The following is a 47971-nucleotide window of genomic DNA, read 5'->3' on the forward strand; positions in this document are numbered from 1 at the left end:
GAGTACGGCGGGGGCGGCCTGGGCTTCGCCGCCCGGGTGGTGGTGATCGAGGAACTGCTCGCCGCCGGGGCGCCGGTCTCCGCGCACTGGGTCGCCGACCGCCAGGCCGCGCCCTCGATCCTGGCCCACGGCAGCGAGGAGCAGAAGAAGCGCTTCCTGCCCGCCATCGCCGAGGGCCGTTGCTTCTTCTCCATCGGGATGAGCGAGGCGCAGGCCGGTTCCGACCTGGCGAACGTGGCGACCCGCGCCGAGCGCATCGACGGCGGCTGGAAGCTGACCGGCACCAAGATGTGGACCGGTGGCGCGCACGTCAACGACTACGCGATCGTCCTGGCCCGCACCAGCGACCACGCCGACCGCCACCAGGGGCTCAGCCAGTTCATCGTGGACCTGCGCGCCCCCGGGGTCCGCGTGGAGCCGATCCGGCTGCTGACCGGCGAGCACACCTTCAACTACTTCCACCTGGAGGGCGTCGAGGTCCCCGACGGCATGCTGCTCGGCAGCGAGGGCGACGGCTGGGCGCAGGTGACCGGTGAGCTCGCCTTCGAACGCAGCGGCCCCGAGCGGTACTTGAGCACCTTTCCGCTGCTCGTCGCGCTGGTGCGTGAGCTGTCGGGCCGCGCCACCACCGCCGACCAGCAGGCCCGCCTCGGCGCGCTCCTCGCGCGGGTGTACGCCGTGCGCCGGCTCTCCCTCGGGGTGGCCGCCGCGCTGGACGAAGGACGCCCCGCCGACGTCCGGGCAGCCCTGGTGAAGGACCTCGGCACCCGACTCGAGGGCGAGGTCGTGAACGAGGCCCGGCGGATCCTGCCGGTGGCCGCCGACGCCGGAGCCACGCCCGGCACCTACCCCGAACTCCTCGCCACCGCGCTCCTGCACACCCCCGCATACACCCTGCGCGGCGGCACCAACGAAATCCTTCGCGGCATCATCACCCGAGCCCTTGAGCAGCAGGAGCAGCAGTCATGAGCATCGCGCAGCAGCTTGCCGACATCCGTTCCGCAGGGCGCACCGCGGGGACCGGGTCCGGAACCGCGTCCGGGCCGGTTGCCGAAAGCATCCTCGTCGCCCGGCCGCTCGCCGAGCGCACCGGACTCGTCCTACCCGCAGGCCCCGTGACCCACTGCCTGGCCACCGACCTGGCGATCGCCTGGGCCCACCCCTCGGCCTTCCACGTCGGTCCGGCGGGGACCATGGGCGAGGACCTCGCCCTACGCGTCTCGGGCACCCTGCCCCGGGTGCCCTGGGGCGGCAGCGCCACCGTACTGGTCGCGGCGCAGGGCCCGGGCGGACCCATCCTGTTCCCCGTCGACCCCGCTCGTACGACGGTCGCAGCCGGCTCCAACCTCGCCGGCGAGCCGCGCGACACCCTGTACCTGGCCGACTACCGGGTCCCTGCCGAGCTCGTACGCCCCATCACCCCGGACCTTTTGGCCGAGTTCGAACTGCGCGCCGCCCTGGCCCGCGCAGCACTGATCGCCGGGGCGGCCGAGCGCTGCGTCGAACTGACGGTTGCTCACACCTCAAGTCGCATCCAGTTCGGCCGGCCGCTCAGCCACTTCCAGGCCGTCAAGCAGGAAGAGGCCCGGCTCATCGAGGAGTCCGCGCTGGTCGGCGCCGCGGTGGAGGCCGCCGGAGAGGAGGTCGAACTCCACGGCTTCGGGGACGCGTTCGCCATCGCCGCCGCCAAGACCCAGGCCTCCGCCTCGGTCGCGGAGATCGCCAGGATCGCCCACCAGCTGCACGGCGCCATCGGTTTCACCGAACTCAGCGAACTGCGCTTCGCCACCACCCGGTTGTGGTCCTGGCGCGACGAGGACGGGGACGAAGCCCACTGGTCGGCCCGCCTCGGCCGTACGGCGCTCGCGCAGCGGGCGGAGGACCTCTGGCCCCTTCTCACCGGCACGAAGTCACGGTGAATCTCTAGGATCTTGGCATGGACCTCACGCCACGCCTGTTGGAGCAGTTCACGGTACTCGCCGAGGAGAAGCACTACGGCCGGGCGGCCGAAAGGCTGATGATGAGTCAGCCTCCGCTCAGCCAGGCCATCCAGCGCCTGGAGCGGATCGTCGGCGCCCGGCTGCTCGACCGGAGCAGCAGCGGTGTCGAACTGACCGCGGCGGGCGCGGCGTTCGCCACGGACGCCCGTGATCTGCTGGACGCCCAGCAGGCCGCACTCGCCCGCGCCCGCCGGATAGCCTCGGGGGACGCGGGCGAGGTCCGTATCGGGTACGTCAGCGGTCTCGCGCACTGGCACGTGCCCCGGCTGCTGGCCAACGCGGCACGTGATCTGCCCGACCTGCGCATCCAGGTGACCCAGGCCTCCTCCATCGCCTTGGTCGAGGCGCTACGGCTGGGCTCCATCGACCTCGCCTTCATCCGCACCGCACCTCTGCAGGCCGATGACCTGGAACTGGTGGAGCTCGGCCGTGAGCGGGTGCATGTCGCCCTGCCCGAGACCCATGCGCTCGCGGGTGCGGCCGAACTCCCGCTGAGTGCCCTCCGGGAGGACTGGTTCGTCTTCGTCAGCGAGCGGGCCCTGCCCGAGCTGGCCCGCAAGGGGCAGCTCATGTGCCGCCGCGCGGGCTTCAAGCCCCGGATCAGGGCCCGCGCCGACGACCTCCCCGGACTCCTCGGCTATGTCGCCTCCGGGCTGTGTGTCACCCTGGTCTCCGAGCACACGGCCGATCTCGCCCTGCCCGGTGTACGCGTGCTCCCCCTCACCGATACCGGCCCCGAGTTCTCCCTCGCGATCCGGGCCGTGTACCGCCTGAACCCCGACCAGGCCGTCCCAGCACTGCTGCGGCACACCGCGTCCTGGTTCGACGCGGACTCGTGACCGCGTACCGTTTCACAGTGGCTTCACCGGGTGTGACCGGGGGAGGTCGTCCACCGGTCGTTCGAGCTGGACCCGCGCGCGCCGCGTACGGCCCGCCCGCTGATCCCGCTGCTGGCGGCGAAGTACGGCCTGAGCCTGGATCAGGCCGAGGCGGCGGAGGGACGGATCGCCGAGAACGCGCGCGGGGAGGGGCTGCCGTACCTGAGCGAGGGGCGCGACGCGGCGCACTCCTTCGACATGCACCGGCTGCTGCACTTCGCCAAGGGGCAGGGGCGGCAGGCGGAGCTGCTGGACGTGCTGTACCGGGCCAACTTCGCCGAGGAGCGCTCGGCGTTCGCGGCGGGGCGGCTGGTCGAGCCGGCCGTCGAGGCGGGGCTGGACGGCGAGGCGGCGGCCGCGGTGCTGGCCGATCCGGAGGCGTACGCGGACGCCGTGCGCGAGGACGAGGCGACGGCGAGCGCGATGGGGGCGACGGGCGTGCCGTTCTTCGTCCTTGACCGGCGCCTGGGAGTGTCGGGCGCGCAGCCTGTGGAAACGTTCGCGCGGGCGCTCGAGCAGGCATGGGAGAGCCAGCTGCCGGTGCCACTGATCCCGGTCGGCGGGGGCGACGCGAAGGCATGCGGGCCGGACGGCTGCGAGCTGCCCCAACAGTAGGTGCGGTGCTTGCCGCCGGGCATGCCCAGCTGGCCCCTGGGCTCCGGCTTACCGTGCCCGGGGCACCGTCGGGCCCTGGGTCACCACCCCGGTCGGATCGGCGTAGTGGGTGACTGCGGGTACGTGCAGCGCTGGAGCGGTAGCCACGGCTCGGTGTTCGGTGTGTTGTCGGTCCGGGGCCGGTGGCCCAGGAGCCGAACCGTGGCCAGAACTGAGACCACGGCACGACGAAGGCCCCGACCGCTCAGCGGTCGGGGCCTTCGTTATGGCTTGTCGGCCATGGCGGAGGATACGAGATTCGAACTCGTGAGGGGTTGCCCCCAACACGCTTTCCAAGCGTGCGCCCTAGGCCTCTAGGCGAATCCTCCGTGGGAGAGCTTAGTACATGTTTCGGGGTGCTCGCGACCAGCTATCCCGAGGTGGGGAGGTGGGGGTGGCCTGTGGATCGTCGGGGCTGGGATCCGGTAGTGTTGGGGGCAGCCCCTCGTGTGGCGTCATCTCTCTGAACCCCCCCAGGGCCGGAAGGCAGCAAGGGTAGGAGGGCTCTGGCGGGTGCACGAGGGGTCTTTGCGTTCCCGGGGCGGGACGAGGGGTGCCGCGTTTGTCGGTCCGTCCCGATATCGTCGGGGGTGTGTCCCTAGCCCTGTACCGCCGCTACCGCCCCGAGACCTTCGCGGAGGTCATCGGGCAGGAGCACGTGACCGCTCCGCTCCAGCAGGCCCTGCGCAACAACAGGGTCAACCACGCGTACCTGTTCAGCGGGCCGCGCGGCTGCGGGAAGACGACGAGCGCGCGCATCCTGGCCCGCTGCCTGAACTGTGAGCAGGGGCCGACGCCCACGCCCTGCGGCGAGTGCCAGTCCTGCCGGGACCTGGCCACGGGCGGGCCCGGGTCGATCGACGTGATCGAGATCGACGCGGCGTCGCACGGTGGTGTGGACGACGCGCGCGAGCTGCGCGAGCGGGCGTTCTTCGCGCCGGTGCACAGCCGGTACAAGATCTTCATCCTGGACGAGGCGCACATGGTGACCTCGGCCGGGTTCAACGCGCTGCTCAAGGTGGTGGAGGAGCCGCCTGAGCACCTCAAGTTCATCTTCGCGACCACCGAGCCCGAGAAGGTCATCGGGACGATCCGGTCCCGGACGCACCACTACCCGTTCCGGCTGGTCCCGCCCGGCACGCTGCGCGACTACCTGGCCGAGGTCTGCGGCCGGGAGGGCATCCAGGTCGAGGACTCGGTGTTCCCGCTCGTCGTCCGGGCCGGCGCCGGTTCCGTCCGCGACTCGATGTCGGTGATGGACCAGCTCCTGGCCGGCGCCACCGAGGGCGGCGTGACGTACCAGATGGCGACGGCGCTGCTCGGGTACACGGACTCGGCCCTGCTGGACGAGGTGGTGGACGCCTTCGCCGCGCAGGACGGCGCGACGGTGTTCCAGGTGATCGACCGGGTGGTCGAGGGCGGGCACGATCCGCGCCGGTTCGTCACGGACCTGCTGGAGCGCCTGCGCGACCTCGTGATCCTCGCCACCGTGCCGGAGGCCGGCGAGAAGGGGCTGATCGACGCCCCGGCCGACCGCGTCGCCGTGATGCAGGCCCAGGCGGACGCCTTCGGGGCGGCCGAGCTCAGCCGGGCCGCCGACATCGTCAACACCGGGCTGACCGAGATGCGCGGCAACGCGGCCCCCCGGCTCCAGCTGGAGCTGATCTGCGCCCGCGTGATGCTGCCGGGCGCCTACAGCGACGAGCTGTCGCTCCAGGCGCGGCTCGACAAGCTGGAGCGGCGGGCGGCGGCGGGCGGCTTCGCCACGCCGGTGGCCGTGCCCGGCATGGCCGCCCCCGCCACCCCCACCGCCCCCACAATGGCGCCGCCCTCAGCAGACGTCCCGGCCTCAGCTCCGGCTCCGGCCCCCGTCCAGGCGGCCCCCGCCCCCGTGGCTCCCGCTGCCCCCGCCCCGGCGGCGCCTCCGGCCCCCGCCGGCCCCGCGCCCGGCGCGTGGCCGATCCCGCGCAGCTTCCCGCCCGCCGGCGGTGCCCCCGCGGCCCCCGCGCCGGCCCCGGCCGCGCCCGTGGCGGCGCAACCCGAGCCCCAGGCGGCCCCGGTGCCCGCACCCGTCGCCCAGCCGCCGGCCGCCGCCGCGCAGCCGTCCGGTGCCGCCCAGCAGGGCGCCGCGCAGGTCCGGCAGCTGTGGCCGCAGATCCTGGAGGCGGTGAAGAACCGCCGTCGCTTCACCTGGATCCTGCTCAGCCAGAACGGCCAGGTGGCCGGGTTCGACGGCAGCGTGCTCCAGGTGTCGTTCGTCAACGCGGGTGCCCGCGACAGCTTCGTCGGCAGCAACAGCGACGACGTCCTGCGCCAGGCGCTCGGCGACGCCCTGGGCGTGGACTGGCGGATCGAGTGCATCGTCGACCCGTCCGGCGGAGCGGGCGGGGGAGCCGGTGGCGGCACCGGTGGCGGCTTCGGCGGCGGGGCCCCCGCGCCGGGCGCCACCACCAGTGGCTGGGGCGCGCCGGCGCGTCCGGCGGCGGCCGCGCCCCCGGTGCAGCCCGCCACCCCGACGCCGGCGCCAGTCCGGCAGCAGCCCCAGGCCCAGGTGCCCGCCCCGGCGCCGGTCCAGGCCGCGCCCGTCCAGGGCCCGCCGCCCGTCGCCGCGCCCCCGGCGCCGCACGTGGCACCGGAGGACGACATCCCGGAGGAGGACGACCCGGACCTCAACGAGGAGGCCTTCTCCGGGCAGGACCTGATCATCCGCGAACTGGGTGCCACGGTCCTGGAGGAGATCCACCACCGCGGCAACTGAGCAGCACGTAGGCTCGGCGGTGACGACGACGGGTGCCGAGCACGCGGACCACGCCGTGGACGACGGCGTGGGAGCCGCGCGCGGGCCCGTGCACAGGTGCGACAGCAAGGAGTGAGCCGTGTTCCCCGGTGGTGGCCAGCCCAACATGCAGCAGCTGCTGAAGCAGGCGCAGAAGATGCAGCAGGACCTCGCCAAGGCGCAGCAGGAGCTGGCCGAGGCGAAGGTGAACGGTTCGGCCGGCGGCGGTCTGGTCGAGGCCACGGTGACGGGTGCCGGTGAGCTGGTGGCGCTGACCATCGCCCCGGCGGCCGTGGACCCGGAGGACACCGAGACCCTGGCCGACCTGGTCCTGGCAGCGGTCCGGGACGCGAACCAGGCCGCGCAGAAGATGCAGGCCGAGCGCATGGGCCCGCTGACCCAGGGCATGGGCGGCGGCATGCCCGGTCTTCCGTTCTAGCCGGTACTGGAGAGAAGACCCGGGAGGACCCCCAGGACCCCAGGACCCCAGGAGCCCGGGAAGACCCGGCAGGGCCTCCCAGCGGCCCCCGAAGGGCCCTCGGCGGACCCTCGGGTCGGCCGGTCACAGTGGGAGACCGGCCGGTCGGTCCATGTGATTTATGTGGGAGTCGGGCGTCGGGCGGTGTGTCCGGCGCCCGATTCGTTGGATGATGGCACCGGAGCACCACCGGCCGGAGCACCGGCCGGCGCACCACCGACCACCCGAGGGAAGGCGCGACGTTGTACGAGGGCGTGGTTCAGGACCTGATCGACGAACTGGGCAGGCTGCCCGGCGTCGGGCCCAAGAGCGCGCAGCGGATCGCCTTCCACGTCCTGCAGGCCGACCCGGTGGACGTCCGCCGCCTCGCGCACGCGCTGCTGGAGGTCAAGGACAAGGTCCGCTTCTGCGTGGTCTGCGGCAACGTCGCGGAGGCCGAGCAGTGCCGGGTCTGCCTGGACCCGCGCCGCGACCTGGCCGTCATCTGCGTGGTGGAGGAGCCCAAGGACGTCGTCGCCATCGAGCGCACCCGCGAGTTCCGCGGCCGCTACCACGTGCTGGGCGGCGCGATCAGCCCCATCGAGGGCGTCGGCCCGGACGACCTGCGGATCCGCGAGCTGCTGTCGCGCCTCGCGGACGGCACGGTCACCGAGCTGATCCTGGCCACCGACCCCAACCTGGAGGGGGAGGCGACCGCCACCTACCTGGCCCGGCTGTGCAAGCCGATGGGCCTGAAGGTGACCCGTCTGGCGAGCGGTCTGCCCGTCGGCGGGGATCTGGAGTACGCGGACGAGGTCACCCTCGGCCGCGCCTTCGAAGGGAGACGACTGCTCGATGTCTGACCGGACGATCAACCAGCAGCCCCACGCCCCCCACCAGCCGTCCCACGGCGAGGCGCACGGGCAGCCGCACGGCGACCTGCACGGCGACCCCCTCGGGGACCGGCGCAACCACACACCGCACACCCACGGACACGGCTCGGAGCCGGACGACTTCGCGGTGCAGATCGCGGACTCGGTGGAGAGCTTCGTGCTCGCCGTCACCGAGGTCGCCAAGGGCGACGAGCCGGGCAGTGCCGTCTCCCTGCTCCTCCTGGAGGTCTCGCAGCTGCTGCTGGCCGGCGGCCGGCTGGGCGCGATCGAGGACGTCGTCCCGGAGGACCGCTTCGAGCCCGACGCGGGGCCGGAGCCGGACGGCGAGCAGCTGCGTGAGCGGCTGGCGGCGCTGCTCGCGCCGATCGACGTCTACCACGAGGTCTTCGACCCGTACGGTCCGCCGGAGAAGCCGAACGCGTTCCGGATCTCGGACGACCTGGCCGGCGTGGTCGGCGAGCTCCAGCACGGACTGACGCACTACCGCGAGGGCCGGGTCAGCGAGGCGCTGTGGTGGTGGCAGTTCTCGTACCTCTCCAACTGGGGCACGACCTGCTCGGCGGTGCTGCGGGCCCTGCAGTCGCTGATCGCCCACGTCCGGCTGGACAGCCCGATCGGTGCGGTGCCGGACGGCGCCGACACGGACGACGACGGGCTCACCGACGAGCAGCTGGAGCAGCAGGCCGGCGACCTCATGGCGGCCGAGCTCGGCCTCGGACGCTAGGGCCACGCCGAGCAGGAGCCAAGCCGAGCGGGAACCATGTCGAGCGAGAGCCACGCCGAGCAGGAGCCAAGCCGACCAGGAGCCGGGCCGCGCCGGCCGGGCCGGACGACAGGTGAGGCTCGGGCCGGCGCCGGCCCCGCGAGTGTGACGAAGGCCTCACCGCTCGCCCCCGGAAAGAAATCCGGCCGTGCCGCCGTCCGTCCGCCCGCCGATTCTTCGGAGCCGCGCCGGATGGCCCGCAGACCTGCCGGTGAGCCGCCCCGCACCGCCGCCCACGTGCTGAAACGTGCGTCTCATCATACGGATGGCACCGGACGGGGCACCCCTGCTCGGTAGACTGGCGCGGACCGCAGATCCCCCTTCCCCGGGGGTGCGGGGGCCCACCCGCCCCCGGAAACGACACAAGTCGAGGAGCGCACGTGGGCCTTGTCGTGCAGAAGTACGGCGGCTCATCCGTTGCGGATGCCGAGGGCATCAAGCGCGTGGCCCGTCGAATCGTTGACGCCAAGAAGGCCGGCCATGAGGTCGTCGTCGTGGTGTCCGCGATGGGCGACACGACGGACGAGCTCATCGAACTCGCGGAGCAGGTGTCACCTCTCCCCGCCGGCCGCGAGTTCGACATGCTGCTGACCGCTGGAGAGCGCATCTCCATGGCCCTGCTGGCCATGGCGATCAAATCCCTGGGGCACGAGGCCCAGTCCTTCACGGGCAGCCAGGCCGGCGTCATCACGGACTCCGTCCACAACAAGGCACGCATCATCGACGTGACGCCGGGTCGCATCCGCACCGCCCTCGACGAGGGCAACATCGCGATCGTGGCCGGTTTCCAGGGCGTCTCGCAGTCCAGCAAGGACATCACCACGCTGGGCCGGGGCGGTTCGGACACCACCGCGGTCGCGCTCGCCGCCGCGCTGAAGGCCGAGGTCTGCGAGATCTACACCGACGTGGACGGCGTGTTCACCGCCGACCCGCGCGTCGTGAAGAAGGCCCGCAAGATCGACTGGATCGCGTACGAGGACATGCTGGAGCTGGCCTCGTCCGGCTCCAAGGTGCTGCTCGACCGCTGCGTGGAGTACGCCCGGCGCTACAACATCCCGATTCACGTACGCTCGTCCTTCTCGGGTCTCCCCGGGACGATCGTCAGCAACGACAACCCGAACAAGCCCGAAGGGGGCGAGATGGAGCAGGCCATCATCTCCGGAGTCGCCCACGACACTTCCGAGGCCAAGGTCACGGTCGTCGGCGTGCCCGACAAGCCGGGCGAGGCCGCGCGCATCTTCCGCGCCATCGCGGACGCCGAGGTCAACATCGACATGGTGGTGCAGAACGTCTCCGCCGCGTCGACCGGGCTGACCGACATCTCCTTCACCCTGCCCAAGGCCGAGGGCCAGAAGGCCATCGACGCGCTCGGCCGGGTCAAGGAGGGCATCGGCTTCGAGTCGCTGCGCTACGACGACGCGATCGGCAAGATCTCCCTGGTCGGCGCGGGCATGCGCTCCAACCCGGGCGTCACCGCGACCTTCTTCGAGGCGCTGTCCGCCGCCGGCGTCAACATCGAGCTGATCTCCACCTCGGAGATCCGCATCTCGGTCGTGACCCGCGCCGAGGACGTGCCGGAGGCCGTCCGCGCCGTGCACAGCGCCTTCGGTCTGGACAGCGACACGGACGAGGCCGTCGTCTACGGGGGCACCGGGCGATGACCCGGGAGCCGAGCGGGAGCACCGGGCGATGACCCGGCGGCCGAACCTCGCCGTCGTCGGCGCCACCGGCGCGGTCGGCGAGGTGCTGCTCGGCCTGCTCTCGCTCCGTCAGGACATCTGGGGCGAGGTACGACTCGTCGCCTCCCCGCGCTCGGCCGGCCGCGAGCCGGTCGTGCGCGGGGAATCCGTCGAGGTGGTCGCGCTGACGGAGGAGGCCTTCGACGGGATCGACGTGGCGGTGTTCGCCGTGCCCGACGAGATCTCCGCCCGCTGGGCGCCGATCGCCGCCGCCAAGGGCGTCGTCGTGGTCGACGACTCGGCCGCGTTCCGCACCGCCGCCGACGTCCCGCTGGTCGTCCCCGAGGTGAACGCCGCCGCGCTGCGGATCCGTCCGCGTGGCATCGTCGCCAGCCCTGCCAGCACCACCCTCGCGATGATCGCGGCCATCGGGGCCCTGCACGCCGAGTACGGGCTCGTCGAACTCGTCGTCGCCTCCTACCAGGCCGCCTCCGGCGAGGGCCGCCACGGCGAGGCCGCCCTGCGCGAGCAGACCGCGCTCGTCGGCGCCGTCGACGCCGGCCGCCAGGAGATCGGCCGGCAGACCGGCGACCTGCGCGCGGTGATCGCCGACCACGGGCCGTTCGCCGCGCCGCTCGCGCTCAACGCGGTTCCCTGGACGGGCACGTTGACGGACGGCGGCTGGTCCTCCGAGGAGGTCGGCATCCGCGACGAGTCGCGCAAGATCCTCAACCTGCCCGCCCTGCGGGTCTCCGCGACCTGTGTGCGCATCCCGGTGGTCCGCACCCACGCGCTCGCCGTCCACGCGCTGTTCGAGCGGGAGGTGACGCAGGAGCACGCGCAGGAGATCCTCAGCGGGGCGCCCGGCGTCGTCCTCTACGACGACCCGGCGGCGGGGGAGTTCCCGACGCCGAACGACGTGGTCGGGACGGACCCGGTGTGGGTCGGCCGGGTGCGCCGCGCGCTCGACCAGCCCGCCGCGCTGGACCTCTTCCTGTGCGGCGACAACCTGCGCAAGGGGGCGGCGCTCAACCTGCTCCAGATCGCCGAGCTCGTCGCGGGCGAGCTCTGGCCCGAGTAGTCGGCCCGGCGGGTACGGCCGTCCGTTGCTGCCGTCCGTCGTGGGGCGTCCGTAGCGGCCCTCTGTTACGGCCGTCCGGGCCGGGCTTCCTGACGGCCGGTCCGGCCCGAAACGTGTGCCCGATGTGAGGCGGGACCGTCCGATATGGGCTCGCCCTCCCCACAATCTGTCCGGAAACCCTCTCGAATTCCCTGGAGGCCACTTCCGCGGATGCGGAAGAATGTCTCCCGGGATGGGCAACCATGACAGGGGATCGAGTGTCCAACGGGCGTGGCGAACGTGATGGTGGGGGCAGCGGCGGGCATCTCGGCGAGTGCCGCGGTGACCTTCCCGCCGCGCGCCCATCGGCCTGCGAGTAGGCCGGAAGAAAGCCAGATGACCGCGGTCGCACCCGGCGCGGCGGACTCCGGCGCCGGTGCCGACGCCGGTACCAGCGAGGACCTCCTCACCGATACCTACCAGGCCCACTACCGCTCCCTGCTGCGGCTCGCCGCGCTGCTCCTGGACGACCTCTCGACCTGTGAGGACGTCGTCCAGGAGGCGTTCATCCGGGTGCACGCCGCCCGGCGCCGGGTGCGCGAACCCGAGAAGACCCTGGCCTACCTGCGGCAGACGGTCGTCAACCTGTCCCGCTCCACGCTGCGCCGCCGGATCCTCGGCCTGCGACTGCTGCCGAAGCCGATGCCTGACATGGCCAGTGCAGAAGAAGGCGCCTACGATGCGCTGGAGCGTGACCAGTTGAAAGCAGCGCTCCGAGGCCTGCAACGCCGTCAGCGGGAGGTTCTGGTGCTGCGTTACTTCGTGGACATGACGGAGGCGCAGGTCGCCGAGACCCTGGGCATCTCGCTCGGATCGGTGAAGGCGTACGGCTCGCGCGGACTCGCCGCCCTGCGCACGCAGATGGAGGCCGGCCATGGGTGACGGCGCGGGCAAGGCCCACGGCGGGGAGCTCACCCCGGACCCCACTGCGGACCCCACGTCGGACGTCACGTCGGACGCCACCGTGGACGTCACCACGGGTCCCCTCCCGGAGGCGAGCTCGGACCTCACCTCCGACCTCACCCCCGACCTCACGGCGGACCTCACGACCGACGAGCTGGCCGTCCGTGACCTGCTGCACCGGGCGGTCGCCGGCATCCAGCCCGTCCCCGGCGGACTGCCCCGCATCCGCGCAGCCGTGCCCCGCCGCCGGGCCGCCCGCCGCGGCGCGCTGACCGGGGCGCTGGCGCTGGCCGCCGCCGTCGCCGTCGCCCTGCCCGCCCTGCACAACGCCGACCACCTCGGCCTCTCCGGCGGCCCCGGCTCCCCGCACGCCGACGCCCCCGTCACCGGCGTGCCCGCCGGGACGACGGCCGACGGCTCGGGCCCGTTCGGCGCGTCCCCGCGCCCCGGCCCGGTCCCCGGCACCGCCGGGCAGCCGTCCGGCACCGCGAGCAGTTCGCCCAGCCCCGGCGCGAGCAGCACCCGCGCCGACGGCGGGACGACCGCCCCCGCCGCGGCCACCAGCAGCGGGGAGGGCCCGATCGTCCCGCTGTGCACCCGCGGCGACCTCGGCCAGGGCACCGCCCAGGCCGGACCGGCCGACGCCGAGGGACGGATCTACGGGTGGTTCGCCGTGACCAACGTGTCCGGGCACGCCTGCCGGCTCGGCGGGCCGGGCGCGGTCTCCGTGACGGCGGTCACCGGGACGGACCGCAGCCGGATCCGGGTGACCGACCACACCGCGGGAGACCCGGCCACCGGCCTGCCGCTCGCCGACACGGACCCGCCGCTCCTCGCCCCGCAGGCCGGCTACCGGGTGCCGTTCGCCTGGATCCCCGACCCGGTCTGCCCGACGACCGGCCAGGGCGGCGCCACCACGGCGCCGACCGGTGCGCCCGCGCCCGGTCCGGTCGCGCTCACCACGCAGGCACCCGCCGCGGCCTCCGGCGCCCCCGCGTCCGGCGCGTCGGCCGCGCCCTCGTCGAACCCGCACGTCAGCGCGTCGCCCAGCGCCGGGCCTACCACCGAGCCCACCCCGTCGGGCAGCCCGACCCCGAACCCGACCGCCTCCAGCCCGCCGTCCACCACCATCGCGCACACCCCCGCCCCGGGCAGTCCGTCGGCCGCCGCGGTCCTCCTGCCGGGGGCGTGCGCGGGGACGGTGTACCGGGGTGGCCTGCAGCCGGTGGGCGGGCCGGCGGCGCAGCCGTCGGGGACGCCGCCGACGGGGTAACGAGGGCCGCCGTGCGCCGGGACCGGGCCGGCACCGGCAGCCGGGCGTGCCAGGAGTCGTGCCGGAAGCGCCGCCGGAGAGCGGTGTCGTGCCCCCTGTGGTCGGACGGCGTGTGAAGAGTGGTTACCGTGGGGGGTGTGTACCGGTTCCTCCTCACCCCGCGCTGGCTCGGTGGCACCGTGCTGGCCCTGGTGGCCATCGCGGTGTGCCTCTGGCTGGGCTCCTGGCAGCTCGGCCGCTTCGAGGACCGGTTCTCCTCGCACAAGGAGGCCGGCAAGGCGCTCGCCACCACGAGTGAGACCCGGCCGATCGACTCCCTGCTGAACCCGGCCAGCCCGCAGGTCACCACGGACACCGTCGGCAAGCCCGTCACGGTCAGCGGCAGTTACGACAGCGCGCACCAACTCCTCGTCCCCAACCGCACGGTGGACGGCAAGCAGGGCTACTACGTGCTCACCCCGCTCCGCACCGCCGACGGCCACGCCGTCGCCGTCGTGCGCGGCTGGGCCCCGGGGGCGCCCTCCGACACCTCGTCCGCCGCGGTGCCGCCGCCCGGCGGGGAGGTGACCGTCACCGGCCGGCTCCAGGCCGGCGAGGCGGTCGGCAGCAACGGCGCCGTCGCGGGCGGTCTGCCGGCCGGCCAGCTCGGCACGATCAACCGGGCGGCGCTGCTCAACGTGCTGTCGTACGACGGCTGGTACGACGGCTGGGTCGCCGCCGACACCGCGCCGGCCGGGCTGACCGAGGTGCCGACGGTCCAGCCGCAGGGCGGCGACGGGCTGACGCTCCGCGCGTTCCAGAACCTGGGCTACACCCTGGAGTGGTTCGTCTTCGCGGGCTTCGTGGTCTTCATGTGGTACCGCCTGCTCCGCCGTGAGGCGGAGGCCGAGCAGGACCGGGCCCTCGGACTGGACCCGGTCCTCGACTGACGGCTCCGCCGCGGGCGGCCGTCAGCGCGACGGCTTGCCCGCCGCGGTGGGCGTCGCGACCGGTCGCGACGGCGGCGCCTGCGGAGCGGGGGGCACCTGGGAGGGCGTGTCGGACGGGGTCGCCCACGGGGCGGGGGTCGACGTGCCGGACGATGTCGGGGCCGGCGTCGGGCCGCTGTGGCAGCGGCCGTGGGTGCGGTAGACGACGTTCGACTCGTGGTGGTCGATGTGGTGGTGCGGCGACCGGCCGCCCTTCGAGCCCTTGGGCCCCTTCGAGCTGTTGCCGGATCCCTTGGACCCGCTTCCGCTCCCGCTCCCGCCGGAGCCCTTCGAACCGCTTCCGCTCCCGCTCCCGCTCCCGCCGGAGCCGTTCGAGCCGCTGCCCGACTTCGCCGGGTAGGCCGCCTGCACGACCGCGGCCCCGCCGTGCGCGCTCGCCGGCGTCGCGCCGGCGGTGGCCTTCGCCCCGGGCGTGGCCCCGGCCGGAGCCTTGGACGCGGCCGGGGCGACCGGTGTGGCCGTAGCGACCGGTGTGGCCGTCGCCACGGCCGTGGCCGTCGCGGTGACCGAGGGCCCGGTCGGCCCTGCGGGGGGCGGGCAGCTCGCCTGGTCGCGGTGCCCGCCCTGGCAGCCGGTGAGCACGAGCGCACCGGCCACCCCCACCCCCGCCAGCGTCAGCCGACGCCTCACACCGACCCCCCGCCCAGGTGGCGCCGGACGAAGTCGATCTCCAGCCGCAGCTGCTTGATCCGCTCCTCGACCACCAGGGACCCGTGCCCGGCGTCGTACCGGTAGACCTCGTGCGGTTTGCCGAGCTCCACCAGCCGGTCGACGTAGTTCTCGATCTGCCGGATCGGGCAGCGCGGGTCGTTGACCCCGGCGCTGATGTAGACCGGCACCCGCACCTGCTCGACGTACGTGAGCGGCGAGGACGCGGTGAAGCGCTCCGGGACCTCCTCCGGCGTGCCGCCGAAGAGCGTGCGGTCGAGCGACTTGAGCGCCTCCATCTCGTCGGCGTACGCGGTGTGGTAGTCCGCGACCGGCACGGCGGCGACGCCGAGCGCCCACAGGTCCGGCTGCACGCCGATGCCGAGCAGGGTCAGGTAGCCGCCCCAGCTGCCGCCGGTGAGCACCAGGCGCGCCGGGTCGGCGAGGCCACTGGCGACCGCCCACGCCCGGACGGCCGCGATGTCCTCCAGCTCGATCAGGCCGACGCGCTCGCGCAGGGCGTCCGTCCAGGCCTGGCCGTAGCCGGTGGAGCCGCGGTAGTTGACCCGGACCACCGCGAAGCCGTGGTCGAGCCAGGCCGCCGGTCCGGCGGCGAAGGAGTCGCTGTCGTGGTGCGTCGGCCCGCCGTGGATCTCGAACACGGTCGGGAACGGGCCCTCGCCGGCCCCGGCGGGCCGCTGCACGAGCGCGTGGACGCGCCCGCCGGGGCCGTCCACCCACACGTCCTCGACCGGGATCGAGCCGGGCGGCACCGGGCCGGGCGCCCGCAGGACGACCGTTCCCGCGGTGGAGCGGACGGCGGACGGCTCGGCGGCGGAGGACCACAGGTACTCGACGGTGCCGTCCGGGCGGGCGGTGGCGCCGCCGACGGTGCCGCGCGGGGTGTCGAGTCGGGTCAGCCGGCCGTCGGCGAGCGAGTACGAGAACAGCTCGCTGCGTGCCTCGTACTCGTGCTCGACGAGCAGCGCCTCGGCGCCCGGGCGCCACTGCGCGGAGACGTCACCGGGCAGTTCGCGGCCCTGCTCGTCGCGCAGCGGGAGGGCGGTCTCGGCGCCGGTGGCGACGTCCCAGATCATCGGCTCCCAGCGGCCGGTGCGCTGGTGGGCGACGAGCAGGCGGGTGTCGCCCTCGACCGGTGCGAAGCCGAGGCAGGCGACGCCCCGCGGCTCGTCCCGGCCGGTCACCTCGTCGAGCTCGGCGACGGTCTCGATGTCCGCGCCGCCGTCGCCGCCGGGGAGCAGGCGCACGACCCGGATCGCGGAGTGCATCGCGTCGCCGTGCTCGGTGTGGTCGATCGCGAGCAGGGTGCCGTCGTGGCTGAGGTCGCCGACGCCCCCGTACTCCTCGTGCCGGTAGATCTCGACGGCCCCGGCGGCGCCGGGGCGGCGCAGGTGCAGGGTGGTGCCGTGCTCGTCGGTGGAGCGGCCGACGACCACGGTGCCGTCGCGGCCGAGCGCCAGGCCCGCCGAGTAGGAGGGTTCCAGGCCGGGCACCGCCTCCTCGTCGGGGCCGCCGGCGAACGGCTGGCGGCGCCAGACGCCGAACTCGTCGCCGTCGTGGTCGTCGAACCACCACACCGAACCGCCGTCGGGGGACAGTTCGGCGTCGGTGGTGCCGTTCGGGCGGTCGGTGACCTGACGGTGGGTGCCCGTGGCGCGGTCCCAGGCGTAGATCTCGTAGGTGCCGGTCGCGTTGGACACGTACAGGGCCCGGTCCGGGGCGTCCTCGGCCCAGTCCGGCAGGGACACCCGGGCCGCGCGGAACCGCTGCTCCCACGCCGGGACGGCGCTCTTCTCCTCGCTCATCCGACCATCCAACCCGATCGGGGGGACGAAGCGGAACGGGCGGGTGGGATCCGGAGCCTCCGGGCGGTGGCGCGCCCCCGCGCGGGGACCGCTGAACGGGCCCCGGCCGCCGGTTCCGTGTCCGGCCCGATAAGCCGGGGGACACGGAACCGGCAGGCGCCGAGCGGGCACGCAACCGGCAGTCGCCAGGGCGGTTCAGGCGCCCGGGACGCGGTCCAGGAAACCGGCCACCGAGGCGATCCGTCCGTCCGGGCCGGCCGTCAGCACGTCGAAGCCGATCACGATCGGCTCGGCGCCGGCCGGGCCGAGGTTCCAGGTGAACCGGGCGATGTCGTGGTGCGCGTCCACCGGCCCGAGGGTGAACTCCAGCCCCGGGAACTGGGCCTGGGCGGCGCCGATCAGCGCGTCGATCGCGTCCCGGCCGGCCACCGCGGCCAGCGGGTCGGTGTAGCGGCCGTCCTCGGCCCACACCTCGTCGATCAGCTTGCGGCGGGCGGACGGGTCGGCCTCGTTCCAGACCGCGAGGTAGCGCTCGGCGAGCTGCTGCATGGTGGCCGTGGTGATCTCGGTCATCGTCTTCTCCCTTGTCCTGATGGGGTGTTGGGCGGGTCGTTCCCGCTGCTCACAAAGGTAGGGACGGGCGGGCGCGGGCGAATCCGTCACGTATGGGTAAGGGGGTGCGTACGTTCGCCGGTCACCGCCCGGCGGGGGTGGGTAGGGTCGGGGCCATGCTGTACGGGAGGGAACGCGAGCAGACCGTCGTGGACGGGCTGCTGGACGGGGCGCGGGAGGGCCGCAGCGGGGTGCTGCTGCTGGCCGGGGAGGCCGGGATCGGCAAGACGGCCCTGCTGGACCACGCGGTCGCGGCGGCCGGGGACGGCTTCCGGGTGATCCGGGCGGCCGGCGTCGAGCACGAGGCCGAACTGCCCTACGCCGGGCTGAGCCTGCTGCTCGCGCCCGGCCTCGACCGGCTGTCCGCCCTGCCCGGCCCGCAACGCCTCGCGCTGGAAGCGGTGTTCGGCCTCACCACGGCTCCAGGCTCCACCAGCCGCCTGCTCACCGGCCTCGCCACCCTCGGACTGCTCGCCGAACTCGCCGCCGACCGACCGCTGCTGTGCGTCGTCGACGACGTCCAGTGGCTGGACCGCGCCTCCTGGGAGGCCCTGCTGCTCGCCGCCCGCCGCCTCCAGGCCGAAGGCGTCGTGCTGCTGCTCGCCGCGCGTACGGACGGCAGCCCCGCCGAGGAGCAACTCGGCCTGGCCGAAATGACGTTGGCGCCACTCGCCGAGGACGACGCCACCTCGCTGCTCACCCACCGCGCCGGCCCCGACCTGCCCGCCCCCGTCCGCCGCCGGCTGCTCGCCGAGGCCGCCGGGAACCCCCTCGCCCTCACCGAACTCCCCGTCGCCGGACCGGAGACGGCCGCCCCCGGCAGCATCCCGCTCACCAGCCGCCTGCTCATCGCCTTCCACGGCCAGGTCACCGGCCTGCCCGCCGCCACCCAGACGCTGCTCCTCGTCGCCGCCGTCGAGGAGAACGGCGAACTCGACGTCGTCCTGCCCGCCGCCGAAACCCTCGGCGCCGGCGCCGAACACCTCACCCCCGCCGAGGAGTCGGGCCTGGTGACGGTCACTCCGGACCGCCGGCTCGCCTTCCGCCACCCGCTCCTGCGCGCCGCCGTCCTCCAACGCGCGCCGCACGTCCAGCGCCTGGCCGCCCACCGGGCCGTCGGCGCGGCCCTGCCCGACGGTGACCGCCGCACCTGGCACCTCGCCCTCGCCGCCACCGCCCCCGACGCCGCCCTCGCCGACGCGCTCGAACGCACCGCCGTCCGCGCCGGCACCCGCGGCGCCCACGGCGGCGCCGCCGCGGCCTACGAACGTGCCGCCCGGCTCACCCCCGACCGCGACGCCGCCACCCGCCGCCTCGTCCTCGCCGCCGAAGCCGCCACCGAGGAGGGCCGGCTGGAGCACGCGGAAGCGCTCGCCGACCAGGCCGCCGCCCGCACCGACAGCGTCCTCGCGCACGCGCTGCTCGACCACGTCCGGGCCACCGCGCACTTCTGGCGCGGCTCCTACCCGACCGCCCACCGCCTGCTGCTCGACGCCGCCGGCACCGCCGTCGAACCGCCGCACGCCGCCCGGATGCTGCTCCAGGCCTTCCACGCCGCCTGGTACGCGGGCGAGGAGCCGGTGGCCGCCGTCCTGGACCGCCTCGCCGCCCTGCCGCTCGCCGCCGACGACCCGCTCACCCCGCTCGCCCGGCACCTGGCGGCCGCCGTCCTCCCGGCCCTCGGCCGCGACGCCGGTCCGCTGCCCGCCGCTCGCGCCACCGCCGACGCCGCCCGCGCGGCCGGCGCCGACACCCCGGCCGACCTCGTCCAGCTGTGCGGTGCCACCCTCGTCCTCGGCCGGGACGACGAGACGGCCGACCTCGCCGCCGAACTCGTCGCCGAAGCCCGGGCCAAGGGCGCCGTCGGAGTGCTTCCCACCCTCGGCTTCTTCCTCGCCGAGGCCGAACTCTTCCACGGCCGCCACCGCGACGCCGAGGTCACCGCGACCGAGGCCCTCGACCTCGCCCGCGACACCGGCCAGCACCAGTGGGTCAGCCAACTCACCGCCCTGCTCGCCTACCTGTCCGCCCTCGCCGGCGCCACCGACTCCTGTGCCCGCCTCGCCGCCGAGGCCCTCGCCACCACCGGACCGCAGACCGCCGCTCCCGCCTCCGGCGAACCCTGGGCCCACTGGGCGCTCGCCCTCGACGACCTCGGCCATGGTCGGGCCGGCGACGCCACCGACCGCCTGCACACCCTCACCACCGGCCGCTACCGGCACCACGTCAGCGCCACCCGCGCCGTCCCCGACCTCGTCGAGGCCGCCGTCCGGCTCGGCACCCCCGAGCGCGCCGCCGAGCCGTACGAACGCTTCGCCCGTTGGAGCGTCGCCGCCGGCCGGCCCTGGACCGAGGCCCTGCGCCTGCGCTGCCAGGCCCTCCTCGGCCCCGACGAACTCGCCGAATCCGCCTACCGCGCCGCCCTGCACCTGCACGAGGGCACCCACCGCCCCTTCGAGCAGGCCCGCACCGCCCTGCTCTACGGCGAGTGGCTCCGCCGCGCCCGCCGCCGCACCGACGCCCGCCCCCACCTGCGCGCCGCCCTCGAGACCTTCGACCGCCTCGCCGCCCACCCCTGGGCCGCCCGCGCCCGCACCGAACTCACCGCCACCGGCACCACCGCCCCCACTCCGACGGCCCCCGAATCCCCCCTGGCGGCCCTCACCCCGCAGGAACTCCAGATCGCCCGCCTGGCAGCCCGCGGCCTCACCAACCGCGACATCGCCGCGCAACTCTTCCTGAGCCCCCGAACGGTCGGCCACCACCTCTACAAGGCCTACCCCAAACTCGGCATCACCTCCCGAACCGCCCTCGCCGACCTGCTCTGACCCCCCGCCGGAAGCCCGGCGGACCACGCCGCCGCGCTCAGCGGGGCATCCCGATGGAACACGCGGACACGCAGGGTGGATACTGCTCTGCGCGCCGGTCTGTGATCACTTCCTCGCGGTCCCCGACCGGGACCCCGCCGGCGCTGTTTCGCGTTACCCGAAATTCCTGGAACGCCCTGGGGGGACGGACATGTCCATAAGACGTCACATCGGCATCGCAGCGGCTCTGGTGAGCTCCGCGATCGCCGGAACCACGCTGTCGGTGGGCGCCGCGCACGCGGACGCGACCACGCTGTACGTGAACAACAGCCCGTCCGCGCACTGCTCGGACGCCGGGACGGGCACGCAGGCCCAGCCGTACTGCACCGTGCAGGTCGCCGCCGACGCCGCCCAGCCCGGCCAGACCGTCCAGATCGCCGAAGGCACCGGCAACTACGCCGAGCAGGTCACCGTCACCCACTCGGGCACCCCCGGCCACCCGATCACCTTCCAGGGCCTGCCGGACACCGACAAGCTCCCCACTGCCCAGGTCGGCGTCAACGGGGGGCACGGCTTCTCGCTCACCAAGGTCCACGACGTGACCATCCAGGGCCTGGCGTTCAACACCGCCCAGGAGGCCGTGCTCGTCGCCGACTCGGACCGGATCGTCGTCGACGGGAACACGCTGCTCGGAGCCGGCTCGGCCAAGGTGGCGGGCATCCGCCTCACCGGCGCCACCACGGCGAGCACCGTCAGCCGCAACCGCATCGGCGGCAGCGGCGGCGCGGGCATCGCTCTCGACCCGGGCGTCACCGGCACGGTCGTCACCACCAACGCCCTGACCGGCAACATCGGCGGCGGCATCGTCGCCACCGACGCCCCCGGCACCGTCGTGACGAGCAACACCGTCGCGGAGAACTGCGGCGCCGGGGTCTCGCTGGCCGGGGCGTCCAGCGGCGCAGTGGTCGAGAACAACATCATCACCGCCACCGGCCCGACGACCCTTCGGTGCCCCCAGAGCGGCCCGTTCGAACTCGTCGTCTCGGCCGGCTCGGTCACCGGGACCAAGGCCGACTACAACGTCGTCCACCCCGGCACCGGCGTCAACGCGGGCAGCCAGGCCTACTCCTGGGCCGGCACCGTCTACACCTCGCCCACCGCCTTCACCACGGCCACCGGCCAGGGCACGCACGACGTCGACACCGACGCGGGCTTCAACCTGACCGGCTCCTCCAACGACGACGTCACCCCGCAGCGCGACACCAACGCCCTGGACTCCGCCGACGCGGGCGCACCCGGTGAGCTGACCACCGACCTGACGGGCAACCAGCGCGTCGACGATCCGCTGGTCGACAACACCGGCACCGGCCCCGCGGCGCACTACGACCGCGGCGCGGTCGAGCGCCAGAACCCGTTCGCGGTGGGCCTCAGCTGGGACTACAACAACCAGATCCCGGCCGGACACCCGCTGGACAAGGCGTTCCGCGGCACCGTCTACTCGCCGTGGTCCAAGGCCACCGCGACGATCGACTTCGGTGACGGGACCGGCCCCCAGCCCTTCACCCCCTCGCAGGTGGTCCATACCTACCCGGGCCCCGGCACCTACCGCGCCGTGCTCACCGCGACCGACGGCCTCGGCAACACCAAGGCCTCCTCGACCACCATCACCGTCAACCCGATCGGCCCGCTCGCCACGCCGACGGTCTCGATGGTGCGCGGCGGCGGCTACGGTCCGACGCACGCCCAGTTCTACGTCACCGGCGACAGCCCCTGGCCGCTGGCCAGCACCGCGATCGACTTCGGCGACGGCACCAGCACGGTCGTGAAGGGCGGGGCCTGGAACCTCCCGCACGACTACCCGCGCCTCGGGACCTACACGGTGACCGCCACCGAGACCGACGACCACGGGCGCACCGCGACCAACACCTACCAGGCCCGGATCGACGGCTGGACCCGCTCGGGCACCCCGGTGACGGGCCGTTGGGACGGCGGCGCCACCCACACCGGCGTGTTCTCCAACGGCGTCTGGTGGCTGGACCCCACCAACGACAACAACAGCATGGTCACCCAGACCACCTTCGGCCAGGCCGGTGACGTCCCGGTCGCCGGCGCCTGGGACGGCGGTCACGACCAGCTCGGCATCTACCGCGACGGTGTCTTCGCGCTGCGCCACGACGACGCCAGCGTGACCGCGGTCTCCTTCGGCGCGCCGGGGGACATCCCGGTGCCCGCGCGCTGGGACGGCAACGGCCACGCCCAACTGGCCGTCTACCGGCCCAGCACCAACACGTTCGCGGTCCGCCACGACGACGGCAGCGTCACCACGGCGACCCTCGGGGACCCGGGCGACATGCCGATCGTCGGCGACTGGGACGGCGTCGGCCACATCCAGCTCGGCATCTTCCGCTGGTCCCACCAGCCGGGCGGCGCCAGCACCTTCGCCCTGCGCCACGACGACGGCAGCATCTCCACCGCCGCGTACGGCGCCGACGGTGACTTCCCGGTCACCGGCGACTGGCTGGGCCGCGGGCGCACCACCTTCGGCATCTACCGTCCGCAGACGGCGACCTTCGCCCTCTCCAACGCCTACGCGGGCGCCCCCGACTCGGTGTTCGCCATCGTCACGGCCTGACCCGCGTCATCCCCCGAGCAACATGCACAGGCCCGGTGCCCCCTCCCAGGGACACCGGGCCTGTCCCGTTCCCCCCCGGGCGCACCTGAGCCCCCATCGGACGAAAACGACAGAGGCCCTGCCGGATCTCTCCGGCAGGGCCTCTGCACTGGGCCGGGGTGGCTGGATCTCCGAGCCGCCGGCCCTGCTTTGTCTCAGTGGCTCCGGGGTCGCTGAGCGATGACGCAGCCAGGGCCGCCCAGTATCGGGATCGCTCCGGCCGCCGTCCAGAAGTACAGATCCGTCCTGCTGCCGGCGTGCGAAGTGCTCTCCACGACGAGGGGGGCCAGGAGGGCTCCATCAGGTCGGCATTGATCATCACCCGAGGTGGGGATAGGGGCAGACATCCCAGGGGGCACCAGGGCGATCGCTCCAGCGCCACCACAGGTGATCCTCGCTGCACTTCCAGACGCCGCGGCAGACGCGCGCTCCGTCGTCCTCTCGGCGGGCCAGGACCATCGCCGTGCACTTCATCGCTTGGCCGCAGTCTGGGCAGGCGGGCGCTTCGCCTGTCGTCGACATGGCAGGCACGGTACCGCTGAGCCGCTCGCGCAACCACCGTGCTGCTCGGTCCGGCGCCAGCCGCACGGCCGGGGCCTTGGCGGGCGGCGGGCTTGCCCCGTGACGAGCCGCTGAGGGACGGCAGGTAGTGAAGACCGGACGTGGGAATTCCTTGATCCACTCCCAGCTCACTCCCCGCGGGGCCTGAAAACCGGTCAGGGCCGGTCTCCCTTGCGGGAGACCGGCCCTGAGCTGGTCTTACTGGGTCGGGGTGGCGGGATTTGAACCCACGGCCTCTTCGTCCCGAACGAAGCGCGCTACCAAGCTGCGCCACACCCCGGTCTTTCTGTTTGTCGCTCCGTCTCCTTCGCGACGAGTAGAACTCTACCGGACGCTCGCCGAGACACGAAATCCGATTCCCGGCGGGCGTCCGGGGCGGGTCAGCGGGGGGCCGGGGTGAGGGTGAGGAGGGTCGCCTCGGGGGGGCAGGCGAAGCGGACGGGGGTGTAGCGGTTGGTGCCGCAGCCGGCCGAGACGTGGAGGTAGGAGCGGCGGCCGCCGGCGGTGTGGGTGGAGAGGCCCTTGACCCGCTTGGCGTCGAGGTCGCAGTTGGTGACCAGGGCGCCGTAGAAGGGGATGCAGAGCTGGCCGCCGTGGGTGTGTCCGGCGAGGATCAGCGGGTAGCGGTCGGCCGTGAAGGCGTCGAGGACGCGCAGGTAGGGCGCGTGGACGACGGCGAGGGAGAGGTCGGCGTCGGCGGACGGGCCGCCCGTGACCTCGCTGTAGCGGTCGCGGCGGATGTGCGGGTCGTCGAGGCCGGTGAACTCCAGGTCGAGGCCGCCGAGGGTGAGGCGGCCGCGGGTGTTGGTCAGGTCGAGCCAGCCGGCCGCGTCGAAGCCGTCGCGGAGCTTCTCCCAGGGGTTGTGGACGGCGCCGACGATGCCGCGGCGGCCGGTGCCGTCGGGGTTGTTCATGCCGTGGATGCCACTGCGCATCGCCTGGAGGTAGCGGGCCGGGTTCTTGCGGGCCGGGCCGTAGTAGTCGTTGGAGCCGAAGACGTACACGCCGGGGAACTCCATCAGCGGCCCGAGCGCGTCGAGGGTGGCGGGGACCCCGAGCGGGTCGGAGAGGTTGTCGCCGGTGTTCACGACGAGGTCGGGGCGCAGGCCCGCGAGGCTCTTCAGCCAGCGCTGCTTCTTGCCCTGGCCGCTCACCATGTGGATGTCGGAGACCTGCAGTACCCGGAGGGGGCGGGCGCCCCGGGGCAGGACGGGGACCTCGACCCGGCGCAGCCGGAAGGAACGGACCTCGTACCCGGCGGAGTAGGCGAGGCAGGCGGCGCCGGTGGCGGCGATTCCGAGGGGGACGGAGTACAGCGGTCGCATCGTTCCATGCTCTCAGACGGCGGATCAGCTGGTGAACGTCCGTCCGCCCGGAAGGGATGCGGCCGAGGAGGCGACCGGGGGAACGCGCACCCCGGCTACCCCGGCTACCCCGGCTACCCCGGCTACCCCGGCCGCCCCGGTCCCCGCCTGCCCCGCAGCGCCCGGACCTTGGCGCGGTTGCCGCAGCGCTCCATGGAGCACCAGCGCCGCCGCCCCGGCCGGGAGGTGTCGACGAAGATCAGGTAGCAGTCGTGCGTGCCGCACTCGCGGACGCGGTCCGCATGCGGGCCCGTGAACAGGGCCATCGCGTCCCGGGCGACGGTGGAGGCCAGCTGGTCGCCGTCGGCGGGCAGGGGGGCGTTGCGGCGCCGCCGGGGGCGGTCGGCAGCGGCCCGGGGAGGGCGGTCGGCTCGGCCTCGACACCTTCGGTCGTGTAACCACACTCATGGGTTACTGAAGCGGAGCGCAGGGCCCGCCGGAGGCCCGTGCCCGTTAATGCAGGGCACCCGAACGCCGCAGGTGGGAGACTCGGAGCCATGACGACGCTCAAGGCGCAGCTGCAGGAGGACCTCACGGCTGCCATCAAGGACCGGGACGAGCTGCGCTCGTCCACCATCCGACTCACGCTCTCCGCCGTGACGGCGGAGGAGGTGGCGGGCAAGACGAAGCGCGAGCTCTCCGACGCCGAGGTGATCAAGGTGGTCACCCGCGAGGCGAAGAAGCGCCGCGAGGCCGCCGAGGCGTTCGAGGCCGCGGGCCGGACGGACCAGGCCGCCCGGGAGCGCCAGGAGGGCGAGCTGCTCGCCGCCTACCTGCCCAAGCAGCTCTCGGACGACGAGCTGACCGCCATCGTGGCCGCCGCGGTCGCGGAGAGCGGGGCCACCGGTCCGCAGGGCATGGGCGCCGTGATGAAGCTGGTGCGGCCGAAGGTGGACGGTCTGGCCGAGGGCGGCCGCGTCGCCGCCGCGGTGAAGGCCGCGCTGGCCGGCTGAGCCGCGCTCGCCACGGCACCCGAGCAGCAAGGCGCCAGAGCAGGAAGGCACCACCGCAGTAAGGTGCCACCGCAGTAAGGCTGCACAACGAGGAGGGCGCCTCCCGAGATCACTCGGAAGGCGCCCTCCTCGTTGTGCAGCCGAGCGGCCGGCTCAGCCGCCGCCGTTACCGCCGCCGCCGTGCTTGCCGCCGTTGCCGTTCCCGCCGATGAAGCCGGGCGGGAAGGTGAAGCCGCCGCCGATCATCCCGCCGGCGTTGGTGCCGCCGCCGGGGTTGCCACCGGGGTTGGCCGGGGGCGGCGGGTTGGCGCCGGGCTGGGCGTTCGGGTCGCCGGCCGGCGGGCTGGCCGGCGGGGTCGCGTTCGGGTCCGGCTTGGGCTGCGGGTCCGGGATGTTGATCGTCTGGATGGGCTCCAGGGGCGTGCCCTTGAGCGCCTGGTTCATCGCCATCTGCCAGATCGGGCCGGGGCCGTCGGCGCCGAACACCTCGGTGAAGTGCTTGCCGCCGATGGTGATGTCCTTCATCTTCACGCCGCCGGCCGGGCCGCCGAGCCAGACCGAGGTGGCGAGCGACGGGGTGTAGCCGCTGAACCAGGCGGCCTTCTTCTCGTCGGTGGTACCGGTCTTGCCGGCGATCTTGCGGCCGTCGTCCAGGCCGAGGGCGGCGGCCGTGCCCTTCTCGGTCACGTTGAGCAGGACGGTGTTGAGCGCGTCCGCGGTGTTCTCGGAGAAGGCCTGGCTGCACTGGGACTGCGGGACCTTGATGTCCTTGTTGTCGACCGTGGTGATCTTGTTGATCGCGATCGGGGTGCAGTACTTGCCGCGGGCGGCGAAGGTGGCGTACACGTTCGCCATGGTCAGCGGGCTCAGTTCGAGCGAGCCCAGGACCATCGACGGGACCTCCTTGAACTCGTCGCCCTTGGCGGACTGGGAGATGCCCAGCTTGTTGGCCATCTGCTTGATCGCGCAGAGGCCGGTCTGCTGCTCCATCTCGACGAAGTAGGTGTTCACCGAGAGGGCCATGGCCTGCTTGAGCTCGTACGGGCCGACCTCGCTCGTCGACTCGTTCTTCACCGTGGCCTTGCCCTGGCCGGGCTGGGGGACGTTCTTCCAGGTGCCCGAGCAGGTCGACATGTTCGGGTACTCGATCTTGTTCTCGGACGGGAACGCCTGGGTGGGCGACATGCCCGACTCCAGGGCCGCCGCGGCGAGGATCGGCTTGAACGTCGAACCGGTCTGGAACCCGTTGCCGCCGCCCATCGCGGCGTCGACGTTCAGGTTCACCACGGTCTGGTTCTTGTTCGGGTCCAGGCCGTACGGGCGGGTCTGGGCCATGGCCAGGATCTTGCCGCTGCCCGGCTCCATCATGGTCGCGGCGGCCGACACCGGGTCGGTCACGTTGACCTTCTTGGTGACGGCGTTCTGCGCGGCGGCCTGCTTGTCCGGGTCGAGCGTCGTGTAGATGTTCAGGCCGCCGGTGTCCCACAGCTTCTTGCGGTCGGCCACGGACTTGCCGAAGGTCGGGTCCTGCTTGATCACGTGGCGCACGTAGTCGCAGAAGAAGCCCATGCCGGCCTGGGCGGTGATGCAGCCGTTCTGCGGGTCCTTGTACTTCAGGCCCAGCGGGGCGGCCTTCGCCTCCTTGGCCTGGTCCGCGGTGATGTGCTTGTTCTCGAGCATCTTGTCGATGACGACGTTGCGGCGCTTGACCGTGTTGTCCGGGTAGCGGACGGGGTCGTACGACGACGGGTTCTGCACCATGCCGGCGAGGGTGGCGGCCTCGGCGATGGTGAGGTCCTTGTTGCTCTTGCTGAAGTAGCGCTGCGACGCGGCCTCGACCCCGTAGGCCTGGTGGCCGTAGAAGGTGATGTTGAGGTAGTTGGTGAGGATCTGGTCCTTCGTCAGGTCCTCTTCCAGCTTGATCGCGTACTTGAGCTCCTGGATCTTGCGACCCAGGGTCTTGCGCTGCGCCTCCAGGACGGCGGCCTGGTCGTCGCCGGCCTTCTCGACGTTGACGTTCTTCACGTACTGCTGGGTCAGCGTCGAGGCACCCTGCGAGGTGGTGCCGCTCTCGGCGTTCTTGCTGATGGCCCGGAGGATGCCCTTGAGGTCGACGGCGCCGTGCTCGTAGAAGCGGGCGTCCTCGATGTCGACCTGCGCGTGCCGCATGAAGGGCGACATCTGGTCGGCGGTGAGGACGGTGCGGTCGCGCTCGTAGACCTTGGCGATCAGGCCCCCCTTGGCGTCGAAGATCTGCGTCGCCTGGGTGAGTGCCGGCGTCTTGAAATCGTCCGGGATGTTCTCGAAGCTCTCCGCCGTGTCCTTGGCGGTGAGGCCGAGCGCGCCGACGGCGGGCAGCGCGAGGCCTGCCAGCAGGACTCCGGAGAGCACGCTGACGCCCAGGAACTTCACTCCGTGTCCCGCGAAGTCCAGCGGTGACCCGCGGCGCTCGCCGCGCGGAGCTCCGGTGTTGCCTGGGGGCTGGGGTGCCTGGGGGCGCTTCGGTGCCATGGGGAGAACCCTACGTCGCCGAATCCCCTCCATAGGGGCAGGTGTTCGCCTAGGCTTGTCACAAGCTTGCGACAGCTTCGGTGCGTCAGCATGACGCACTCGTGCGCGTGGGAAGACTTGCCCGAATTGCCGCTTTTCTGGCGGATTTCGAGGCCGCTGGAGCCTGCTGCGCCCCGCTGGACGGTAGCTCTCCGTGACGACGTACGTGGCCAGAGTGGCCGGGTCGCGCCTGGCAAGGCTTGCGACCTGCGATCACTCCAACGAGTGAGCTGACCGATACCCATAGTCCAATCGGGTCATTCGAGATTGAGCCCGAAGGGGCTGTTGCAAGCTGTCGTTCTTCCGTAACGTCCTCAACTGGCAACGGTGAATATGCCGTTGCCGCCGTGGGGGAGCCTCGAAACATCGGGAGAGGACGGCGCCGGCATGGGCTGGGTTGACGACTGGAGTGCGCAGGCCGCCTGCCGCACGAGTGATCCGGACGAACTGTTCGTCCAGGGGGCGGCGCAGAACCGCGCGAAGGCGGTGTGCAGCGGGTGCCCCGTCCGTACGGAGTGCCTCGCGGACGCGCTGGACAACCGCGTGGAGTTCGGGGTCTGGGGCGGGATGACGGAGCGCGAGCGCCGGGCGCTGCTGCGCCGCCGTCCGACGGTGATCTCCTGGCGCAAGCTGCTGGAGACGGCCCGGACGGAGTACGAGGAGTCCCTAGCCACCGGGGTGATACTGACGGACTACGCCCAGGCCGGCTGACCCGGCACGCGGTCACTCGCGCCCGGCCGCCCCACCGGCCCGGGCCCGCACCGGGAGCGACCAGCCGCGCCGGGAGATCGTCACCACCACGCCGGACCAAGCGAAGCGAAACAACACGCGCCCGCTCGACGCTGACGCAGCCGCTCGATGCCGCGCCGTTCAGGACCGCAGGCCCCGCCGCGGCCCCCTACGCCCCGTCGCTCAGCCTGTCCCCGATGGCCCGCAGCCCGTCCAGGTCGTGCACGTCGCCCGGCAGCGCCGGGACCTCCACGATCGGCACGTCCGGGTAGACCGACACGAAGCGGTCCCTGGTCCGGCGCTCCCTCGCCATGATCTGCATCCGCTCGGCGTGTAGCCGCAGCAGTCCGGCCGCGAGCAGCTCCGCCTCGGGCGACGCGTGCTCCGACCCGTTCTCCTCCAGCGCCTCGGCCGCCGCGAGCGCCCGTTCCGCGGTGAGCTGCGGGGCCCCGGAGCCGTGCACCCGGTTGAGCACCAGGCCGGCCAGCGGCATCCGGTCCGCGGCCAGCCGGTCGACGAAGTAGGCGGCCTCGCGCAGCGCGTCCCGCTCCGGCGCGGCGACCACCAGGAACGCCGTGCCCGGCGCCTTGAGCAGCTGGTACGTGCGGTCGGCCCGCTCGCGGAAGCCGCCGAACATCGAGTCCATCGCGCTGACGAAGGTCTGCACGTCGGTCAGCAGCTGTGCGCCGAAGATCTTGCCCAGGGTGCCGGTGAGCAGGCCCACGCCGACGTTGAGGAACTTCATCGCGCTGCGGCCGCCGACCTTGGCCGGGGCGGTCAGGATCCGGATCACCCGGCCGTCGAGGAAGGACCCGAGCCGGTTGGGCGCGTCCAGGAAGTCCAGCGCCGAGCGGGAGGGCGGGGTGTCGACGACGATCAGGTCCCACTCCTCGGCCGCGCGCAGCTGACCGAGCTTCTCCATGGCCATGTACTCCTGCGTGCCCGCGAATCCGGCCGACAGGGACTGGTAGAAGGGGTTCTCCATGATCGCCCTGGCCCGCTCGGGCTCGGCGTGGGCGAGCACGACCTCGTCGAAGGTCCGCTTCATGTCGAGCATCATGGCCTGCAGTTCGCCCTCGCCACCCACCCCCTTGACCACGCGCGGGGTGTTGTCGAGCTCGGTCAGGCCCATGGACTGGGCGAGGCGGCGGGCCGGGTCGATGGTCAGGACGACGACCTTGCGCCCGCGCTCGGCGGCGCGGAGCCCGATCGCCGCGGCGGTGGTGGTCTTGCCGACCCCGCCGGAGCCGCAGCAGACGATGATCCTAGTCTTCGGGTCGTCGATCAGTGCGTCCACCGCGAGCCGGCTGCCCGTGCCGCGCACACCGTTCGTCGTCGTGCTCACGCCGCCCCCTGCCGCTTGAGTTCGCCCGCCAGCCGGTACAGCCCGCCGAGGTCCACGCCCTCGCCGAGCAACGGGAGTTCGTAGGTCGGGAGCTTCAGGTGCTGGAGGTCGGCGCGCTGCGCGCGTTCCAGCTCGACCCGCTCGGAGTGCTCGCGGGCCTGTTCCAGGAGCGGGTCGAGCAGCGGGTCGACCGCGGCCCGGACGGTCTCCGGTTTGCGCGAGCGCCCGCCGAGCCCGGCCTCGCCGAGGGCCAGGGCGACCTCCTCGCGGTGGTCCCCGTCCACCGCGGCGACGGCGGCCGCGTCCAGCAGGGGCGGCCGGACCATGTTGATCATCACACCGCCGATCGGGAGACCCGACTCGCGCAACTCGGCGAAGCCGTCGACCGTCTCCTGCACCGGCATCTCCTCCAGCAGGGTGACCAGGTGCACCGCGGTCTCCGGTGACTTCAGCACCCGCATCACGGCCTGCGCCTGGGTGTGTATCGGCCCGATCCTGGCCAGGCCGGCCACCTCGGAGTTGACGTTCAGGAAGCGGGTGATGCGGCCGGTCGGCGGGGCGTCCATCACGATCGCGTCGTAGCTGCGGCGGCCGTCCGGGCCCTTGCGGCGGGAGGCCTCGCAGGCCTTGCCGGTGAGCAGGACGTCCCGGACACCGGGGGCGATGGTGGTCGCGAAGTCGACGAAGCCGACCTTCTGCAGGGCCTTGCCGGCCCGGCCGAGCTTGTAGAACATCTCCAGGTACTCGAGCAGGGCCTGCTCGGTGTCGATGGCCAGCGCGAAGACCTCGCCGCTGCCGCCCGGAGCAGCGGACGAGCCCGGAGCAGCGGACCCGCCCGACGCCTCCGCGTCGTGCGCGTCGTCCGCGACGGCCGGAAGGCCGAGCTGCCGCCGGGAGACCGAGGCGATCCGGCGCTCCTCGTACGGCAGGGCGGCGATCCCGAACAGCTCGGCGATGCCCTGCCGGCCCTCCACCTCGATCAGCAGCACCCGGCCGCCCTCGGCGGCCAGGGCCAGTGCCAGCGCGGCGGCCAGGGTGGTCTTCCCGGTGCCGCCCTTGCCGCTGACCACGTGCAGCCGGACGCCCTCCCAGTCGGGATCGCGCCGGGCCGCCTGGCCGGGGGTGCGTGCCACGCTCCGTCTCCGTCCGTCTCCGAGGGCCCGGGGCCGCTCCGTCGGTCGGCCCGCTCCCTGGTTGCCCTCTCGCGAGAGTAACCAGGGAGCGCGTCGGATGCCCGGAGCACCGGGGGGACCGGGCCTGAATCATGCCCCCTTTGTGGGCCACCTCACACGCCGGTCCGCCGGCGGGGCCGATCGCCGCGGCCGCTCGTCTAGAGTCTGGCCATGACCAAGTGGGAATACATGACGGCGCCGCTGCTGGTGCACGCCACCAAGCAGATCCTGGACAACTTCGGCGAGGACGGCTGGGAGCTGGTCCAGGTCGTGCAGGGTCCCAACCCGGAGACCCTGGTGGCCTACTTCAAGCGGGAGAAGAACGCATGAGCAAGGTCGAGTCGAAGCTCGCCGAGCTGGGTCTGAGCCTGCCGCCGGTGGCCGCCCCGGTCGCCGCCTACGTCCCGGCCCTGCGCGCGGGCGAGTTCGTGTTCACCTCCGGCCAGCTGCCGGTCGTCGAGGGCAAGCTGCCGAGCACCGGCAAGGTCGGCGCCGAGGTCTCCCCGGAGGAGGCCAAGGAGCTCGCGCAGACCTGCGCGCTGAACGCCCTGGCCGCCATCAAGTCGGTGATCGGCGACCTCGACCTGATCGAGCGCGTCGTCAAGGTCGTCGGCTTCGTCGCCTCCGCCCCCGACTTCACCGGCCAGCCGGCCGTGATCAACGGCGCCAGCGAGCTGCTCGGCAAGGTGCTCGGCGAGGCCGGCGTGCACGCCCGCAGCGCCGTCGGCGTCGCGGTGCTGCCGCTGGACGCCCCGGTCGAGGTCGAGCTCCAGGTGCGGGTCAAGGCCGCCTGACCGATCCGGTCGTGATCACGGAGGCGGGGACGGGCCTGTCCAACCCCGCCTCCGTGCGCTTAGCATCCGGGCATGGACCATCGAGCCACGACGCTCCCGATGCCGCCCGGCTGGCCCGCCCGGATCCGGGCGGTCGACTCCGGTGCGGCGACCCCGCCGGCGGCGAAGCCCGCCGCGACGGTGGTGCTGCTGCGCGACGCCGCCACCGGGCCCGAGGCCTACCTGCTGCGCCGGCGCACCTCGATGGCCTTCGCCGCCGGCATGTACGCCTACCCGGGCGGCGGGGTGGACCCGCGGGACGGGGAGGCCGAGCTCGCCTGGGCCGGGCCCGGCCCCGAGGAGTGGGCGCGGCGCCTCGGCGTGGACGCCCGGACGGCGCAGGCGGTGGTCTGCGCGGCCGTCCGCGAGACCTTCGAGGAGGCCGGCGTGCTGCTGGCCGGCCCGGACGCCCGGAGCATCGCCGAACCGCGCGACTGGAGCGCCGAACGGGCCGCGCTGGAGGCCCACGAGCTGTCCTTCGCCGACTTCCTCCGCGCGCACGGCCTGGTGCTGCGCAGTGACCTGCTGGGCGGCTGGGCCCGCTGGATCACCCCGGAGTTCGAGGAGCGCCGGTACGACACCTGGTTCTTCGTCGCCGCCCTGCCGTCCGGCCAGCGGGCCGCGCTGGAGGTCGGCGAGGCGGACCGGGTGGCCTGGATGACGCCCGCCGAGGCCGTCCGCGGCTACGACGAGGGCCGGTTCGGCATGCTGCCGCCGACCGTCACGGTGCTGCGCGAGCTGTCGGCGGTGCCGAGCGCCGCCGAGGCGCTGACCGCGGCCGGGCGGCGCGCGCTGGACCCGGTGCTGGGCCGGGCCGAAGTCCGCGGCGACCGCATGACCGTTCGATGGCCGGGGTATGACGAGCTGACCATCGACGGGGACTTCCCCGAAGCCTGAAGCCCGAACCCGAAGCCCGAGATCCGAAGCCCGAGATCCGAAGCCCGAAGCCCGAAGGTCGAGCCCGGACCGCGAGCCCCTTCGCGGACCCCTCAGCCCTTCGTCGACCCTTCGCACACCGTTCGTAGACACCCGGCACCACCGCAGAGAGAGGACCGACGCCCGATGACCCACAACGACGTGGCTCGCCGGACGGCACCCGAGATGCCCGCCCGCCGCCTGATCCCGCGCACCCCTGCCTGCGACCAGCCCGTCCCGTTCGTCGAGGTGGCCCAGCGGGCCCTCGTCCGGGCGCTGCCGCTGCGCGCCCTGCACCGCGACGGCGAGCGCGGCCGGTGAGCGGACTCCTCCCGGGTGACCCCGCCGCCGAGGTCGACGGCGAGGCCACCCCGCGGGCGCTCTGCGTGCTGGCGCCGAACCCGTCGCCGATGACGCTGGACGGCACCAACACCTGGCTGCTCTCCGAGCCCGGCTCGGACCTCGCCGCGGTGATCGACCCGGGCCCGCTGCACGAAGGCCACCTGCGCCGGGTGATCGACCTCGCGGAACAGCAGGGCAAGCGCGTGGCGCTCACCCTGCTCACCCACGGCCACGCCGACCACTCCGAGGGCGCGGCCCGCTTCGCCGAGCTCACCGGCAGCGAGGTCCTGGCGCTGGACCCGGCCCACCGGCTCGGCTCCGAGGGCCTGGTCGGCGGGCAGCGGCTGGACGTGGGCGGCCTGGACCTGAGAGTGGTCGGCACCCCGGGGCACACCTCGGACTCGCTGACCTTCCACCTGCCCGCCGACGGCGCGATCCTCACCGGCGACACCGTCCTCGGCCGCGGCACCACGATGGTCGCCCACCCGGACGGCCGCCTGGGCGACTACCTGGACTCGCTGCGCCGGCTGCACACGATGGCCTCCGAGCACGGGGTGCGGACCGTCCTGCCCGGTCACGGGCCGGTGCTCGCGGACGCCCTGGGCGCCGTCGACTACTACCTCGCCCACCGGGCCACCCGGCTCGCCCAGGTGGAGACGGCCGTCGAGGCGGGCTGTCGGACCGCGGCCGAGGTGGTGGCCCGGGTGTACGCGGACGTGGACCGCGCGCTGTGGCCGGCCGCCGAGCTGTCGGTGCGGGCGCAGCTGGACTACCTGGAGGAGCACGGGCTGATCCCGTACCTCGACTGACCTGCGGGAACGCCGAAGGGCCCGTTCTCCTCCACGGAGGACGGGCCCTTCGTTCGTTCCCGCAGGTCAGCGCGAGCGGCGCGACAGCCGCTCGACGTCCATCAGGACGACGGCACGGGCCTCCAGCTTCAGCCAGCCGCGGCCGGCGAAGTCGGCGAGCGCCTTGTTGACCGTCTCGCGGGAGGCGCCGACCAGCTGCGCGAGCTCCTCCTGCGTGAGGTCGTGGGCGACGTGGATGCCCTCCTCGGACTGCACGCCGAAGCGGCGGGAGAGGTCGAGCAGGGCCTTGGCGACGCGGCCGGGCACGTCGGAGAAGACCAGGTCGGACATCACGTCGTTGGTCCGGCGCAGGCGGCGGGCGATGGCCCGCAGCAGCGCGATGGACACCTCGGGGCGGGCGTGCAGCCAGGGCTGGAGGTCGCCGTGGCCGAGGCCGAGCAGCTTGACCTCGGTCAGCGCGCTGGCGGTGGCGGTGCGCGGGCCCGGGTCGAACAGCGACAGCTCGCCGATCATCTCGCTGGGGCCGAGGACGGCGAGCATGTTCTCGCGTCCGTCCGGCGAGGCGCGGTGGAGCTTGACCTTGCCCTCGGCGACGACGTACAGCCGGTCGCCCGGGTCGCCCTCGTGGAACAGCGACTCACCACGGGCGAGGGTGACCTCGGTCATGGAAGCGCGCAGCTCGCCGGCCTGTTCGTCGTCGAGTGCCGCGAAGAGTGCGGCGCGCCGCAGAACGTCGTCCACGTGCTTCCTCCTTCTCGGCCGGTCGGCGGGTGGGCCGTCCGGCGCAAGTTCCGTTCAGTGTTCTGCATCACCAAGCATGGCGCATGTCGCTCCGATCATATGAGGAGGGGGTGTACCGAGGTGTGCTTCGCGGGGCCATTCGTACGGTTCGGACCCCACGCGGTGCGTGCGCGCCGGCCGGTGCGCCGTCGCGCCGAACCGGGGCCGCCCGGCCCCTCCCCCGAGCGGGCCGGACGACCCCGGTGGTCCGGGGGAGGTGCGGGTCAGGCGGCCGGGGGCGGCAGCTCGCGCAGCCGGCTGACCGGCGACAGGGCCAGCGGGACGAGCATCAGCGCCGAGCCGACGGCGATCGCGACGAGGCCCTGGCGCAGCCCGAGGGCCCCGCCGATGACGCCGCCGAGCAGGCCGCCCAGTGAGCCGCCGCCGAACAGCAGGGTGCGGAACGCCGCGTTCATCCGGCCCATCAGCGGCTGCGGGGTCAGGGTCTGGCGCAGGCTGACCATCACCACGCCGGCCACGCCGAGGCCGAGGTAGCCGACGAAGAACGAGCCGACGAACAGGGCCGTGCGCACCGGCTTGGGGCCGTCCGCGAACGCGACCAGCAGCGGGCTCGCGAAGACCGCCGCCATCGACAGCGCGTAGACGGAGCCGAGCCGGAACCGCTTGATGACCCGCCCGGAGACGGCCGCGCCGATCAGGCCGCCGACCGAGGAGGCGGAGAAGACGACGCCGATCCAGGTGGGCGTCAGCCCCTGGTCGCGCACCGCGTACAGGACGAACACCGTCCACACCGAGACCATCGAGAAGTTGCAGAACGGCCCCACCAGCGCCAGCGGCCGCAGGACGCGGTCGCCGAAGACCCAGCGCAGGCCCTCGGCCAGTTCCCGCCCGAGGTGCCGGCCCGCCGCGGGCGGCTCGGGGCGCGGCTCGGGCGTGCGGATCCACAGCAGCGTGAGCAGCGAGACCAGGTAGGACAAGGCGTCCGCGACCAGGGCGACCGGCGCGGTCAGGGCGCCGATCACCAGGCCGGCCAGGCCGGGGCCGGCGACGTCCGCGGTTGAGGAGGTGACGCCGAGCTTCTGGTTGGCCTCGACGTAGTGCTCCGGGTCCTTCACCAGGGTCGGGACGAAGGACATCCAGCTGACGTCGAACAGGACGGAGAAGACGCCGATCGCGCAGGCCAGCGCGAGCAGCACCGGCAGCGTCAGGTGGTGGGTCACGGCCAGCAGCGGGACCAGTCCGACGAGCACCATCCGGGCGCCGTTGGCCAGCAGCATGGCGCGTCGGCGCCGCATCCGGTCGACCAGGACGCCGAAGACCAGCGCGAGGCCGAGGTAGGGGACCAGCTGCAGGAAGCGCAGCAGGCCGACCTGCTCGGGCGTGGCGTCGAAGGCGATGACGGCGGTGAGCGGCAGGGCCAGCGTGGTGACCTGGCTGCCGAGGAGCGAGAGGGTCTCGCCGGACCAGAACTTGAGGAAGTCCCGGTTGTGCCGCAGCCGTGCGGTCGGCGGCCGTTCGGCCGGACGGGTCTGCGGGCCGGGCCCGATCGCGGTGGCGGTCATCCGGTGGTGTTCCCCCCGAGTCGATTCTCACGGTTGATGGCTGATCAACCGTGAGAATCATGACAGCTGGATCTGATGGTTGCAAGTGGGGTTACCATTAGATTCATGGCTTCCGTCACCGCTCAGGAACACTCGGCACCGCCCTCCCCGGGCCTGCCGCTCGCCGTCGCGCTCGCGAACACGCTGGTCGCCGCCCGGGGCAAGGTCCGGGACACCGTCGGGACGCCGGAGGACCTCGCCGGCTGGCTCGCGGCCGAGGCCGGCGCCCCCGGACTGTCCGTCGGCGAGGCGGACCTGGCCGCGTTCCGGGCGCTGCGCGACGCGGTCCGCGCCGTCCTGCGCGCGCACGCCGAGGGGGAGGCGGCGCCCGCCGCCGAGGTCGGCCGGATCAACGAGGCGTCCGCCGCCGCCCCGCGCTGGCCGGTTCTGACGGCCGTCGGCACCGGGATCGCCGTCGTCCAGCGGACCGGCCGCGAAGGGTTCCCGGCCGCGCTCGCGGCGCTCGCCCACGGCACCGCCGACCTGCTGGGCGGTCCGCTCGCGGCCGACCTGCGGGCCTGTCACGGGCCGGGCTGCGTCCAGTTCTTCGTCAAGGACCACCCGCGCCGCGAGTGGTGCGGCCCCGGCTGCGGCAACCGGGCCCGCGCCGCCCGCCACTACCACCGGCAGCGCGAGCAGTCGGTCTGACGTCCGGGAGTACCCGGGAAAAGCAGTGCGCCCCGGAGGGGGATTCCCTTCGGGGCGCACGGCGTCGGTGAGGTCAGGCGGTGAAACCCACCTCGCTCAGGGCCTTCTCGATCTTGGCCCGGTGGGCCGCCTCCCACTCGTCCAGCGTCTCGGCGGCCTCCTTGGCCAGCTTCGCCCGGGCCGCCGCCAGCGTCTCTTCGCGCCGGGCGGCGGGCACCGCCACGACGCCCTCCTCGTCCGCCACGACGACGTCGCCGGCCGCCACCAGCACGCCGCCGCACCGGACCTCGCCGCCGTGCGAGCCGAGCGCCCGCTTCGCGCCCGGGATGGGGATCACCCCGCGGGCGAACACCGGGAAGCCCGCCTCCCGCACCTCGCCGAGGTCGCGGATCAGGCCGTCGGCCACGAACGCGGCGACGCCCCGGCGCTGCGCGACCGCGCAGACGTTGCCGCCGGCGAGGGCGTGGTCGAGGTCGCCCGATTCGACGACGACGACGTCGCCGGGCGCGGCCCGGTAGATCGCGGCGTGCAGCATGAGGTTGTCGCCGGGCGGGCACCGCACGGTGAACGCGGGGCCGGCCACCCGCGGCATGCCGGCCCACAGCGGGCGGACCCCGATGTCCATGACCTGGGCGCGGCCGAGCAGGTCGGCCAGCGTGGTGGTGGGAATGTCCGCGAAGTCGTGATCCATCTGTAGCCCCCGTCGTTCGTTTGCCGATCGGTCTTCTCGGCGCATTATCGGGCAGCCTCGTGGGGACTGGGAGGCGAGCTCCGTCCACAGCCTGTGGACGGAGCTCGCCGTGCAGCCCGGCTGCGCGGTCGTCAAGGTGCGCGCCTGCTCCCTGATCGGCGGCGTCAAGCTCCGTCAGAGGCCCTCAGCCGCGCCCGAACCCGGGCCGGTGGGGACGGTGACGCCCAATGCGGCGCACGGGTTCGGCTGTCCGGCGTAGCCTTCGTGCATGGCAGAGAGCAAGGTCCGGAAGGTGGCGGCGCCGAGCGCGAAACCCGCGGCGAGGCCGAGGAAGCCCGAGTCCCGCCTGGCGATGGTGCGGCGGGCGCGCAGGATCAACCGGGAGCTCGCGGAGCTGTATCCGTACGCGCACCCGGAGCTGGACTTCGAGAACCCGTTCCAGTTGCTGGTGGCCACCGTGCTGTCGGCGCAGACGACGGACCTGAGGGTGAACCAGACGACGCCCGCGCTGTTCGCCCGCTACCCGGGCCCGGAGGACATGGCGGCGGCGAACCCGGAGGAGTTGGAGGAGATCATCCGCCCGACCGGGTTCTTCCGGAACAAGGCGAAGTCGCTGATCGGCCTGTCGGTCGCGCTGCGCGACGACTTCGGCGGCGAGGTCCCGGGGCGCCTGGAGGACCTGGTGACCCTGCCCGGCGTCGGCCGCAAGACCGCCAACGTCGTCCTCGGCAACGCCTTCGGCGTCCCGGGGATCACCGTCGACACCCACTTCGGCCGTCTGGCGCGGCGGTTCGGCTGGACCACCGAGGACGACCCGGTGAAGGTCGAGCTCGCGGTCGCCGAGATCTTCCCCAAGTCCGAGTGGACGATGCTCTCGCACCGCGTGGTCTTCCACGGCCGCCGGATCTGCCACTCCCAGAAGCCCGCCTGCGGAGCCTGCCCGATCGCGCCGCTCTGCCCGTCGTACGGCGAGGGCGAGACGGACCCGGAGAAGGCGGCGAAGCTCCTCAAGTACGAGATGGGCGGCCAGCCCGGCCAGCGGCTGAAGCCCCCGGGGGACTTCCCCGGCGAGGCCGCCGCGCGCGCCGACGCCGCCTCCCACCAGGGGCGCGTCGCGGACCTGGCGGTGGGCGAGTGAGCGCGCCCGGGCCCGCGGTGCGGGAGATCGAGCGGGACGGCCTGCCGCAGTGGCTGGAGCCCGTCCGCGACGCGGCCGAGCGCGTGTTGCCCGAGCAGCTGAGCCGGTTCCTGCCACCCGTGGAGGACGCCCGCACGGCCGCGGTGCTGATGCTCTTCGGCGAGGGCGAGCAGGGCCCCGACCTGCTGCTGATCGAGCGGGCCCGCTCGCTGCGCTCGCACGCCGGCCAGCCTTCCTTCCCGGGCGGCGCGCTCGACCCGGAGGACGGCGACCCGGACGGCCCCGGGCCGATCGCGGCGGCGCTGCGGGAGGCCTGGGAGGAGACCGGCCTGGACCCGGCCGGTGTGCAGGTCTTCGCCGCGCTGCCCGCCCTCTTCATCCCGGTGAGCCGCTTCGTGGTGACCCCGGTGCTCGGCTGGTGGCGCGAGGAGTCGCCGGTGCGCCCGGTGGACGCGGGGGAGACCGGCGCGGTGTTCCGGGTGACGATCGCCGAGCTCGCGGACCCGGCGAACCGGGTCCGGCTGCGGCACCCGTCCGGGCACCTCGGCCCGGCGTTCGCGGTGGCCGGCCGGCTGGTCTGGGGCTTCACGGCCGGGGTGATCGACCGGGTCCTGCACCACAGTGGCCTGGAGCGTCCGTGGGACCCGTCCCGGATCGTCGACCTCTCGGACGACGCGCTGGCCCTGGTCCAGGGCGACACCGAACGCTCGCGCGCGCTGCTGGGCGGCGAGGCCGGGACCTCGTGAGGGGCCGTCCACACGGCCGCGCCGCCGGTCGTGGGAGGGTGTCCGGGTGAACGTCCTGGATGTGCTGCTGATCCTCGCCGCCGTCGGTTTCGCCGTGTCGGGCTACCGGCAGGGCTTCGTGGTGGGCGTGCTGTCCGTCGTCGGCTTCCTCGGCGGCGGCCTGCTCGCGGTGCAGTTGCTGCCGCTGCTGCTCGACCACCTGAGCCCCGGCACGACGGCCTCGGTGGTGGCCGTCATCGTCGTGATCGTGTTCGCCGCGATCGGCCAGGCGGTCACCACGCACTTCGGCTGGAAGCTGCGCGGCCACATCGACCGGCGTCCGGCGCGGGTGCTGGACGCGGCCGGCGGGGCCGTCGTCAACGTGATCTCGATGCTGCTGGTGGCGTGGCTGATCGGCTCCGCGCTCGCCGGAACGTCCCTGCCGACGGTCTCCAAGCAGGTCCGTTCCTCGGCGATCCTCGGCGGCGTCCAGGACGCGCTGCCCGGCGACGCTCCGAACTGGTTCTCGGACTTCTCCAAGGTGCTCGCCCGCAACGGCTTCCCGCAGGTCTTCAACCCCTTCGAGCACGAGCCGATCACCCAGGTCGACACGCCCGACCCCGCGCTGGCCGCCAGCCCGGCGGTCGCGAAGGCCCGGCAGAGCCTGGTCAAGGTGGTCGGCACCGCCACCTCCTGCGGCAAGACCCTGGAGGGCAGCGGCTTCGTCTTCGCGCCGCACCGGGTGATGACCAACGCCCACGTGGTCGGCGGCGTCGACGAGCCGACCGTGCAGATCGGCGGCACCGGCCAGCTCTACGACGCGACGGTGGTCCGCTACGACTGGCAGCGCGACATCGCGGTCCTCGACGTGCCCAAGCTCAACGCGCCCCCGTTGACCTTCGCCGGGGAGGCGAAGACCAACGACAGCGCGATCGTCGCCGGCTTCCCGGAGAACGGCGCCTTCAACGTCCAGCCCGCCCGCATCCGCGGCCGCATCCAGGCCAACGGCCCGGACATCTACCACCGCGGCCAGGTCGTGCGCGACGTCTACTCCGTCCGTTCGCTGGTCCGCCAGGGCAACAGCGGCGGACCGCTGCTCACGCCGGACGGGCAGGTGTACGGCGTGGTGTTCGCCAAGTCGTTGGACAGCGCGGACACCGGGTACGTGCTCACGGCGGCCGAGGTGAAGGACGACGCCGAGAAGGGCGGCTCCGCCTCGGCGCGGGTGGACACCCAGGGCTGCGCGCTCTGACGCCGGGCCGGCTCGCCGTCGCGGGCCGGCCCTCCACCCCGGCCCTCCACCCCGGCCCTCCACCCCCGGACCGGCGCGCCGGTACGGAGGGATCCGATATCCGTCGGACCGTCAGTCCGCCCTGGTAGCCTCGGCCGCGCTCACCCGTTCGGCTCAATCCGGCGCCGGTCCCGGAGTGAGGTCGACGGGAGGTCGTGGTAGTCCGATGATGGGTCACTCGCACGCGGTCAGCGGGGCGATGCTGTACGCGGCCTCGGTGCCGTTCCTGCCCCCGCTGCTGCTGCACACCACGCTGCAGCCGGCGGACATACTGATGGGCACGGTGCTGTGCGCGGGCGCGGCCCTGCTGCCGGACCTCGACCACCACGACGGCTCCATCGCCAACTTCCTCGGCCCGCTCTCCAAGGCGCTCTGCCGCTTCGTGGCCTGGGCCTCCGGCGGTCACCGGCACGCCACCCACTCGCTGCTGTTCGTCGCGCTGATGGGCGGCGGCACCTGGGCGGGCGTCACTTTCCTGGGCCGCAACTTCACCCTCGCGGTGACGTTCTTCCTACTGGCGCTCGCGATCCGGGCGCTGCGGCTCTGCCCGCCCGGCGACGGCCCGGAGGCGTGGATCACCGTCGTCGGCCTGGCCGCGCTCGGCACCTTCGGGATGAACACCTGGATGCCGAACGCCCCCGGCTGGCTGCCGTACGCGGTCGGCCTCGGCACGCTGGCGCACCTGCTCGGCGACTGCCTGACGAAGAAGGGCGCGCCGCTGCTCTGGCCGCACAAGGAGCGCTACGAGATCGTGCTGATCAAGCGCAGCGGCAACAACGTCGAGACCAAGGTGCTGGTGCCGATCATGTCGGTGGCGACCTTCGTCCTGCTCTGGTTCACGGCGCTGTCGCCGACGCTCGTGAACTGACGCGTGAACTGACGCGCGAACCGGTTCGTGAGTCCGGCTCGTGAACTGACGCGTGAACCGACGCGTGAACCGACGCGTGAACCGGATCGTCACGAAGGGCGACGGCCGTGGCCGGGCGCGTACGGCCCGGGTGAACCGGACGGCAGGTCGTTGACGACAGCGGCGCGGGGCCTCAGGTCTCGCGCCGCAGCCGTGCGCCCACCCAGCGGGCGCGCCGGCCGAGGATGTGCGGGATGCCGAGTTGTCGCTGCGCCGCGCGCTGACGGCGGTCCGTGCCGTCGTAGCCGAGGTCGTCCGCCCAATCGGTACGGGGGGCGGACCGGTGCGGGCTGTTCTGGCGTCGGCCGCGCGATGCGCCGCCGCGATCGGGCATCCAGGTCATACCGGAATGGATGCCCCTGGGCCGGTCGGGGTAACCGTCCGGACGCCATCGAAAGTGGCCTATGCGTTTGTCATATGAGCTCAACATTAAAGGAGTTGAGGCGGGCAGGGCGGGGAGCCCCGCCCGGCACGCTCACTCCTTGTGCTGACCGACCCAGTCCAGCAGCTCGGCCGTGAACTCCGCCGGCGCCTCCTCGTGCGGGAAGTGCCCGACGCCCGGCATCAGCCGCCACCGGTACGGCGCCGCCACGTACTCGCCGCCGCCGAGCGCGGTGTGCGAGAGCAGCACCGGGTCCGCCGCCCCCTGGACGTGCAGCGTGGGCGCGGCGATCGGCTTCTTCATCCGGCGGGCGAACTGGATGCCGTCCGGACGGGCCATCGACCGCAGCAGCCAGCGGTACGGCTCGATCGAGCAGTGCGCGGTGCTGGGGATCTGGATCGCCTGCCGGTACGCGTGCACCGCGGCCGCGTCCAGCTTGTCCGGCCCGGTCCACTCCTCCAGGTAGCGGGCGACCAGCGCGGCGTCGTCGGCGACCAGACGGCGTTCGGGTATCCACGGCCGCTGGAAGCCCAGCACGTGCTCGAAGGCGGCGATCTGCTTGCGGTCGGTGAGCAGCGCCCGGCGCAGGTCCCGCGGGTGCGCGGCGGAGACCACGGTGAGGCTCTGGATCACCGACGGGCGCATCACCGCCGCCACCCAGGCCAGCGTGCCGCCCGAGGCGTGCCCGACCAGGTGGGCCCGGCGCTCGCCGAGCGAGCGGATCACCCCGGTGATGTCCAGGGCGAGGTTGCCCGGGTCGTACCCGCGCGGCGTGCGGTCGCTGCCGCCGATGCCGCGCAGGTCGAGCGCGACCGCCCGGTAGCCGGCCCCGGCGAGCGCGGTCAGCTGGTGGCGCCAGGCCCACCAGTACTCCGGCCAACCGTGCACCAGCAGCACCAGCGGGCCCTCGCCCAGCTCGGCGATGTGGAACCGGGCGCCGTTGGCGGCGAGGTCGCGGTGCGTCCACGGGCCGCCCTGCCGGATGCTCCAGGCGTCGGCCCCGGTGCTGCCGGGCGCCCCGGCCACGGTGTCGCCGGGGGCCTCCCCGGCGGTCCCGTCGACGCCCTCCGCGGCCTTCGCGGCGGCCTCCCGACCGGGCTCCCGGACGGAGCCGGAGTCGGCGGGCGGCTGCGCGGGCAGGGGCTTCTGGTCAAGCGGCATACCGAGAGCGTGTCACATCCGTGCGCCGGACACGCGCCCGGCACTCGTTGTCGGTGTGCCCGGCCGGGCCGCGCCCTTACGGGATGCGGCCCAGCGCGCGGTCGATCTCCTCCTTGGTGGCCGGCCGCGGGCGGGCGTTCCTCAGCACGTCGGCGGTCTTCTGGGCGCCCTCGATCGTGCGGACCGGCTTCTCGATCCTCTTGAAGGAACGCCAGGCCAGCATGCCGAGCAGCACCGCGAGCAGCAGGTAGGCGCCGGCCACGATCAGGAACGACCAGCCGAGCGACAGGCCCAGCGCGTGGATGCCGAAGGCCGCCGCGGCGCTCAGCATCGGGACGGAGGCCAGCGCCACCACGCCCGCGACCGTCAGCGACACGCCGCCGGAGACGCCGCGCTTGACGTCCGCCCGCAGCTCGGCCTTGGCGAGCGCGATCTCGTCGTGGACGAGCGCGGACAGGTCGGCGGTGGCCGCCGCGAACAGCTGCCCCACCGAACGCTCGCCCTCGTAGGGCGCCCGGCCGTTGCTGGACGGGTCTGCGGCTCCTGCGGGCATCAGCGGTTCTCCTCTGCGGCTGTGCGGCGTGACGCCGCCGCGCGGTGCGGTTCCGGGGGCCGGAGGGGCCCGGGGGCGTCAGTGGACTGTCGACAGCTCAGAATCATGCCCCTACCGGCCAGTCGCACACCACTCCGGGGCCCCGCCGGAGGGACGTGTCCCGGCTGCCGGGGCCCCGTGGAGGCCGTGGCGGGCCCCTGGGGCGCCGCGGGGGCCCCGCGGGTGTCCGGAGTGCCGGACGGGTGCCCGAGCGGGCCACGGGGGCCCTGAGCGGCCCTCAGCGACCCTACGGCGTGCCGGGGCGGTGCCGGTCGTCGGGACGGACGGCACCGGTGGCCGACCGGTCGTTGCCGGTGCCCGGCCGGTCGTCGCCGGGGTGCGGCGCGACGTCGGTCAGCCGGGTCCGCCAGGCCGGGTCGTCCGGCTGGTAGACGTCCGGGACGCCGTCGCCGTCCGTGTCCCGGTCCTCCTCCTCGCACAGCGCGCGGTAGTGCCGGTTGCGGAGCTTGAGCAGCACGGTGGCGACCACCGCGCACAGCACCGAGCCCACCAGGACGGCCGTCTTCGAAAGGTCGGCGAGCGCCAGGTCCCCGGGGAAGGCCAGCTCGCTGATCAGCAGCGCGACGGTGAAGCCGATCCCCGCGAGCACCGCGACGGCGAACAGGTCGGCCCACTTGAGCTGCGGGTTCAGCTCGGCCCGGGTGAACCGGGCGGCCAGCCAGGTGCCGCCGAAGATGCCCACCGTCTTGCCGACCAGCAGCCCGATGACGATGCCGAGCGGCGTGGCCTGGGTGAACACCTCGCGCAGCGCCGGGCCGGAGAGCGTCACCCCGGCCGCGAACAGCGCGAACACCGGGACGGCCAGCCCGGCCGACAGCGGCCGGACCAGGTGCTCGATGTGCTCGCCGGGGGACTGCTCCTCGTCGCCCTCGCGGTGGCAGCGCAGCATCAGGCCCATGGCGACGCCCGCGACCGTGGCGTGCACGCCGCTCTCGTGCATCAGCGCCCAGATGACGAAGGCCAGCGGCACGAACAGGTACCAGCCGTGCACCCCGCGCCGGTGCAGGAACCAGAACAGCACCAGGCCGGCGAAGGCCAGGCCGAGCGCCCAGAACTTGATGCCGGAGCTGTAGAAGACCGCGATGATCAGGATCGCGATCAGGTCGTCCACGACGGCCAGGGTGAGCAGGAAGGCGCGCAGCGCCGAGGGCAGGTGGCTGCCGACCACGGCCAGGACGCCGAGGGCGAAGGCGATGTCGGTGGCGGTCGGGATCGCCCAGCCGTCCGGGTGGCCGCCGCTGCCCGAGTTGATCAGGGCGAACAGGAACGCGGGCAGCGCGACGCCGCAGACCGCGGCTATGACGGGCAGTACGGCGGCGCTCGGGCTGCGCAGCTCACCCGCGACGAACTCGCGCTTGAGCTCGATTCCGGCGACGAAGAAGAAGATCGTCAGCAGGCCGTCCGTGGCCCAGTTGGCGAGCGTCAGGTCGAGGTGCAGCGGGGCGGACGGACCGACGGTGTGGTCGAGGACGCTCTCGTACGCGGCCGGCCAGACGTTCGCCCAGACCAGCGCGATCACCGCGGCGATCAGGAGCAGGACGCCGCCGACCGTCTCGGTGCGCAGCGCGTCGGTGATGTAGGCGCGCTCGGGCAGGGGCAGCCGGCCGAGGAGCAGCCGGCGGCGGGGCGTCGGCTCGTTGACGGGCGGCTGTCGGGTCACGCTCGGACCTCCTGCGGGCTGGGAACGGCACACGGATGCACACGTGGTGCAAAGTGCCGACCAGACTTCCCGGCGCGCCCTGTGACGCCCGGATTCCTGTTCGAGGACCTTGATGCGTCCTTGGCAGTCTAACGGGAACGTCCGAGTGACATCCGGATTGTCCTACCTAAGGACTTAAGCCCTCGTGCTGTGTTCTGCACCCTCGTGGAGCACCGGCGCCGTACCCGAACGGCCCCGGCCGCGTGCAGACGAGTGAACGCGTTCCTATCGTCGGATGCAGGCGCCGCCCGATCCGGGCCCAGGCGTCATCCCCCGTCAGATCCCTTGCGCCGCTTCGGAGGCACCCCATGCCCAGACCGCCGCTCTTACCCGGTGAGACCGTCGTGTCCGCCGACCTGCCCGGCCCCGCCGGCCCGGATGAACCAGAGCTCCCCGCGGACCTCGACCGCCTGCTCCGCCCGCTGGTCCGCGCGGCCGGTCCCAGCGGGGGAGTCGCCGTTGCGGTCATCCGCGGCGACGAACGGACGGTCGTCTGCCGCGGACGCTCCGACCGTTCCGGCCGGTACCCGGTCCGGGCCGACACCCGGTTCGAACTCGGCTCCGTGACGAAGACGTTCACCGGACTGCTGCTCGCCGAGATGGCCGCCCGTGGCGAGGTCCGGTACGACGATCCGATCGACCGCTACCTGCCCGCCGACGCCGCCCCCGGCTACCCGCACGAGCGGCCGATCACCCTGCTCCACCTGGCCACCCACACCTCGGGCCTGCCCCGGCTGCCGGTCGGCCTGCTGCCCGCTATGGCACCCCGGTGGTTCACCAGCCCGTACGCCACGTTCGGCCCGGCCCACCTGCTCAGGGCCCTGCCGCGGACCCCCGTCCGGGGGACCCCCGGCACGCAGGTGCGCTACTCCAGCCTCGGCTGCGGACTGCTCGGCCTGCTGCTGGCCAACGCGGCCGGACAGCGCTACGACGACCTCCTGGCCGCCCGGGTCTGCGGGCCGCTCGGCCTGGTCGACACCTCCAGCGGCCCCGGCCGGGAGGAGGTCGCCGGGTACCGGCGCGGGCGCCGGGTGCCGTCCTTCCGGCTGCCGGCCCTGCCGGGCGCGGCCGCGCTGCGCTCGACCGCGGACGACATGCTCCGCTACCTCCAGGCGCACCTGTCGCTGGACGCCGTCCCGCTCGCGGAGCGGGCCGACGCGGCGGTGCTGCGGACGGCGCTCGGCGAGGTCCGCCGGCCGCGGGCGGGCCGGCGCCGGGGCGGTGCCACCCGGATCTGCCTGGGCTGGAACCAGCGGTCGGTGGCCGCGGGGCCGGACCCGGACGAGGCCGACGGCGAGGAACTCGTGTTCCACGCCGGCTCCACCCGGGGCTTCGCCGCCTTCGCCGGGTTCAGCCCGCGGGCGCAGGTGGGTCTGGCGGTGATGGCCAGGGCACGGTCGCTGCGCAGCCGTGGCTTCGTCCAGAGCGCGTACGAGACCCTGCGGACCCTGACCGCGCAGCGGCGCGGCCCGGAGGCCCCCGGTTGAGCGGCAGGGCGGTTGAGCAGCAGGCCGACTGCACGACATGACGGCAGGCGGCAGGGCGGTTGAACGGCAGGCCGTCACGCCCGCATGACGACGGGGCCCCGGGCGGTCATCACCGCCCGCCCGGGGCCCCGCCCGTTGCCTCACTCTGGTGTCAGCGCGCTCAGCCGTTGTCGCCGGCGGGCGGGAGCTGGGCCTGGATCTGGCTCATGACGGTGCTGTCGGCAAGGGTGGTGGTGTCGCCGACTTCGCGGCCTTCGGCGATGTCGCGCAGGAGGCGGCGCATGATTTTGCCGGAGCGGGTCTTGGGGAGTTCGCCGACGACTTTGATCTGCTTGGGTTTGGCGATGGGGCCGAGGGTGCGGCCG

Annotated in this window: 42 protein-coding genes, 2 tRNA genes, 1 other RNA gene and 2 pseudogenes (1 of these 47 only partly in view); 29 read left to right on the plus strand and 18 right to left on the minus strand. The window is 73.5% G+C overall.

Annotation, left to right across the window (positions count from 1 at the left end; all coding sequences use genetic code 11):
- From PUR71_RS13905 to PUR71_RS13920, 4 genes and pseudogenes are all read left to right on the plus strand, one after another.
- On the plus strand, positions 1-969 hold the 3' portion of the coding sequence (locus PUR71_RS13905; RefSeq protein WP_329927279.1) for an acyl-CoA dehydrogenase family protein. Its footprint begins 189 nt before the window's first position; the window shows 969 of its 1158 coding nt (coding positions 190-1158); its start codon lies off the left edge, out of view; the stop codon is at positions 967-969.
- Positions 966-1919 carry an acyl-CoA dehydrogenase family protein gene (locus PUR71_RS13910; RefSeq protein WP_329927280.1) on the plus strand — a complete coding sequence of 318 codons (954 nt, stop codon included), beginning with the start codon at positions 966-968 and terminating at the stop codon, positions 1917-1919. Before PUR71_RS13905 ends, PUR71_RS13910 begins: the two co-directional genes overlap by 4 nt.
- A gap of 17 nt (positions 1920-1936) precedes the next feature.
- Positions 1937-2839, plus strand: a complete 903-nt coding sequence (locus PUR71_RS13915; RefSeq protein ID WP_329927281.1) for a LysR substrate-binding domain-containing protein — start codon at positions 1937-1939, stop codon at positions 2837-2839.
- A gap of 54 nt (positions 2840-2893) precedes the next feature.
- Positions 2894-3493: pseudogene (locus tag PUR71_RS13920) on the plus strand (DsbA family oxidoreductase); the annotation flags it as partial.
- 280 nt (positions 3494-3773) lie between these two features.
- On the opposite strand, the gene PUR71_RS13925 reads toward PUR71_RS13920, so the two are convergent.
- Positions 3774-3861, minus strand: a tRNA-Ser gene (locus PUR71_RS13925).
- A 107-nt stretch (positions 3862-3968) separates the two neighbouring features.
- Here PUR71_RS13925 and ffs point away from each other — a divergent pair.
- From ffs to PUR71_RS13975, 10 genes are all read left to right on the plus strand, one after another.
- Positions 3969-4065, plus strand: an RNA gene (gene ffs, locus PUR71_RS13930) — signal recognition particle sRNA small type.
- A gap of 59 nt (positions 4066-4124) precedes the next feature.
- Positions 4125-6290: a DNA polymerase III subunit gamma and tau gene (locus tag PUR71_RS13935; RefSeq protein WP_329927282.1), complete on the plus strand. Its 2166-nt coding sequence runs from the start codon at positions 4125-4127 to the stop codon at positions 6288-6290.
- A gap of 118 nt (positions 6291-6408) precedes the next feature.
- Positions 6409-6747, plus strand: a complete 339-nt coding sequence (locus PUR71_RS13940) for a YbaB/EbfC family nucleoid-associated protein (RefSeq protein ID WP_329927283.1) — start codon at positions 6409-6411, stop codon at positions 6745-6747.
- Positions 6748-7028: 281 nt separating this feature from the next.
- On the plus strand, positions 7029-7628 hold the full coding sequence (gene recR / locus PUR71_RS13945) for a recombination mediator RecR (protein ID WP_329927284.1): 600 nt from the start codon (positions 7029-7031) through the stop codon (positions 7626-7628).
- Positions 7621-8382, plus strand: coding sequence for a DUF5063 domain-containing protein (locus PUR71_RS13950; RefSeq protein ID WP_329927285.1), 762 nt, complete (start codon positions 7621-7623; stop codon positions 8380-8382). Before recR ends, PUR71_RS13950 begins: the two co-directional genes overlap by 8 nt.
- Before the next feature lie 419 nt (positions 8383-8801).
- Positions 8802-10082 carry an aspartate kinase gene (locus tag PUR71_RS13955; RefSeq protein WP_329927286.1) on the plus strand — a complete coding sequence of 427 codons (1281 nt, stop codon included), beginning with the start codon at positions 8802-8804 and terminating at the stop codon, positions 10080-10082.
- Between the two features lie 28 nt (positions 10083-10110).
- The gene (locus PUR71_RS13960; protein ID WP_329927287.1) at positions 10111-11181 is read left to right on the plus strand and encodes an aspartate-semialdehyde dehydrogenase; all 1071 of its coding nucleotides are present in this window, start codon (positions 10111-10113) and stop codon (positions 11179-11181) included.
- Between the two features lie 375 nt (positions 11182-11556).
- Entirely contained in the window at positions 11557-12102 is a 546-nt protein-coding gene (locus PUR71_RS13965; protein WP_329927288.1) for a SigE family RNA polymerase sigma factor, read from the plus strand.
- Positions 12095-13396, plus strand: coding sequence for a hypothetical protein (locus tag PUR71_RS13970; protein WP_329927289.1), 1302 nt, complete (start codon positions 12095-12097; stop codon positions 13394-13396). The genes PUR71_RS13965 and PUR71_RS13970 overlap by 8 nt, the downstream gene beginning before the upstream one ends.
- Before the next feature lie 137 nt (positions 13397-13533).
- Positions 13534-14325: an SURF1 family protein gene (locus tag PUR71_RS13975; protein ID WP_329927290.1), complete on the plus strand. Its 792-nt coding sequence runs from the start codon at positions 13534-13536 to the stop codon at positions 14323-14325.
- Between the two features lie 21 nt (positions 14326-14346).
- Here PUR71_RS13975 and PUR71_RS13980 read toward each other — a convergent pair whose 3' ends face one another.
- The 3 genes from PUR71_RS13980 to PUR71_RS13990 all read right to left on the minus strand — a co-directional run bounded on the left by PUR71_RS13980 (position 14347) and on the right by PUR71_RS13990 (position 17432).
- A complete protein-coding gene (locus PUR71_RS13980) occupies positions 14347-14988 on the minus strand; it encodes a hypothetical protein (RefSeq protein WP_329927291.1) in 642 nt (213 codons plus the stop codon).
- A 23-nt stretch (positions 14989-15011) separates the two neighbouring features.
- On the minus strand, positions 15012-16859 hold the full coding sequence (locus PUR71_RS13985; protein ID WP_329927292.1) for a S9 family peptidase: 1848 nt from the start codon (positions 16857-16859) through the stop codon (positions 15012-15014).
- 195 nt (positions 16860-17054) lie between these two features.
- Complete coding sequence (locus PUR71_RS13990; RefSeq protein ID WP_329927293.1) at positions 17055-17432, minus strand: nuclear transport factor 2 family protein; 378 nt, start codon at positions 17430-17432, stop codon at positions 17055-17057.
- 155 nt (positions 17433-17587) lie between these two features.
- Between PUR71_RS13990 and PUR71_RS13995 the strand changes: the two genes are divergently transcribed.
- Together PUR71_RS13995 and PUR71_RS14000 are read left to right on the plus strand one after the other, a co-directional pair.
- The gene (locus tag PUR71_RS13995) at positions 17588-20299 is read left to right on the plus strand and encodes a helix-turn-helix transcriptional regulator (protein WP_329927294.1); all 2712 of its coding nucleotides are present in this window, start codon (positions 17588-17590) and stop codon (positions 20297-20299) included.
- A gap of 190 nt (positions 20300-20489) precedes the next feature.
- Positions 20490-22910: a PKD domain-containing protein gene (locus PUR71_RS14000; protein WP_329927295.1), complete on the plus strand. Its 2421-nt coding sequence runs from the start codon at positions 20490-20492 to the stop codon at positions 22908-22910.
- Between the two features lie 806 nt (positions 22911-23716).
- Here the strand turns inward: PUR71_RS14000 and PUR71_RS14005 are convergent.
- The 3 genes and pseudogenes from PUR71_RS14005 to PUR71_RS14015 form a co-directional block, all read right to left on the minus strand.
- Positions 23717-23790 (minus strand) — tRNA-Pro (locus PUR71_RS14005).
- Positions 23791-23890: 100 nt separating this feature from the next.
- Positions 23891-24835, minus strand: a complete 945-nt coding sequence (locus PUR71_RS14010; protein ID WP_329927296.1) for a metallophosphoesterase — start codon at positions 24833-24835, stop codon at positions 23891-23893.
- Positions 24836-24957: 122 nt separating this feature from the next.
- Positions 24958-25176 (minus strand): annotated as a pseudogene (locus tag PUR71_RS14015) (CGNR zinc finger domain-containing protein); the annotation flags it as partial.
- 195 nt (positions 25177-25371) lie between these two features.
- On the opposite strand from PUR71_RS14015, the gene PUR71_RS14020 reads away from it, so the two are divergent.
- Positions 25372-25827, plus strand: coding sequence for a GatB/YqeY domain-containing protein (locus PUR71_RS14020; RefSeq protein ID WP_329927297.1), 456 nt, complete (start codon positions 25372-25374; stop codon positions 25825-25827).
- A gap of 153 nt (positions 25828-25980) precedes the next feature.
- Here the strand turns inward: PUR71_RS14020 and PUR71_RS14025 are convergent, their stop codons facing one another.
- Positions 25981-28338, minus strand: coding sequence for a transglycosylase domain-containing protein (locus tag PUR71_RS14025; RefSeq protein ID WP_329927298.1), 2358 nt, complete (start codon positions 28336-28338; stop codon positions 25981-25983).
- A gap of 426 nt (positions 28339-28764) precedes the next feature.
- Between PUR71_RS14025 and PUR71_RS14030 the strand changes: the two genes are divergently transcribed.
- Positions 28765-29088 (plus strand): WhiB family transcriptional regulator, encoded by a 324-nt coding sequence (locus tag PUR71_RS14030; protein ID WP_195911063.1) that lies wholly within the window; start codon positions 28765-28767, stop codon positions 29086-29088.
- Between the two features lie 187 nt (positions 29089-29275).
- Here PUR71_RS14030 and PUR71_RS14035 read toward each other — a convergent pair whose 3' ends face one another.
- Positions 29276-30451: an ArsA family ATPase gene (locus PUR71_RS14035; protein WP_329927299.1), complete on the minus strand. Its 1176-nt coding sequence runs from the start codon at positions 30449-30451 to the stop codon at positions 29276-29278.
- Entirely contained in the window at positions 30448-31584 is a 1137-nt protein-coding gene (locus PUR71_RS14040) for an ArsA-related P-loop ATPase (protein WP_329927300.1), read from the minus strand. Before PUR71_RS14040 ends, PUR71_RS14035 begins: the two co-directional genes overlap by 4 nt.
- A 210-nt stretch (positions 31585-31794) precedes the next feature.
- Between PUR71_RS14040 and PUR71_RS14045 the strand changes: the two genes are divergently transcribed.
- The 5 genes from PUR71_RS14045 to PUR71_RS14065 all read left to right on the plus strand — a co-directional run bounded on the left by PUR71_RS14045 (position 31795) and on the right by PUR71_RS14065 (position 34522).
- A complete protein-coding gene (locus PUR71_RS14045; RefSeq protein WP_195911064.1) occupies positions 31795-31953 on the plus strand; it encodes a DUF4177 domain-containing protein in 159 nt (52 codons plus the stop codon).
- The gene (locus tag PUR71_RS14050) at positions 31950-32417 is read left to right on the plus strand and encodes a RidA family protein (protein ID WP_329927301.1); all 468 of its coding nucleotides are present in this window, start codon (positions 31950-31952) and stop codon (positions 32415-32417) included. Before PUR71_RS14045 ends, PUR71_RS14050 begins: the two co-directional genes overlap by 4 nt.
- 72 nt (positions 32418-32489) lie before the next feature.
- Positions 32490-33353 carry an NUDIX hydrolase gene (locus PUR71_RS14055; protein WP_329927302.1) on the plus strand — a complete coding sequence of 288 codons (864 nt, stop codon included), beginning with the start codon at positions 32490-32492 and terminating at the stop codon, positions 33351-33353.
- Positions 33354-33518: 165 nt separating this feature from the next.
- The gene (locus PUR71_RS14060; protein WP_329927303.1) at positions 33519-33692 is read left to right on the plus strand and encodes a hypothetical protein; all 174 of its coding nucleotides are present in this window, start codon (positions 33519-33521) and stop codon (positions 33690-33692) included.
- Complete coding sequence (locus PUR71_RS14065) at positions 33689-34522, plus strand: MBL fold metallo-hydrolase (protein WP_329927304.1); 834 nt, start codon at positions 33689-33691, stop codon at positions 34520-34522. Before PUR71_RS14060 ends, PUR71_RS14065 begins: the two co-directional genes overlap by 4 nt.
- A gap of 66 nt (positions 34523-34588) precedes the next feature.
- Here the strand turns inward: PUR71_RS14065 and PUR71_RS14070 are convergent, their stop codons facing one another.
- Both PUR71_RS14070 and PUR71_RS14075 read right to left on the minus strand, forming a co-directional pair.
- Positions 34589-35263, minus strand: coding sequence for a Crp/Fnr family transcriptional regulator (locus PUR71_RS14070; RefSeq protein ID WP_030240972.1), 675 nt, complete (start codon positions 35261-35263; stop codon positions 34589-34591).
- Between the two features lie 263 nt (positions 35264-35526).
- Complete coding sequence (locus PUR71_RS14075; protein ID WP_329927305.1) at positions 35527-36825, minus strand: MFS transporter; 1299 nt, start codon at positions 36823-36825, stop codon at positions 35527-35529.
- A gap of 105 nt (positions 36826-36930) precedes the next feature.
- On the opposite strand from PUR71_RS14075, the gene PUR71_RS14080 reads away from it, so the two are divergent.
- A complete protein-coding gene (locus tag PUR71_RS14080) occupies positions 36931-37512 on the plus strand; it encodes a CGNR zinc finger domain-containing protein (protein ID WP_329927306.1) in 582 nt (193 codons plus the stop codon).
- Between the two features lie 73 nt (positions 37513-37585).
- Here the strand turns inward: PUR71_RS14080 and PUR71_RS14085 are convergent, their stop codons facing one another.
- On the minus strand, positions 37586-38203 hold the full coding sequence (locus PUR71_RS14085) for an RraA family protein (RefSeq protein WP_329927307.1): 618 nt from the start codon (positions 38201-38203) through the stop codon (positions 37586-37588).
- Positions 38204-38471: 268 nt separating this feature from the next.
- Between PUR71_RS14085 and nth the strand changes: the two genes are divergently transcribed.
- The 4 genes from nth to PUR71_RS14105 all read left to right on the plus strand — a co-directional run bounded on the left by nth (position 38472) and on the right by PUR71_RS14105 (position 42225).
- Positions 38472-39341 (plus strand): endonuclease III, encoded by an 870-nt coding sequence (gene nth / locus PUR71_RS14090; RefSeq protein ID WP_329927308.1) that lies wholly within the window; start codon positions 38472-38474, stop codon positions 39339-39341.
- Entirely contained in the window at positions 39338-40087 is a 750-nt protein-coding gene (locus PUR71_RS14095) for an NUDIX hydrolase (protein ID WP_329927309.1), read from the plus strand. The genes nth and PUR71_RS14095 overlap by 4 nt, the downstream gene beginning before the upstream one ends.
- Positions 40088-40133: 46 nt before the next feature.
- On the plus strand, positions 40134-41318 hold the full coding sequence (locus PUR71_RS14100; RefSeq protein ID WP_329927310.1) for a MarP family serine protease: 1185 nt from the start codon (positions 40134-40136) through the stop codon (positions 41316-41318).
- Positions 41319-41523: 205 nt separating this feature from the next.
- Positions 41524-42225 (plus strand): metal-dependent hydrolase, encoded by a 702-nt coding sequence (locus PUR71_RS14105; RefSeq protein WP_329927311.1) that lies wholly within the window; start codon positions 41524-41526, stop codon positions 42223-42225.
- 172 nt (positions 42226-42397) lie between these two features.
- On the opposite strand, the gene PUR71_RS14110 is transcribed toward PUR71_RS14105, so the two are convergent.
- The 4 genes from PUR71_RS14110 to nhaA all read right to left on the minus strand — a co-directional run bounded on the left by PUR71_RS14110 (position 42398) and on the right by nhaA (position 46080).
- A complete protein-coding gene (locus PUR71_RS14110; RefSeq protein WP_329927312.1) occupies positions 42398-42607 on the minus strand; it encodes a hypothetical protein in 210 nt (69 codons plus the stop codon).
- A 132-nt stretch (positions 42608-42739) separates the two neighbouring features.
- Complete coding sequence (locus PUR71_RS14115; protein WP_329927313.1) at positions 42740-43807, minus strand: alpha/beta fold hydrolase; 1068 nt, start codon at positions 43805-43807, stop codon at positions 42740-42742.
- A 76-nt stretch (positions 43808-43883) separates the two neighbouring features.
- Positions 43884-44360, minus strand: coding sequence for a phage holin family protein (locus PUR71_RS14120; RefSeq protein ID WP_329927314.1), 477 nt, complete (start codon positions 44358-44360; stop codon positions 43884-43886).
- A gap of 286 nt (positions 44361-44646) precedes the next feature.
- Entirely contained in the window at positions 44647-46080 is a 1434-nt protein-coding gene (gene nhaA / locus PUR71_RS14125; protein WP_329927315.1) for a Na+/H+ antiporter NhaA, read from the minus strand.
- Positions 46081-46427: 347 nt separating this feature from the next.
- On the opposite strand from nhaA, the gene PUR71_RS14130 reads away from it, so the two are divergent.
- Entirely contained in the window at positions 46428-47606 is a 1179-nt protein-coding gene (locus PUR71_RS14130) for a serine hydrolase domain-containing protein (RefSeq protein ID WP_329927316.1), read from the plus strand.
- A 160-nt stretch (positions 47607-47766) separates the two neighbouring features.
- Here the strand turns inward: PUR71_RS14130 and PUR71_RS14135 are convergent.
- On the minus strand, positions 47767-47971 hold a 205-nt coding region (locus tag PUR71_RS14135; protein WP_443077441.1), incomplete at its 5' end, for an AMP-binding enzyme.

It is taken from the genome of Streptomyces sp. SP17BM10 (genome assembly GCF_036322405.1).
In the GTDB taxonomy this organism is placed as follows: Bacteria; Actinomycetota; Actinomycetes; order Streptomycetales; family Streptomycetaceae; genus Kitasatospora.

What these genes read in the sequence shown, in the direction of transcription:
- PUR71_RS13910 (WP_329927280.1), top strand. Translation starts at nt 966, where the DNA reads ATGAGCATCGCGCAGCAGCTTGCCGACATCCGTTCCGCAGGGCGCACC.
- PUR71_RS13915 (WP_329927281.1), top strand. Translation starts at nt 1,937, where the DNA reads ATGGACCTCACGCCACGCCTGTTGGAGCAGTTCACGGTACTCGCCGAG.
- PUR71_RS13950 (WP_329927285.1), top strand. Translation starts at nt 7,621, where the DNA reads ATGTCTGACCGGACGATCAACCAGCAGCCCCACGCCCCCCACCAGCCG.
- PUR71_RS13960 (WP_329927287.1), top strand. Translation starts at nt 10,111, where the DNA reads ATGACCCGGCGGCCGAACCTCGCCGTCGTCGGCGCCACCGGCGCGGTC.
- PUR71_RS13965 (WP_329927288.1), top strand. Translation starts at nt 11,557, where the DNA reads ATGACCGCGGTCGCACCCGGCGCGGCGGACTCCGGCGCCGGTGCCGAC.
- PUR71_RS13970 (WP_329927289.1), top strand. Translation starts at nt 12,095, where the DNA reads ATGGGTGACGGCGCGGGCAAGGCCCACGGCGGGGAGCTCACCCCGGAC.
- PUR71_RS13985 (WP_329927292.1), bottom strand. Translation starts at nt 16,859, where the DNA reads ATGAGCGAGGAGAAGAGCGCCGTCCCGGCGTGGGAGCAGCGGTTCCGC.
- PUR71_RS13990 (WP_329927293.1), bottom strand. Translation starts at nt 17,432, where the DNA reads ATGACCGAGATCACCACGGCCACCATGCAGCAGCTCGCCGAGCGCTAC.
- PUR71_RS13995 (WP_329927294.1), top strand. Translation starts at nt 17,588, where the DNA reads ATGCTGTACGGGAGGGAACGCGAGCAGACCGTCGTGGACGGGCTGCTG.
- PUR71_RS14000 (WP_329927295.1), top strand. Translation starts at nt 20,490, where the DNA reads ATGTCCATAAGACGTCACATCGGCATCGCAGCGGCTCTGGTGAGCTCC.
- PUR71_RS14010 (WP_329927296.1), bottom strand. Translation starts at nt 24,835, where the DNA reads ATGCGACCGCTGTACTCCGTCCCCCTCGGAATCGCCGCCACCGGCGCC.
- PUR71_RS14020 (WP_329927297.1), top strand. Translation starts at nt 25,372, where the DNA reads ATGACGACGCTCAAGGCGCAGCTGCAGGAGGACCTCACGGCTGCCATC.
- PUR71_RS14025 (WP_329927298.1), bottom strand. Translation starts at nt 28,338, where the DNA reads ATGGCACCGAAGCGCCCCCAGGCACCCCAGCCCCCAGGCAACACCGGA.
- PUR71_RS14030 (WP_195911063.1), top strand. Translation starts at nt 28,765, where the DNA reads ATGGGCTGGGTTGACGACTGGAGTGCGCAGGCCGCCTGCCGCACGAGT.
- PUR71_RS14045 (WP_195911064.1), top strand. Translation starts at nt 31,795, where the DNA reads ATGACCAAGTGGGAATACATGACGGCGCCGCTGCTGGTGCACGCCACC.
- PUR71_RS14050 (WP_329927301.1), top strand. Translation starts at nt 31,950, where the DNA reads ATGAGCAAGGTCGAGTCGAAGCTCGCCGAGCTGGGTCTGAGCCTGCCG.
- PUR71_RS14055 (WP_329927302.1), top strand. Translation starts at nt 32,490, where the DNA reads ATGGACCATCGAGCCACGACGCTCCCGATGCCGCCCGGCTGGCCCGCC.
- PUR71_RS14060 (WP_329927303.1), top strand. Translation starts at nt 33,519, where the DNA reads ATGACCCACAACGACGTGGCTCGCCGGACGGCACCCGAGATGCCCGCC.
- PUR71_RS14075 (WP_329927305.1), bottom strand. Translation starts at nt 36,825, where the DNA reads ATGACCGCCACCGCGATCGGGCCCGGCCCGCAGACCCGTCCGGCCGAA.
- PUR71_RS14080 (WP_329927306.1), top strand. Translation starts at nt 36,931, where the DNA reads ATGGCTTCCGTCACCGCTCAGGAACACTCGGCACCGCCCTCCCCGGGC.
- PUR71_RS14085 (WP_329927307.1), bottom strand. Translation starts at nt 38,203, where the DNA reads ATGGATCACGACTTCGCGGACATTCCCACCACCACGCTGGCCGACCTG.
- nth (WP_329927308.1), top strand. Translation starts at nt 38,472, where the DNA reads ATGGCAGAGAGCAAGGTCCGGAAGGTGGCGGCGCCGAGCGCGAAACCC.
- PUR71_RS14105 (WP_329927311.1), top strand. Translation starts at nt 41,524, where the DNA reads ATGATGGGTCACTCGCACGCGGTCAGCGGGGCGATGCTGTACGCGGCC.
- PUR71_RS14110 (WP_329927312.1), bottom strand. Translation starts at nt 42,607, where the DNA reads ATGACCTGGATGCCCGATCGCGGCGGCGCATCGCGCGGCCGACGCCAG.
- PUR71_RS14115 (WP_329927313.1), bottom strand. Translation starts at nt 43,807, where the DNA reads ATGCCGCTTGACCAGAAGCCCCTGCCCGCGCAGCCGCCCGCCGACTCC.
- PUR71_RS14120 (WP_329927314.1), bottom strand. Translation starts at nt 44,360, where the DNA reads ATGCCCGCAGGAGCCGCAGACCCGTCCAGCAACGGCCGGGCGCCCTAC.
- PUR71_RS14130 (WP_329927316.1), top strand. Translation starts at nt 46,428, where the DNA reads ATGCCCAGACCGCCGCTCTTACCCGGTGAGACCGTCGTGTCCGCCGAC.